Annotated in this window: 58 protein-coding genes; 38 read left to right on the top strand and 20 right to left on the bottom strand. The window is 65.1% G+C overall.

Annotation, left to right across the window (positions count from 1 at the left end; genetic code table 11):
- Positions 1 to 173: 173 nt before the first annotated feature.
- Positions 174 to 1,988, bottom strand: a complete 1,815-nt coding sequence (locus tag AB0L82_RS35440; RefSeq protein ID WP_364646720.1) for a hypothetical protein — start codon at positions 1,986 to 1,988, stop codon at positions 174 to 176.
- Between the two features lie 883 nt (positions 1,989 to 2,871).
- On the opposite strand from AB0L82_RS35440, the gene AB0L82_RS35435 reads away from it, so the two are divergent.
- The 4 genes from AB0L82_RS35435 (at position 2,872) to AB0L82_RS35420 (ending at position 5,984) form a co-directional block, all read left to right on the top strand.
- On the top strand, positions 2,872 to 3,591 hold the full coding sequence (locus tag AB0L82_RS35435) for a sigma factor-like helix-turn-helix DNA-binding protein (protein ID WP_364646717.1): 720 nt from the start codon (positions 2,872 to 2,874) through the stop codon (positions 3,589 to 3,591).
- A 52-nt stretch (positions 3,592 to 3,643) separates the two neighbouring features.
- A complete protein-coding gene (locus AB0L82_RS35430) occupies positions 3,644 to 4,210 on the top strand; it encodes a hypothetical protein (RefSeq protein ID WP_364646714.1) in 567 nt (188 codons plus the stop codon).
- A gap of 562 nt (positions 4,211 to 4,772) precedes the next feature.
- Complete coding sequence (locus tag AB0L82_RS35425; protein ID WP_364646710.1) at positions 4,773 to 5,015, top strand: hypothetical protein; 243 nt, start codon at positions 4,773 to 4,775, stop codon at positions 5,013 to 5,015.
- Positions 5,016 to 5,810: 795 nt separating this feature from the next.
- A complete protein-coding gene (locus AB0L82_RS35420; RefSeq protein ID WP_364646707.1) occupies positions 5,811 to 5,984 on the top strand; it encodes a hypothetical protein in 174 nt (57 codons plus the stop codon).
- A gap of 376 nt (positions 5,985 to 6,360) precedes the next feature.
- Here AB0L82_RS35420 and AB0L82_RS35415 read toward each other — a convergent pair whose 3' ends face one another.
- Positions 6,361 to 7,503 (bottom strand): hypothetical protein, encoded by a 1,143-nt coding sequence (locus AB0L82_RS35415; RefSeq protein ID WP_364646704.1) that lies wholly within the window; start codon positions 7,501 to 7,503, stop codon positions 6,361 to 6,363.
- Between the two features lie 253 nt (positions 7,504 to 7,756).
- On the opposite strand from AB0L82_RS35415, the gene AB0L82_RS35410 reads away from it, so the two are divergent.
- The 4 genes from AB0L82_RS35410 (at position 7,757) to AB0L82_RS35395 (ending at position 9,655) form a co-directional block, all read left to right on the top strand.
- Positions 7,757 to 8,107, top strand: coding sequence for a hypothetical protein (locus tag AB0L82_RS35410; RefSeq protein ID WP_364646701.1), 351 nt, complete (start codon positions 7,757 to 7,759; stop codon positions 8,105 to 8,107).
- 218 nt (positions 8,108 to 8,325) lie between these two features.
- Complete coding sequence (locus tag AB0L82_RS35405; RefSeq protein ID WP_364646698.1) at positions 8,326 to 9,021, top strand: pentapeptide repeat-containing protein; 696 nt, start codon at positions 8,326 to 8,328, stop codon at positions 9,019 to 9,021.
- Between the two features lie 111 nt (positions 9,022 to 9,132).
- Entirely contained in the window at positions 9,133 to 9,501 is a 369-nt protein-coding gene (locus AB0L82_RS35400) for a hypothetical protein (protein WP_364646695.1), read from the top strand.
- 19 nt (positions 9,502 to 9,520) lie between these two features.
- A complete protein-coding gene (locus AB0L82_RS35395) occupies positions 9,521 to 9,655 on the top strand; it encodes a hypothetical protein (RefSeq protein ID WP_364646692.1) in 135 nt (44 codons plus the stop codon).
- 124 nt (positions 9,656 to 9,779) lie between these two features.
- Here AB0L82_RS35395 and AB0L82_RS35390 read toward each other — a convergent pair whose 3' ends face one another.
- The 7 genes from AB0L82_RS35390 to AB0L82_RS35360 form a co-directional block, all read right to left on the bottom strand.
- Positions 9,780 to 10,313 (bottom strand): hypothetical protein, encoded by a 534-nt coding sequence (locus tag AB0L82_RS35390; protein ID WP_364646689.1) that lies wholly within the window; start codon positions 10,311 to 10,313, stop codon positions 9,780 to 9,782.
- 1,278 nt (positions 10,314 to 11,591) lie between these two features.
- The gene (locus tag AB0L82_RS35385) at positions 11,592 to 12,878 is read right to left on the bottom strand and encodes a hypothetical protein (protein ID WP_364646686.1); all 1,287 of its coding nucleotides are present in this window, start codon (positions 12,876 to 12,878) and stop codon (positions 11,592 to 11,594) included.
- A 64-nt stretch (positions 12,879 to 12,942) separates the two neighbouring features.
- The gene (locus AB0L82_RS35380; protein WP_364646683.1) at positions 12,943 to 14,079 is read right to left on the bottom strand and encodes a hypothetical protein; all 1,137 of its coding nucleotides are present in this window, start codon (positions 14,077 to 14,079) and stop codon (positions 12,943 to 12,945) included.
- Positions 14,076 to 14,318 carry a hypothetical protein gene (locus tag AB0L82_RS35375; RefSeq protein WP_364646680.1) on the bottom strand — a complete coding sequence of 81 codons (243 nt, stop codon included), beginning with the start codon at positions 14,316 to 14,318 and terminating at the stop codon, positions 14,076 to 14,078. Before AB0L82_RS35375 ends, AB0L82_RS35380 begins: the two co-directional genes overlap by 4 nt.
- A 792-nt stretch (positions 14,319 to 15,110) precedes the next feature.
- Entirely contained in the window at positions 15,111 to 15,920 is an 810-nt protein-coding gene (locus tag AB0L82_RS35370; RefSeq protein WP_364646677.1) for a hypothetical protein, read from the bottom strand.
- A gap of 194 nt (positions 15,921 to 16,114) precedes the next feature.
- Positions 16,115 to 17,062 (bottom strand): hypothetical protein, encoded by a 948-nt coding sequence (locus tag AB0L82_RS35365; RefSeq protein WP_364646674.1) that lies wholly within the window; start codon positions 17,060 to 17,062, stop codon positions 16,115 to 16,117.
- Positions 17,059 to 17,598 (bottom strand): sigma-70 family RNA polymerase sigma factor, encoded by a 540-nt coding sequence (locus AB0L82_RS35360; protein WP_364646670.1) that lies wholly within the window; start codon positions 17,596 to 17,598, stop codon positions 17,059 to 17,061. Before AB0L82_RS35360 ends, AB0L82_RS35365 begins: the two co-directional genes overlap by 4 nt.
- 794 nt (positions 17,599 to 18,392) lie before the next feature.
- Between AB0L82_RS35360 and AB0L82_RS35355 the strand changes: the two genes are divergently transcribed.
- Both AB0L82_RS35355 and AB0L82_RS35350 read left to right on the top strand, forming a co-directional pair.
- Positions 18,393 to 18,857 (top strand): hypothetical protein, encoded by a 465-nt coding sequence (locus tag AB0L82_RS35355; RefSeq protein WP_364646667.1) that lies wholly within the window; start codon positions 18,393 to 18,395, stop codon positions 18,855 to 18,857.
- 43 nt (positions 18,858 to 18,900) lie between these two features.
- Entirely contained in the window at positions 18,901 to 19,125 is a 225-nt protein-coding gene (locus AB0L82_RS35350; protein WP_364646664.1) for a hypothetical protein, read from the top strand.
- Between the two features lie 682 nt (positions 19,126 to 19,807).
- On the opposite strand, the gene AB0L82_RS35345 is transcribed toward AB0L82_RS35350, so the two are convergent.
- The 7 genes from AB0L82_RS35345 to AB0L82_RS35315 all read right to left on the bottom strand — a co-directional run bounded on the left by AB0L82_RS35345 (position 19,808) and on the right by AB0L82_RS35315 (position 24,559).
- Positions 19,808 to 20,098, bottom strand: a complete 291-nt coding sequence (locus tag AB0L82_RS35345; RefSeq protein ID WP_364646662.1) for a hypothetical protein — start codon at positions 20,096 to 20,098, stop codon at positions 19,808 to 19,810.
- Between the two features lie 97 nt (positions 20,099 to 20,195).
- A complete protein-coding gene (locus AB0L82_RS35340; protein ID WP_364646659.1) occupies positions 20,196 to 20,369 on the bottom strand; it encodes a hypothetical protein in 174 nt (57 codons plus the stop codon).
- A 34-nt stretch (positions 20,370 to 20,403) separates the two neighbouring features.
- Positions 20,404 to 20,736, bottom strand: a complete 333-nt coding sequence (locus AB0L82_RS35335; protein ID WP_364646656.1) for a hypothetical protein — start codon at positions 20,734 to 20,736, stop codon at positions 20,404 to 20,406.
- Positions 20,737 to 21,041: 305 nt separating this feature from the next.
- Complete coding sequence (locus tag AB0L82_RS35330) at positions 21,042 to 21,230, bottom strand: hypothetical protein (protein ID WP_364646653.1); 189 nt, start codon at positions 21,228 to 21,230, stop codon at positions 21,042 to 21,044.
- A gap of 367 nt (positions 21,231 to 21,597) precedes the next feature.
- Positions 21,598 to 21,744 carry a hypothetical protein gene (locus tag AB0L82_RS35325; RefSeq protein ID WP_364646650.1) on the bottom strand — a complete coding sequence of 49 codons (147 nt, stop codon included), beginning with the start codon at positions 21,742 to 21,744 and terminating at the stop codon, positions 21,598 to 21,600.
- Positions 21,745 to 21,979: 235 nt separating this feature from the next.
- Positions 21,980 to 23,716: a hypothetical protein gene (locus AB0L82_RS35320; protein ID WP_364646647.1), complete on the bottom strand. Its 1,737-nt coding sequence runs from the start codon at positions 23,714 to 23,716 to the stop codon at positions 21,980 to 21,982.
- A 489-nt stretch (positions 23,717 to 24,205) separates the two neighbouring features.
- A complete protein-coding gene (locus tag AB0L82_RS35315; RefSeq protein ID WP_364646644.1) occupies positions 24,206 to 24,559 on the bottom strand; it encodes a hypothetical protein in 354 nt (117 codons plus the stop codon).
- Between the two features lie 1,005 nt (positions 24,560 to 25,564).
- Here AB0L82_RS35315 and AB0L82_RS35310 point away from each other — a divergent pair.
- Entirely contained in the window at positions 25,565 to 26,521 is a 957-nt protein-coding gene (locus AB0L82_RS35310; RefSeq protein WP_364646641.1) for a replication protein RepA, read from the top strand.
- An 88-nt stretch (positions 26,522 to 26,609) separates the two neighbouring features.
- Here the strand turns inward: AB0L82_RS35310 and AB0L82_RS35305 are convergent, their stop codons facing one another.
- The gene (locus AB0L82_RS35305; RefSeq protein WP_364646638.1) at positions 26,610 to 27,047 is read right to left on the bottom strand and encodes a hypothetical protein; all 438 of its coding nucleotides are present in this window, start codon (positions 27,045 to 27,047) and stop codon (positions 26,610 to 26,612) included.
- 156 nt (positions 27,048 to 27,203) lie between these two features.
- On the opposite strand from AB0L82_RS35305, the gene AB0L82_RS35300 reads away from it, so the two are divergent.
- The 4 genes from AB0L82_RS35300 (at position 27,204) to AB0L82_RS35285 (ending at position 31,735) form a co-directional block, all read left to right on the top strand.
- Positions 27,204 to 27,533, top strand: a complete 330-nt coding sequence (locus AB0L82_RS35300) for a hypothetical protein (RefSeq protein ID WP_364646635.1) — start codon at positions 27,204 to 27,206, stop codon at positions 27,531 to 27,533.
- Positions 27,534 to 27,537: 4 nt separating this feature from the next.
- Positions 27,538 to 29,895, top strand: a complete 2,358-nt coding sequence (locus tag AB0L82_RS35295; protein ID WP_364646632.1) for a hypothetical protein — start codon at positions 27,538 to 27,540, stop codon at positions 29,893 to 29,895.
- The gene (locus AB0L82_RS35290) at positions 29,885 to 30,463 is read left to right on the top strand and encodes a hypothetical protein (protein ID WP_364646629.1); all 579 of its coding nucleotides are present in this window, start codon (positions 29,885 to 29,887) and stop codon (positions 30,461 to 30,463) included. The genes AB0L82_RS35295 and AB0L82_RS35290 overlap by 11 nt, the downstream gene beginning before the upstream one ends.
- 375 nt (positions 30,464 to 30,838) lie before the next feature.
- A complete protein-coding gene (locus tag AB0L82_RS35285; protein WP_364646626.1) occupies positions 30,839 to 31,735 on the top strand; it encodes an alpha/beta hydrolase in 897 nt (298 codons plus the stop codon).
- 83 nt (positions 31,736 to 31,818) lie between these two features.
- On the opposite strand, the gene AB0L82_RS35280 is transcribed toward AB0L82_RS35285, so the two are convergent.
- Together AB0L82_RS35280 and AB0L82_RS35275 are read right to left on the bottom strand one after the other, a co-directional pair.
- Complete coding sequence (locus AB0L82_RS35280; protein ID WP_364646623.1) at positions 31,819 to 32,952, bottom strand: GAF domain-containing protein; 1,134 nt, start codon at positions 32,950 to 32,952, stop codon at positions 31,819 to 31,821.
- 228 nt (positions 32,953 to 33,180) lie between these two features.
- Positions 33,181 to 33,579 carry a hypothetical protein gene (locus AB0L82_RS35275; RefSeq protein WP_364646620.1) on the bottom strand — a complete coding sequence of 133 codons (399 nt, stop codon included), beginning with the start codon at positions 33,577 to 33,579 and terminating at the stop codon, positions 33,181 to 33,183.
- 557 nt (positions 33,580 to 34,136) lie between these two features.
- On the opposite strand from AB0L82_RS35275, the gene AB0L82_RS35270 reads away from it, so the two are divergent.
- The 21 genes from AB0L82_RS35270 (at position 34,137) to AB0L82_RS35170 (ending at position 54,310) form a co-directional block, all read left to right on the top strand.
- Entirely contained in the window at positions 34,137 to 34,808 is a 672-nt protein-coding gene (locus AB0L82_RS35270) for a hypothetical protein (RefSeq protein WP_364646618.1), read from the top strand.
- Complete coding sequence (locus AB0L82_RS35265) at positions 34,805 to 34,978, top strand: hypothetical protein (RefSeq protein ID WP_364646616.1); 174 nt, start codon at positions 34,805 to 34,807, stop codon at positions 34,976 to 34,978. The genes AB0L82_RS35270 and AB0L82_RS35265 overlap by 4 nt, the downstream gene beginning before the upstream one ends.
- The gene (locus AB0L82_RS35260; protein WP_364646613.1) at positions 34,975 to 36,225 is read left to right on the top strand and encodes a hypothetical protein; all 1,251 of its coding nucleotides are present in this window, start codon (positions 34,975 to 34,977) and stop codon (positions 36,223 to 36,225) included. Before AB0L82_RS35265 ends, AB0L82_RS35260 begins: the two co-directional genes overlap by 4 nt.
- A gap of 28 nt (positions 36,226 to 36,253) precedes the next feature.
- Positions 36,254 to 36,949 (top strand): hypothetical protein, encoded by a 696-nt coding sequence (locus AB0L82_RS35255; RefSeq protein WP_364646610.1) that lies wholly within the window; start codon positions 36,254 to 36,256, stop codon positions 36,947 to 36,949.
- 176 nt (positions 36,950 to 37,125) lie between these two features.
- Positions 37,126 to 37,809: a hypothetical protein gene (locus AB0L82_RS35250; protein WP_364646608.1), complete on the top strand. Its 684-nt coding sequence runs from the start codon at positions 37,126 to 37,128 to the stop codon at positions 37,807 to 37,809.
- On the top strand, positions 37,806 to 39,293 hold the full coding sequence (locus AB0L82_RS35245) for a cutinase family protein (protein WP_364646605.1): 1,488 nt from the start codon (positions 37,806 to 37,808) through the stop codon (positions 39,291 to 39,293). The genes AB0L82_RS35250 and AB0L82_RS35245 overlap by 4 nt, the downstream gene beginning before the upstream one ends.
- A 76-nt stretch (positions 39,294 to 39,369) precedes the next feature.
- Entirely contained in the window at positions 39,370 to 40,071 is a 702-nt protein-coding gene (locus tag AB0L82_RS35240; protein ID WP_364646602.1) for a hypothetical protein, read from the top strand.
- A complete protein-coding gene (locus tag AB0L82_RS35235) occupies positions 40,068 to 40,355 on the top strand; it encodes a hypothetical protein (protein WP_364646599.1) in 288 nt (95 codons plus the stop codon). Before AB0L82_RS35240 ends, AB0L82_RS35235 begins: the two co-directional genes overlap by 4 nt.
- Positions 40,356 to 40,359: 4 nt before the next feature.
- Entirely contained in the window at positions 40,360 to 40,620 is a 261-nt protein-coding gene (locus tag AB0L82_RS35230; RefSeq protein ID WP_364646596.1) for a hypothetical protein, read from the top strand.
- Between the two features lie 56 nt (positions 40,621 to 40,676).
- Positions 40,677 to 41,306 carry a hypothetical protein gene (locus tag AB0L82_RS35225; RefSeq protein ID WP_364646593.1) on the top strand — a complete coding sequence of 210 codons (630 nt, stop codon included), beginning with the start codon at positions 40,677 to 40,679 and terminating at the stop codon, positions 41,304 to 41,306.
- Positions 41,303 to 42,142, top strand: a complete 840-nt coding sequence (locus AB0L82_RS35220; protein WP_364646591.1) for a hypothetical protein — start codon at positions 41,303 to 41,305, stop codon at positions 42,140 to 42,142. The genes AB0L82_RS35225 and AB0L82_RS35220 overlap by 4 nt, the downstream gene beginning before the upstream one ends.
- On the top strand, positions 42,136 to 43,722 hold the full coding sequence (locus tag AB0L82_RS35215; RefSeq protein ID WP_364646588.1) for a hypothetical protein: 1,587 nt from the start codon (positions 42,136 to 42,138) through the stop codon (positions 43,720 to 43,722). The genes AB0L82_RS35220 and AB0L82_RS35215 overlap by 7 nt, the downstream gene beginning before the upstream one ends.
- Positions 43,719 to 45,203: an SCO6880 family protein gene (locus AB0L82_RS35210; protein WP_364646585.1), complete on the top strand. Its 1,485-nt coding sequence runs from the start codon at positions 43,719 to 43,721 to the stop codon at positions 45,201 to 45,203. Before AB0L82_RS35215 ends, AB0L82_RS35210 begins: the two co-directional genes overlap by 4 nt.
- Positions 45,200 to 47,035, top strand: coding sequence for a hypothetical protein (locus AB0L82_RS35205; RefSeq protein ID WP_364646582.1), 1,836 nt, complete (start codon positions 45,200 to 45,202; stop codon positions 47,033 to 47,035). Before AB0L82_RS35210 ends, AB0L82_RS35205 begins: the two co-directional genes overlap by 4 nt.
- Positions 47,032 to 47,340, top strand: coding sequence for a hypothetical protein (locus AB0L82_RS35200; RefSeq protein ID WP_364646579.1), 309 nt, complete (start codon positions 47,032 to 47,034; stop codon positions 47,338 to 47,340). The genes AB0L82_RS35205 and AB0L82_RS35200 overlap by 4 nt, the downstream gene beginning before the upstream one ends.
- Position 47,341: 1 nt before the next feature.
- Positions 47,342 to 48,535 carry a M23 family metallopeptidase gene (locus AB0L82_RS35195; protein WP_364646576.1) on the top strand — a complete coding sequence of 398 codons (1,194 nt, stop codon included), beginning with the start codon at positions 47,342 to 47,344 and terminating at the stop codon, positions 48,533 to 48,535.
- A gap of 14 nt (positions 48,536 to 48,549) precedes the next feature.
- Positions 48,550 to 49,110, top strand: a complete 561-nt coding sequence (locus tag AB0L82_RS35190) for a hypothetical protein (RefSeq protein WP_364646573.1) — start codon at positions 48,550 to 48,552, stop codon at positions 49,108 to 49,110.
- A 72-nt stretch (positions 49,111 to 49,182) separates the two neighbouring features.
- Positions 49,183 to 50,805 carry an RRQRL motif-containing zinc-binding protein gene (locus AB0L82_RS35185; protein WP_364646570.1) on the top strand — a complete coding sequence of 541 codons (1,623 nt, stop codon included), beginning with the start codon at positions 49,183 to 49,185 and terminating at the stop codon, positions 50,803 to 50,805.
- The gene (locus AB0L82_RS35180; protein ID WP_364646567.1) at positions 50,802 to 52,574 is read left to right on the top strand and encodes a TraM recognition domain-containing protein; all 1,773 of its coding nucleotides are present in this window, start codon (positions 50,802 to 50,804) and stop codon (positions 52,572 to 52,574) included. Before AB0L82_RS35185 ends, AB0L82_RS35180 begins: the two co-directional genes overlap by 4 nt.
- Positions 52,571 to 53,053: a DUF4913 domain-containing protein gene (locus AB0L82_RS35175; RefSeq protein ID WP_364646564.1), complete on the top strand. Its 483-nt coding sequence runs from the start codon at positions 52,571 to 52,573 to the stop codon at positions 53,051 to 53,053. The genes AB0L82_RS35180 and AB0L82_RS35175 overlap by 4 nt, the downstream gene beginning before the upstream one ends.
- 12 nt (positions 53,054 to 53,065) lie before the next feature.
- Entirely contained in the window at positions 53,066 to 54,310 is a 1,245-nt protein-coding gene (locus AB0L82_RS35170) for a DUF1173 family protein (RefSeq protein ID WP_364646561.1), read from the top strand.
- Between the two features lie 879 nt (positions 54,311 to 55,189).
- Here the strand turns inward: AB0L82_RS35170 and AB0L82_RS35165 are convergent.
- A complete protein-coding gene (locus AB0L82_RS35165) occupies positions 55,190 to 55,663 on the bottom strand; it encodes a hypothetical protein (RefSeq protein WP_364646559.1) in 474 nt (157 codons plus the stop codon).
- Between the two features lie 165 nt (positions 55,664 to 55,828).
- Between AB0L82_RS35165 and AB0L82_RS35160 the strand changes: the two genes are divergently transcribed.
- Positions 55,829 to 55,987, top strand: a complete 159-nt coding sequence (locus AB0L82_RS35160) for a hypothetical protein (protein ID WP_364646556.1) — start codon at positions 55,829 to 55,831, stop codon at positions 55,985 to 55,987.
- A gap of 121 nt (positions 55,988 to 56,108) precedes the next feature.
- Positions 56,109 to 56,594: hypothetical protein (locus AB0L82_RS35155; RefSeq protein WP_364646553.1), on the top strand; the 486-nt coding region annotated here is incomplete at its 3' end.

Genomic DNA, 56,594 nt, shown 5'->3' with positions numbered 1-56,594 from the left:
CAGCTTGTGGGCAGGCACGTGATCTGCACGAATCTCACGAGTCCGGCTTATGTCGTTGGATCCGGGCCTGCCTTAGGTCAGGCCTGGACCGCTTGACCGCGTGTGGCAAGGCGAGACCACAGCTCTCTTGAGGCCAACACTGTGCGCTGGCTCACCGCGTACGAGACCAGTCCCTACATGAGATCGCTCGCGGCATCAGGGTCAGCACCGGAGGTATAGCGAGTGCCATCTCGCTGGGGAGAGGCGAGGGCGGGGGCAGCGCGGGCGGGGTCGATGGCTTCGCGTTGCGAAACCCAGGAGTTGAGTGGGTCGGGGTTTTCCAGAATCTTGAGAATGCTGTTGTTGAAAGTGGCGGACAGGCCCTCGGTTTGAGTGAGCCAGGCCAGTGTGCCGGTGTCGCTGACGAGAGTGAGTAGGAATCCGCGCACCCTCAGGTGGTTTGTGAGCAGGATCGTGTTCAGCAGCAGCACCGCTGCAGCGGGGCGGTCCACGATCAGACGTTTGATCATCGTGGTGGTGGGCGAATCTGGGCTTACCCGTGCGGAGTTGGGCTGCATTCGGTCGGCCGCGTCGGCGTCTACCAGTGCGCGAGCGATTTGCTGCAGTGGCTGGTACTGCTCGGGGGGTTTTCCTCCGTGGTCCCAGGCTGCCCATTCCTCCAGGGCACGGCCCAGCAGTGCGCTGGCGGGCTTCTTTTCCGGCCCTGAGACCAGGCGCCGCCAGAACGCGGAGACAGGCGGCAGATTCTCCACGAAGTGACCCGCGCTGAAATCGACCGAGGGCGGCAGCGTGGCCACCCGTTGGATGACGAAACTGATGTCGTCGTCACTGAGCGCCCACAGCAGGGTTTCGAGATCGGCGAGTGTGGTGAGCCGGTCGGCGGCGTCTCGCAGGCGGCTTTCGGTGCAGATGTCCAGCACGATGTGCAGAATTGCCTTTTGGCTGACGTTCTCGAAAACCTTTGTGGCGGCCCGGAAAACGTATCGGCCGTACTCGTTGCGCAGGTCGAACAGGGCAGTGACGGTGTGGCTCAGGGCTATGGTCTCGTTGGCGTCGTACAGGGTCTGCAGAAGTTTGGCCAACCACCGTGGTCCGTTGTCCAGGTCGGACAGGCCGATCCCGAAGATCAATCGCTGGAACGACTCGCTGCAGGCCGGACGGAGTTGAACTCCGTTCTCGGGGGAGGACTCCTGCGCGATACGCAGCGCGAGAGAGGTGTCGGCTGCCGCACGCAGTCGGATCTCGCGCACAATCCGGGTCTTTTCACGGTTTTCGTGCAGCAGCGTGGCGATTCGCTGGCCGGCGCCGAGTTCGGGATCACGATCGATCAGCAGTGGTGTCTCCGGCACGTCGAGAGCTTCGTCAGGCTCGATGACCAGGTCGCATGCCTCGGCGATAGCGGCCGCGGCGTCCTCGTCCAGCTCGGCGATTGCCTTGTGAACCTCGACTGACCGGGTCGCGGAAGTCTTTTCCGCCAGCGTGTCCAGGAACAGCCCGACCGCGTATCGGTCGAATTCGGCGATCTCGATCAGCACTCCGGCCAGTACTCGGTTGTTTCCGTGAAAGTGTTGGTCCAGATCCGCGACCGCCTCGTCATCGCGGGCGCTGCGCAGCATTTCGAGTAGCCACTCGCCTTCGGCACGGGCATCGATCGGCGAGGTCTCGCCACCTGTTCCCGCCGCTGAAGCGCGGGGCCCCGGGCTGCGATGGACCGCATCCCAGGCGGGAGCCCATCGTTCCCGCAACATCTGGACGTCTACGCCGGTCTCGGTGGCGACGGTCTCCAGGATTGCGTTGTACACCAGGGGGTTTGGCCCAGCGGGTTTGTGTAGCTGCTCGTGAAACTGGCGTCCGGTGTACGGCAGCCGGTGTCGATCGGCCACTTGCTTGTTGGTCAGACCGGTCAGGGTGAGCTGGTAGTTAAGCATGCTGACCAGGGCACGAACTTCCGGTGGCATACGAGAAGACAGTTTGTCCGGATCTGTCACTCGTGGCCGTCCCCCCTGCTTGTTCTCGGGCACGATCTATGTCTTCTTTCTGCCGATGGGCCCCTACCGGCAGGAGAGTGTTGCCGAAAACCCTTGCGGCCATGCCGAAAACCTCGTAGTTATCGGAAATCTTCCAGCTCAAATACTTATCGGTATGGACCGAAAACCTCACGCAACCTTGAATCCTCTTGGCGGGATCGACACACCTGGTCGCCGCCGCGGAACGGATCGGTGACCACGGTTTGCGGGTCGGGCTGGCGATCCATCCGAGATCCAGGCCAACGACCGAGCGAGGCTCCTTTTGAGCGTGTCCCCACCACCGGCGAGTCCGGAAGACTTCCCGCGGGCCACTTCCCGTGGCGGGCCGCTCCCTCTTGCCTTACGCACCTCGCTGGGCTGAGGCATCTCGGCTGAGACCGGAGCGGCGTCGTATTCACGCATGGTGTTCTCGCGCAAAGTGTTCGCCCACGGAAACCTGTCCGTCGTCGCCGGCGAGTTCGGCCATCCGGCGGCGACGGCCTGGGCGGTGGAGGCGCCGCCGTTGACGGTGCCGTACATACCCATGAGGCGACGCCGCGCCGGTCCCCGACGACACGCCCGCCCGGCGTGCAGGGGTGGGCCGAAGCCAGCTTGGTAGCGCGCTTCGTTCGGGAGGAAGAGGTCGCGGATTCAACTCCGCCAGAAGTGAAACGAGGGTGTCGCGACCGGGTGGTGCGCGGCAGATTCAAGATCTTTCAAAGATTTTCGAAATCAAGCGTGATGTGCCGCCGGGGCCGCACCATACAACGCCAGCGAAAAACCCGGAGCAGGGCTGATCGGTCCCGCTCTTGGCTAGCCCTTCGCGCAGGCGCTGCGGCGTTACCTGGAGAATGATATGCAAAAGATGGAGGAGCCGGTCACTTTCGGACGGGCTTTGGGGTACGCCAGCGACGCGAAGCTGGTGGCCGCGGTGGCGGAGAAGGGGTTCGAGGGCACGCTTCGGATCGCTCTCGAGCATCAGCTCTGGCTGTACGGCTGGCGAGTTATGCGTGGCATGGTGCGCGATCTGTCGATCCTTCGCGTGAAGACGAACCTGCCTCCGATGTTCATCGACCCCGATGACTATCACACGCTGCAGGACAGCGCCGAGCAGCGAGAGCAGCTTGTCCTGGACACGCTCGCGCTGGCTGTGCCGTTCATGATCAACCAGCTGCGTAAGGGGCGATGGGACCCACAGCGCTCTGGCGGGCCCGACGCCAAGCTCGGCACGTACTTCACCACCGCGTGCGCGATGAAGTTCCGTGACGTCTACCAGGCCTGGCATCGTCGGCGCGTCAAGGAGATTCGGGCATGGCTGGCGATGACCGAGACCGCCGTATACGCCGTGCACGACCCCTACGACGTTGTCTCGGATCGGTTTCGGCTCCAGCAGATCCTCAAGAACGCCTCGCTCGTGGACCGTCTGATCTGCATGGGCATCCTGGCGGACAAGTCGCACGCCGATATCGCCAAAGAGCTCGGTATCACGGTGGGCGCTGTCAGGGGACGCCTCTACCGGTTACGGCAACGCACCTGGAAGAACCTCGGTGCCGCCCCTATCGTCCGTAAGCGGGTGTCCGCATGAGCCACGTCCGGCACCCAGCGCCGGATTCGCCGGCGCATCATCGTGAACACCGGTGGTGGAGGACCGCGTTGTCACCATCTCCGCTGTGGCACATGACCCATTCGATGCGGCGGACCGCATCATGACCGAGCGGACCCAGCGCGCCGCACCTCGTAACCGCGGTGGCCGCGCCGCCACCCGACCACCGCGAACCGACTCGGTGGAGCTGCCCGACACGTTGGGTGTCGGTCCACGATGGGAGTCACCCCCGCAAGATTGGAAAGACTTCCTCGACCGCTGGCGCGCCAGCGCCCTCTCGAGCGACGAGGTCCTCGCACGCCATGTGCGGCTGATGGCCGATATCCGCCGCACACTGATGGCGGCCCTGCTGGTCGTGGTGACACTCGCTGGGATCTACGCAGCCGCGCGATATGCGGGAATCGCGCCGAAAATCGGGACCATGACCGTGCTGGGAGCCGTGTCAACGGTCGCAGCCGCGCGCGTCGGGCAGAAGGTGCTCACACGCCGGCGACGAGCCCGAACGGCTCAGATCACTCCCGCCGCAGCTGATTCCACGAACGCGGTAACCAGCGACCAGGCATCCGCGGACGAGGAGCCCGACGCAACGACGTCTGGATGAGGACGAGGAAAAGGGCAGCCAGTGCTGCGGTCACATACGCGCCGGTGCTGCCCTTCCCGAACAGCACCGCGCCGATCACCGCACCCAAGGCCAGACCCACTGCGGCTGTGGCGAACTGGCTCAGAACATCCCGAATTGCCCGATGTTCCACCGAATACCGCATGGTCAAACACTACGTGCCGCATGCCTTGGCCGGAAGCGTGAGCCACTTGCCACATAGTCCGCGGACGGATGCATCGATCCGCGCGACCGAACTGGCCGATCTGCATCAGATCGATGCGAATCAGGATTCCCAAATTTCCTCGGGATCTGGATTTGTAGAAATGATGTTTTACTCCAACTGTCACGAAATCGTCAGCGCGCGAGCCGATCCCGCACGACGCGATACGCCGTTCCGGCAGGTCAGGGCACTGGTTGACGGCAATCCCGTTGTCGCTGTAGCCTTCCGGATCGAAGGACCCTGTGTGTCCACTCGGCTCCAGCCCATGGCTGGGGCCTTTTTGTTTCGCCCTCAGGGCCCCGACGCGATGTCGGGGGTCCTTCGTCGTTTCTGGAGGTGTTTGTGTCGACCGATCTCGCCGCGCCCACACTGGTCAACGTGTGGGCGATGTTCTGGGTGCAGTTGCCGGTGCTGGGCCTGGTGATAGCCGTCATCATCGTGGCCACCACCGCGCTGCGCCGCGCTCGCCCCGAGGACATTCCGAAGGTGTTCGAAGCGTTCGCGGCCGCGTTCGGCCGGCGCGCAGAGATACCTCCGGCCGACCCTCACCCAGCACCGATGACCGATCCGCAGGAGCATTCCTGATGACCCGCCGCGCACCCCGCCGAGATCCGGTGGGCAAGCAAGTCACCGATAGCTCTCTCTCTGAAGAGTTGCGCCGCAGTACAGCCCTCCTGCCTGCCAGCGCCCGCGGGGACGCCATGTACTGGTTGCGGGAATTGGCAACCGACCACGACCAGGACGGGCTCATCCGCGTGCTGGGAAAGATATTGTCGAATGCCCGGCTGCACTCGGAGTCGCGCGCTGGGTTGCTGGCCTACCTCGGCGAGGCTGCGCCCTCACTCGACGGGCGCTGCCTGTGGTGCCTGCGCGAGCTGCCCGAGCGCGCCGGGGCGTGCGGGGCGGCGCGCACTGTATTGCGGACCGAACCATCGCCAGAGCGCCTGCCGTGCCCGGCACCGGACCCCAGGGTCAGCCCCCACTGATCCGGGTGGGCGGCCTCGCGTGATCGACGCAACCACGCGCCGGGCAATCCGGGCCCGCCACGCGAAGGGCCGATCCCTGCACGAGATCGCCAGCGAGGTCGGGGTCAGCACTGCGGTGGTGCACAACAAGGTGGAGATAGCGAGGCTCGACCGACATGCGAAAGGCTTACTGCGCTAACACATCTCGCTCTGACCAGCAAGTGGCAGGCGGACGGCCCGGATTCGCGGTGATTTGCCGCGAACTTACCGCGGTGCGGGTGATTTCTTTGTAGCCTACGAGCGCGGTTGCAACTGAGTTGACCAAACCTTGACGGGTCCCCAGTTAGCCGTGTCTGCCTAGATTCGGCTGTAACAAGAAAGCCGGCAGTTGCACCTTTCCCCGATTGTCATCGTTTTGATCGTCGTCTTGACCATGCTGTTCTCGCTGGTGTGCGGTCTCGCCACCGCGATGCTGATTCAACGGACCGGGCGCGGCAGTGTGGCCGCCGCGCTCGCCGGATTCGCCGCCACCGGAACCACCATCGTGCTCGGGGTGAATCTGATGCTGATGGTGGCAGCGCTGGTCTGACACACCTTGCCGAGCGCAGCGTACGACCGGTGAAACGGGCCAGCCGTACGCTGCGCTCGGCGCATGTCTGTACCTCGAACGGCTTCGGTGGCGTTGGTGACGTGCCTATCGGTCGCAGCCCTGTTCGGCACGAACAGTCCCCAGCTCGGTGATCGTCGTACGCCGGTCAAAGGCGAACTCCGCGAATATATTTCGCTGTAGGCTCGCACAGCTCCAGGTGAACACGAGGGGCAAGACGATGGCGGACAACGCATTCGACACCAGCGGCCTGCTGCGCTACCGGATAGGATCCTGGCCCAGACTCCGGAGTGGGCGGACGCGCTCTCGTTCAACGCCTACTCCCCGGCGTTGCCCCGTTTGCTTGTGGCGGACGCAGTTAGACCATCGAGCGAAGGCGCCGCAGCCAGCCACGGATACGGGCCGCACCTGCCCCAAGCCACCGAACTGGATGGACGTGAATGACCGTCCGTATCAGCATCGGCGGTACATACCGAATCAGCAGCGAGCCCACTACTACCCAACCCGCCAGCACGGCGAATAGCACTACTGGAGCCCACGGCTGGATCCAGGTGTCGCCGGTGGCACGCAGGTTGTCCATCGGCGGTGGTGTGTAAACACAGGCATAGGAGTTTTCTGCGGTGTCGACGCGCTCGTAGCCTGTGCTGCAGTAGGTGTCGTACCGGACAACCATCGCGACCGGGTTGGGATCGAGCTGCGCCACCAGTCGATAGCACACATAGGTGAGCCCTTCACTGATGACAAGAAACCCCGCAAAGACAGCCCAGGAGCGGACCAATCGAGGCGAGCGCGCTGCGAGCTGCGCGAAGCGGGTCAATGCCCACACCATGAACACCAATACAACCAGCCCGACGATGTCCAGCCACGGCATAGTGATGGCGTGTGTTGGACCGCCCTGCACGTCGGTCCAGGGCCACCACGGCCACCGCCACCGTAACCGCCACTCGTACCGATAGACGATTAGGTTCCCGATGGCCTGACGGGATAACCACCCCACGTACGGCGTGGTGGGGGCGATAGGCCACAGCCACACCGTGGCGATACTCAAGGGGGGCAGTACTAGTGCGGTGAACAGCGCCATCTGCGCCGTAGGGGAGAGCCTCCCGAGGAGTCGTTCACGCTGGTAGGCCCAAAACCCTTGCAACCTCGCAGCGTTGAGCATTCCGATGCGCGCGATCTCACGATGTACGGAGGCGGCGATGATGTCGCGGTCTGCAGCCTCGAGATGGTCGTCCTTGAGGATCTCTAGCAGAGATTTGAGGTTTTCGTGAGGGGTCTTACGAGCAGTGCGGACCGCGATCGATCCCGCGATTACTGCTGCGGTGACCACCCCTGTTCCGCCCAAGACTGATTCCAGAATTGTCGGCACGCCTCTACCGTGCCACGAGAACCGCAGCGGCAGAGAGGATTTTGATCCCAAGCGCAGCAGCCGTTCTGGAATCTGGATCTGGCGATCGGGAGCAAGCGCGCGCATGTCAAAGGGCAAGCTGCGCGAATACATTTCGCTGTAGCGGTCCGGGTAGTTTTCGCCGGAGATCAGCCAGGTATGACGTAGTCCGTTGTCTGGCAGTGGGTTATGTCGTGCAGGTTCGGTGAGGCTCAGGCCGCGACGCCAGGAAAGCTGGAGGGGGGAGTGGACCTAACTTCTGCTATGACTTGAAGTCATCGCGGCACCGATCCCGTTACGTAGAGATAGATTGAATGCGGTTTCGGGGGCGTGGGTTTCCCCGCTGAAGAGATCGAGGAGCACGCCGGTGGACTGGCGTATCACCATCCTGTCTGGCGGTACGGGCGGCTTGGTTGTCGAGATGGTGGCGTTCCTGTCGAATCTCAATGCTTACCGGGAGGCACGTCGGCAGGCGCGAATCGCGCGGAAGAGGACGTTGCCGCCCTGGAATGCGTACTTTGATCCGAAACCGGATGCAGCTGCGGCGATTACTCGCCTGCTGCTCGGAGCGGCTGCTGGTGGGCTGCTCCATGGGCAGGTCACCACAGTCCTGGCCGCGGTGGCGGTGGGCGCGGCAGCTCCTGCGTTGTTCGGACAATTCGGTTCTGCTCGGTCGATGAGAGAATTGACGGAGTTGACAGAACAGAAGCCACAATGACGACTGCGACCTTCTGGCACCGGTATTGGGTTTCGCTGGCCAACCCGCCGCACGACGGTGGCGTAGCTCCTCCCCGCGCACGGGCGGGTTACACGTTCCTACAGCGGTATTGGGCCTCGCTGACCTGCTACAGGCTGCCCGAACGGTGGGATATACAGAACGGCGGCGACTCCGCAGTGTCGAACCTTCCTCAGTCACCCAGCACGGAGGAGAGTCTCTTGCAGGAGCGAGCCGATCGCTCGCCCGAGGAACCTGGCGCCGCGGATCCGAACCTCCCGGATCCGTGGGCGTATGACCCGTCCAGACCCATCGCGATGTTGGAGGAGAGCTTCACCGAGCTGGACCTGGACAGCCTGTTCGGCGGCAACATGTCCGGAATCGACCTGGACGGGTTGAGCATGAGGGGAAAAGACCTGACCGGCACACGATTGATTGATACGTGGATGAGGGGTACCGACCTGGTCCGCACGGACCTGACCCGCGCAGACCTGACCCGCGCAGACCTGACTGACGCGGATATGACCGAGGCGAACTTAACCCACGCGAACTTGACGGAGTCGAAGCTAGCCGCGGCTAATCTGGTCGGCGCGAACCTGACAAGGGCGAACCTGACGAGGTCGACCATGACTGGCGCTACCTTGACTGGCGCAGATCTGACCGACGCTACCTTGACGGGCGCAGACCTGACCGACGCAGACCTGACCGGCACGAACATGAGTGGCACAAACCTGACCGGTGCCGCCATGCCTGCGATCACTCAGCTGCGGTCGGTTATTTGGACAGTCCAAACAGACTGGGGATCACTGACAAGTGAGGTTCGACTTAACTCCGTAAGTGCAGGACCTCCTGGCCAGTACGTCCTCAACCCTCCGCAATCCGATAGTCGTGCGCCGAAGGTCCCCGTGCGGCACTGAGCAGCATGTGGTCGGTAGCTGGGCGATAGATGCACGCCGGTCAAAGGCAAACTCCGCGAATATATTTCGCTGTAGGCCCGCACAGCTCCAGACGAACACGAGGGGAAGACGATGGCGGACAACGCATTCGACACCAGCGGCCTGCTGCGCTACCGGATATGGATCCTGGTCCAAACACCCGAGTGGGAAGACGCGGTCTCGTTCAACGCCTACTCCGCAGCGCTGCCCCGAACCGGGGAGCGCCTGACTTTCAGCGGCAGCTTCGGCCAGGAGCCCGAGGTCCAGGTAACCGAGGTCGAGCACCACTGGCGGCGCCACGACAGCACGGGAAGCGCGAGCCCGTCGTTCACCGTGGCGGCCGAGGTGATCGAGAACGGCGCGGAGTGGGCGGTACGCATGGTCGAAGACCGCGACGCGTTGACGGCCTGGCTGAGCGGATTCCCCTACCTCGAACCGGTGGACTACACCACCGAGGTGTAGCGCAGCAGAGAGACCAGGCATGAGGGAAGTCGACTGGTGGGACATCATTCCGGTCGCTGAGACCAGCACCCGCTTCGAAGACCTGTACAAGAACGAGCACCTGGGCCGGTGCGCTCGGCAGATCGACCGGGACCTGATGCTCGTAGTGTTCTAGACCCGCAAAAGGATCCTGAACAACAACGACACCGAGGACCAAGACGCGCGCCTGGACTACCTGCGTGAGGCGCGCGCCCGCATGAACTGAATCGCGAATCCCCGGGCTTGCTCCGGAGCACCCGCTAATCCCTGTAGTTCGCCCACCTCTCGTGTGCAGACTGGCGGGAGATACCAACGGCTGCACCGATCTTCGCCCACGATGCGCCTTTGTCTCGAGCATCCAGCACGGCGAGAGTCAGCCGGAACTGGGCATCAGTTGCCATAGCCGCTGCCGACTCCACCGAGGGTGTACCGATATGCGGCACAAGGTGGCGCAGCCAGGCAGTCATGATCGTGTCGGCGTGATCGCCGACCAACCAGTCATCAGCCGAGAAGATCTGCAAAACGGCAGGGTTCTGCTCGGTTTTTGTGGCGACCCGGGTCCAGGTGGGACCGAACCAACAGTCGGCATCGTCCCCAGTCTCGAAGCAGACAGCACGCCAGCCGACTACCTCCTCGCCGGTGCGGTCCTCTGGTTCTTCCATTGGTGTGTTGTCAGCTGCCCGGGTGACGAGAAGCCTGCCACCGCTGCCCGTCTGGCCCCATCGCCCGTCGCTGTACACACACTCGAGGTATCCCTCGTGCCACGAGTACGTGTAGTCGATCGCTCGCGCCATGCCATCCCTTGTCTTGTCAGGAAATCCTGACAAACCTACCGCTCTAGCGTCAGGATTTCCTGACATCCGTGCTCCCACGCGATGGCCTCGGCCACCCTTTTTCACGCGTGTAAGGTTTTGCTCCACACCAAGATTCGGATTGAGCTTGTCGCGTTCCTCAGTGCCCTGACCTGCAGATGTTCCGGTACGCAGAGGGTTCCCACTCAGCTCGCGCTGGGGGCAACATATGCCCAATCAATGGGCGTGACACAGATTTCGGCAATTCATGCGTTCTGTACCGAGGACGGTCCGGTAGTAGAATCAAACCCGTAAGAGAACCCCCAAATGGGGGCCCTGACCCCGTGTCAGCGAGGTCAGGGCTCATGCTGGAGTCCGACAGACGTCAGAACCAGCCCCATTCGTGTGCATCTCTTGCAAACCGCACGAGGTTGAGTGCGAAGGCCACAGCATGGAGATAGGCGGCTGTGGCCTTTGCTCTTTCCAGGATGCACCACCCGGTCCGAGCATTCGGGCGCGAATGCTTGCCCACGATGATCGATCTCCCTCCCGCCAACCGCGTGACCCCCGGTTGGGGTCGCTCTCCCGGTTGACTGAAGGGCTACCGATCAGGCTCGCTTCCTCTGCCCGGGACGATTTTACGGGTTCGTAAGCGCCTTCACGTCTTTCGTGCACGAGCAATCCGATGCCAGTTGGCATCGAGACCGGTGTGCGCCATCGCATCAACGCGAAATGCCTGGTGGCGGAGCGATCTTCTACATTGGGTACCCCAGGTACCGTGGGAGAAGGGCGATTTGACCGTTTCATTCCCGCGTGAGCTTTTTCGCCAGTGAGTCAGAACTCGGCCAGGTGGCGGTGAAGCTCCCAGGCGGCGTGCCGCGAACGCACCCGATCCGGCCTGCGGCACCTGTCATAGCGAGGATTGCGGTTCGGTGTGCCCGCCCGGCGGGTCGTGCTTCCGCCGAACAGCTGATACCCGAATCTAGGAAATCCTGGAGCACAAGCGAATCGGCACGGGTAGACGCGTTGCGCCGGGGTGATTCGCAGGCGATTTAGGTCAGCGCGTCCTGATGCACGCCGAGCTGTTGGGGTGCGCGCTGGTGGAGACCATCACCGGGCGGGACATTGAACGATTCGAGAGCACCCCGCACGCCGCCTGATACAACTCGGTGCCTGTCCGGCGGGTCATGCTCCCGCCGGACAGATGATACTCGAATCCATGGAGAGGAACCGTTGACGCACAAGCGAATCGGAGACGGCTAGCAGTCCACCAGGCCAGGTTCAGGTCGGCTCGTCGAGGACATCATGTGTCCGCAGTCGGCCTTTCACTGCTTTCAGTGCCGCTCGCGCTGATTCTGCGGTGCTATCGCCAGTTTCAACCTGCTTGAGGAGGTCGAACAGATCTCGAGTGTCGAGTACCGCGCCATCGTCTTGGGCGAAGTCCTCGACGTGCTCGTCGGCCCCATCCAAGATCTTCGGGCGCGCGTCGGGACTATCCAACCGAAATGAGTTGGCGATATACCACATGCCTTGTACGTTCCCGTGCTTCTTCTCGTACACCCGCCGGTGGCGTCCGACCGTGAGCAGATCGTTCGATTTTGCGCCCTTCGTGTAGCCCTTGACCTCGGCAATAGCGGTCCAGCCCGTATCGGACACGGAGAGGTCGCCCATTCGGGGCTCACCGGGGCTCAGTTGCTTGTCAAGATCGAACACCGTGAAACCCAGTGTGGTCAACGCGTACATCACGGCCTCGACCAGGGAATCGTCGTTGTCGGTCAGCAGTCGCCGCTGGGGCGACTGCTCCGCGTCTCGTGTCAGTTGATCAAGCCTCATCTCGCCGGAGTGGATATTCGCGGTCAGGAGCGCAACTTGTTGTTGTGCCTGCTCTATCTCGCCGCGCACGATCTCGATCTGTTTCTGCTGTTCTGTGGACATCCAACGAACGTCGGCCGTCCACGCTGGTGAGGACGGAAAGTGCTTGGGGTCCTGGCTGTTCCACTCCGCGAAAGCGAGGTGCAGTGCCGGATCCAATACATCGATTGCCGCTTCTGGCAGGTACCACACCTCCCTCGCGCCTTGGTGCGGCTGGTAGAGCACTGCTACAGCGAGGCCGTCCGCATTCTCGAGTAGCGGAACCCAGTTGTCCTCGCTGGCCCCTACGGGACGGTCGAACACAAGGCGGTGGGCCGGGGCGCTGGGGAGGGCTGGGATCAGGTACCGCTTCACGAACTCTTTCCTGGCTTCGCTCAGGCTCGGCGGGATCACCAGCTCGTGGCCAGGCTGTAGGTATCTTCTGGGCCGGTGGTAAATAGTGCGCAGATCGACCTTCTGTTCGTACACGCCAACCGCCGATCCACCCACCTGGACCACGCGCAGGGCACTCTCGTTCGGAAGTCTGGTATCGCCGATTAACACCGCCGCGTCCCAGCTCAACCAACGCGGTTCCGGGTCGAGACCGGGACGGATGGTCTTCGCGTATTTCGACACGATGGCGCTCACGTGATCGCGTTGGGCCTCGTCGCTATCGACGATGACGCGGGGTGGTGGGTTCTCGCCAAACACGTTCAAACTCGTAATCCTCCCGCTGCACTTGGGCAGCTCGTGAATGTGCTCATCTTGTATCTGCATCGGGTCAGGTCCCAGAAGAGGGCTCCGGGGTGTTCTGCGGGACGCCGGATTCCTCAGTAGGGCTGGGCAGGAGCCGACTGGACAGCAGCATGATCGATACCGCGGTTCCGGCGATGCCGGTCAGGACCGCGCCGGGGATAGGCATATCGACCAGGCTGGCGGTGCAGCCCAAGACGGCACCGAACCAGCCCGCAGACAGCAGGACAAACACCCCGCGCGCGGTGGTGCACAGGCCGGGCAGCTGGGTGAAGCTCAGCCAGATCGGTGCCAGCGCGCACACGCTGAACCCGCTGAGCAGTCCCATCATGGGCGTGGAGGTGGCCAGCCATGACAGCGTGCCGGCACCCATGCTCGCCACGGTCATCGCGATGAGCCGCGTGGGTGTGATCACCCAGGTCTTGAACTGCTGCAGCGAGACCGAGAGCAGCACCAGCAGTCCGATTCCGACGATGAGGATGGGGAACACCGCGACCCGCACGCTGTAGTCGAAGACTAGCTGGGTGATGACGGGGTAGACCAGCAGCGTCAAGAGGAGCAGCGCCAGTACTGGCGGCTGCCAGCTCATGCGGCGCAGCAGCCCTACCCGGGTGGGCATCATGGCTTCGAGCGCCGCGATATTTCCTGTCCCAGCGCAGGCCAGGCAGCCATGTTCGGTCGGAGTGCCGAGTTCGACGACCATCCCCCGCTCGGGCGTGCTGTCGGTGGTGTACCGGAGTCGCTGCCCTCGCACGACCAACTGCTTGAGCAGGTCTCCGACGTGGCTGTCGGGGTGGGGCAGGTCTTCGGGGATCTCCGGTGCCACCATGAACTCCATCTGCCCGCCCGTGCCGAAGGTGACCGCGCGGGCTGGCTCGTCGGGACGGATGCCTCCGGCAAGCAGGTCCCACAGGCGCAGCATCGTCCGGATCTGGGATGCGGGGGTGTGGCAGGCCTGCAGGAACTGCAGGACCTGGTCGCGGCTCTTGGGCAGGGTGATGTTCTCGGGATGGGTGAACCGGTACGCGGTCGAGCGCGGGAGCCCGGAGGACACCGCGATCTGCCCGGCGGTCAGGCCCGAGCGCTGATGGAAACGGCGCATGGCCAGCATGAACTTGGCAGGGGTGAAGGGCGCATCGGGGCCGCTGTGCTCGCTGCTGGTCACTGTGTGCCCCCGTTGCCGATCCGGCCCAGCACCACCGCGGCGGCGCGGCAAACCGAGCGGGTAACGGCGCCGACGGAGCTGGTGGGCAGGACCAGCGCCGTTAAGGGGACCGCAGTCGATAGCAGGTAATAGCTCGCGTGTGTGGGGTCCATACCGTGCAGGATCAGCAGGTAGTGATAGCAGAGTCCTGCCACCACGATGACCGCGCCGAGGAAAGCGCTCGGCCAGGACACTCCCACCGGTGGAGGCGGGGCAGGATCGGGGACAGCGAGGTTCGATCGGGGGACCACTGAGGTCTGCTCCTGTTCAGGATGGATCCCCCGAGGGCAGATCGATCCGCCCTTTGCGTGGCTCACTCGCGGGTGGAGATTGCGACCGGAACAACGACGAACGGATCGATCTGCCTTCGGGGTACCGCGAATGGCGCAGTCGAGACTTTCCTGGGTCGCGACACCTGACACCGAGGAAGTTCCCGCTCCCTGGGATACAGGCGGTCCCCGGGATCACCCGAGGCCCTGCAGCTGACCATTTTGCCCCGTCACGGACCGATAACGAAACGTTTAGCGGCGGTCGACCAGGGGTAGCTGAGAAATTCGCGTCCAACCAGTTCCGGGACCGATTTCGAATGCGAGTTCGACACGCCGACGAACAGATGCACGCCATGCCGCGCGCGTTGTCCAACGTTGTGTCCAATGCCGCGCCCATGGGACGCGATGTGACGAGCGCCATACTGAGCCGATACCAAGAATTCCGGCATTTTCCCTGTTCAACGGCTAATTGCATGTCCCAGACGGGGACTGAGACGACACGCGGTGACTTAGAGTAGTAACAACAGCGCGGGATTTACCGGACAGTAGGTTTCACTGGCGCTGTTGCTGGTCCCCCGGATGATCGCAGAGGCGCAGTCGAGCACCCGGGTTCCGGTGGAGTCCTGTTCCCGCAGGCCCACCACACAGTGAAAGGTCCTCAGGGCTCCATCAGGACCCTGAGGACCTTCCGCGCTTTCACCGGCCTCTGGGCCATTCCGTGGTTCATCCGAAGTCCAGTTCGTCCAAGTTCACGACCGGCGCTACCCCGGTGTCGAAGTCCCCGGTCAGTGACTCGTCTCCGATGACGCCGTCGCCGACCGAGCGCCCGCAGATGGTCCACACCGCCAGTGGGTGCTTACGGAACTTCTGGGCGGCCGCGTCTTTCGCGGTCACTGCCGCGTCCTGGGTGGGATGCAGTGAGCAGGACAGCACCCCACCGGATTCATCGGTGACGATCAGCAGCCACAGGGTGACCGCGAGACGGTCGCTCAACATCCGCGCCCGCGCCGCGAGCACGCCATCGTCGCGGGCACCGAGCCGCTCAGCCACCTCGACGATGTTCTGGGCCAGTTTCAGATAGCGCAGGCGCTTGGCGATCTCGAACTCGTGGATGCCGAGGTCTTCCTCGAGATCGGCCATGCGCGTGCGTGATTCGCGTCGGCCACGCCCCCGCAGCCACCGGCCAGGCCCGGCTGTCGGAGCGGATTGCTCCCACGTACGGCGCAGCAACGCGTCCCCGGCTTCGTCCCAGTACGGCAGCTGCTCGGCGGCGTGACGGCGCCGTACCGTGGCCTCCCAGTCGTATTCGGGGTTCAGGGTAAGTTCCTCGCGCAGGCGCGACCACGCGGCGCAGGTGTTGCCCGGTACCGGATCCACGAAGTAGCCGCCCCGATCACGCAGGGCCGCGACCGTGCGGCCCGCCCGGACCGCGATCTGCTCATCGCTGAGCCCTTCCAGGCATCCAGCCACCACCATGCGGTAGTCGTGGGCGTCCCACACGTGGTAGTGGCGCGGTAGTTCGCGCGAAGTCATCTCACACCTCTACGGCATCGACCACGCGGGATTTCCCCCGCGCAGTCGACAAGCATGGCACCATCGCCCGGCCGATGCCCGCGACACACCGACGGGCCTGAAAACCACGAAAGCCGTTGTTACCGTTGCAATCTCATTCGCACGGACATCGCATCGACGAGCCTCGCGCGCGATATCCGCACCCACGGAGCGACTCATGCGGGTACCTGCTGCTCCAGTTCGGCGAGGTCTCTGTGGTCCCGGACCTCCCACAGATCGTTGCCCAGGGCGATCGAACGCGCGCGAATGTTGTCCCTGACGGTGGGATCCCCCCATCGGGTGGCCGGTGACCAGCGCAGTCCGTGCAGCCACACCCGGTTCACATCGATATCGCGCAAATCGGCTTCCGCGAAGTCATTGGTCGCGCACCCGATTTCGTTGATCTCGACCGCGAAGGCCATGAGTAGGTCGCGGGCACCGGCGGCGTAACCGCGGACTCTGCTGACCGGGTTCGGGGCAGGTCCGGTCACTAGTTCGCCCCACATCGTGAACACCTCACGCAGGCCGGTGATCGTGCCGTAGAGAGTGTTCCGCAAGTCTGTGATCCAGTCGGTGGCATCCATGCTCAGTGTCAAGGACCGGTCGGCCAGCTCGCGCAGGAGCCTGTGCTGGGTGCCGAGAATCTGACACAGCGACGAGTCCACGATGCAGACATAGGACTGCCAATCGAGTAGGACCTCGGTGACCACCGCGTCCCGGGTTTCGCCCGTGCACCCCTCCAATACGCGCCGGTCGGGAGGCAGGCTCGCCCCCACCGCCTTGAGCGCGTGCTCGGCGGCGTCATTGGTGGCTTGGCGCACGTGCGGGCGTAGGGCGATCCGATCGATAGGGGGCAGTCGCCGAATCCGGCTGGACAGCTGCCGCTCCAGCGCGGGAGAGTCCACCCTCGCAGGCTCATTCGGCGCGGTCTCGATATCGCGTGGGTGGTTCTTGTCAGCTGGAGAAGCTTCGATCTCGGTGACCAGGCGCTTGTGCTGGGCGCGGAGCAGGCTGTCCTGGAATCCAGCTTCGAGATCCATGGTGGCCGCGATGGACTCGGTCAACTCGGCGCATCGTTGGGTTAGCCACTCACCGAGGAGGTCGTCGTCATGGAAGTCGGTCATGGCTGATCGTTTCCGCCCTTGAGTTGGTCCTCTAGGCTGCGCCGCGCCTTCGTGAGATTGGCGCGGGCATTGCTGGGGGTCAGGTGGAGTTCTTCAGCGATCTCACTCGGAGAGAAGCCTGCGATCCTCCACCCCAGAACCTCGAGCTGTCTGTCTGGAAGCTGGGCCATGGCACATAACAGGTCATGGGAGGAGGGCGAGATATCCAGCGCGCCGGAAATAATTGCTTCGGGATCGAAATCGGTGGGGCTTTCCCTGGCAATGTGCTTACGGCGCAGGATCAGCGCACGCCGAGCCACTTGATACGCCCATGCGCGGGGGTTCGTGAGCCGGTCCCAGTGCACCCATACCTCAGACATCGTGTGCGAGAGGACGTCCTCCGCGTCAGCGGCCGACGCGCCCTGTGTCGCCAGGTACATCATGAGACCGGGCGCGTGTTTGAGGTAGAAGAGGCGACACAACTCAAGTTTGACCGCCGCTGATGCAGGTGAGCCATTCGCAGAACCCGCGCTCGCGGGCTCTTCACGGTCTTCCATCAGGCCACCGACCCGACGCCACACCGGCCGTGAGCCACATGCCGCAGCCGCCGAAATCCGAAGTGGCAGAGGCGCCGTCAGCTGGCGTGTCCCAGTGCACGTGCGGCCATAGCCGTAGCCGGGTGATCGGCACAATCGGGCGCCCTTGTGCCGCAACGGCATCGACGGTGGCAGAGCTCATCTGGAATACCTTCCACGCCTGAGAACAAGACCGGTCATATATAAGTGGGATGAGGACCCCCGAACGCGAACTCGATCCCCAAAAAAGTCATCCACGAATGTTTCAACAGAACCCGAAGTCTGTGCGTTCTGCCCGAAATACGCTGTTGGCAAGGCTTTTGTAGCCGAACCATGGAGTGTTTGCCCGAATTGGGCTGCCAGGTAAGGGTTTCCGATGAACCGCTACGACGAGGAGCGATCAGGAGAAGGATCGAGCCCATGCGAGACGCGGCGATAAGCGACCCCGGATCCGGCTCCGTCCGCGCCGGATCGGCGGTGCGGGATCCGTTGGAATATCTGGTGGTGGTCTCGGTGCACGGGCAGGAACGCTCGCTCCAGTTCTGTGTGCACGGGATGGCGAGGCTGCCCCGGATCGGGGAGAAGATGGACTTCAACGGTCCCGAGGGTGACAACCCGAGCCTGCGTGTCACCGATGTGCGGCATACGTTCTCAGTTCCCCGCGAGCGAGACAGCGGCCCGGCGACGGTGGACGCGGTCCTGGACCACACGACCGGCGACCCGGGCGAGGAGCTCAAGCTCGCGTGCAGGCTCCTGGACGCCCCCGAGCTCACCCGATGGACCAGAGCGTTCCCGATGCTGACAGCGCGGGCACGGTCGCGGCCACCAGCTACGCCGACGGCGAGCGGATCCGCGACGCGGATCTGTGGGAGTTCCGTCCGCAATCGGAAGTGGTTGCGTGGCAACCGATATGCGAGTGCGAGAGCCGCTGGCGCGGCACGCGCTGGGAGCGCGTCGGCACTCCCTCCGAGCAAGACCTGGCCCACCACCTGGCCTACAGCGAGGCCGCGTGGGCGCTGAACGAGATCGAGGACCAGGGCCACGCCGAATGGCTGCGCCATATCGCACCGTTCCGAGGGCTCAGCGCGGTCGAGGACGCGGCCGAGGCGGTCTCCGCCGCCCAGGCCGAACTCACCCACGCGGTGAACCAGGCCCGCGAGCACGGGGCATCGTGGGACGCGATCGGGCGCGCCGCGGGCATGACCCGCCAGTCCGCACACGAGCGCTGGGCCCGCCGATGAGCCGTCCACGTACCCGCGCTGCCTGGTTGTGAGAGTGAAATCCATGCGTGAGCTCGACTGGTGGGACATCATCGGTGAGTCCCAGACCCGCACCAGGTTTGAGGACTTCTTCAAGAACGAGCACCATGGCCGCTACGCCCGCGCGCTCGACGCCGACCTGCGTGAGGTGGTGTTCGAGACCGGCAAGCGGATCCTGAACCACAACGACACCGAAGACCAGGACGCGCGGATCCGCTACCTGCGCGAGGCGCGTGCCCGGCTGAACTGACCCGCCCACGTGCCTCCGAATTCGTACATAAAAGACAATTACCGCTCACGTGATGCGAATCACACATTGTCGACGGCATTGTCTCGCGAGGGTCTCGGACGCCTACTGGCTAGCCACGACTAGCCATGGCTAGACACAGATCAAATGTTACCGGTGACGCCGACGCGGAATGGGATCGCGCGAATTGGCTGCGAACGCATTCGAACCCGTAAACTCCTTCGTGGGTGCGAGTTACCCGATCGGCGTCCGTTTCATCAGCCGGAACCAATCTGCCCGAGGGGCAGAGCGGCTGAGGAAATGGACGGTGATCAGTTTGGGCAAACACTCGCGTTCCACCCCTCCGACCAGGTGGCGTGTCCTGGACAGAGCGAAGGCCACAGGAAGATTTCTCTCCACTGTGGCCTTCACACTGAACCTGCTGAGGTTCGTAAAAGACGCGCAGGAGTGGGGCTGGTTCTGATCAGTCCTTGGGCTCTGGCTCCGGTGGCCCCCGGAGTCAGAGCTCTCTCTCTGAGCGCTCTTACTCGCGTCAGTCTACTACGCGATAGCAAAAGATACCGAATGCGTAATAATGAGATCAGCATTCACGGCTCCGCATGTGTACTGAGAATGATAACGCCAATAATGAAGCTGATTATGCGGCGCAGTTCCCAGTTCTGATTGCTGGCTGTCGCTCGATGGTCTACCCGAGCAGCGCAGCGCGCTCGGTATCGGTGAGGTTGACCAGCCACATCACGCGCCATGGGTGCGCACGGTTGTCGAGCCACACTGCTGCCCGCGTCTCGCGCAGCAGCACCGCCCGCACCTGACCACGCTCGGGCTCGGCGATCTGCCCGGCGTCGAACTCGTCGAGCTTGTTCTGCCGCACGGTAATCGCCCACGGCACTTGAGTGGGTTTCCCGGTCAGTTCTGGCCAGCCCGCCGCGCAGGCCAGGGCGGCGTTGCGCTCGTTGATGGCGTCGTAGTCACCCATCGAATGATGGTGCGCCCGAACCGATCTGCCCCGCATCTAGCAGAACGCTCGGTACCGACGACGTACACGCGAGGTTCGAGTGTCTAGGTGTTGATGCTCAGAAAAGTCTGTCCGAGCCGGATGGTGGATCCGGGCGCGGGCGCCAGCGGACTTGCTCCTGGATCTCGGCTCCTTTGAGCGCCAGGAAGGCGTCGAGTTCGTCCTGTATGGCGTTGGCGTGCTCTTCCAGAGCAGTGGTGTCCGCGGTCTCGTCCGCATTCGGCGGCAACATCATCGAGACGGGAACCGACTCCTACCGATTCGGATCATCCGCGGACATAGCACTGCAAGCCATGCTCTTTCGCCAGCTGGGCTATGCCGGGGGCGACGTCGTCCACCCGACGCCACACAACCGCGACACTCAACGCCGGACCACACGCATACTGGGTCACCCCTCGGGCCCACGGACTGCCCTCCTGCCCGATATCCGGCCAGCGGCGCAGCAGCGCCTCCACGAAGTCGGTGATGCGCTGGGTCGGCGGCTGCGGCGTTCCCACTCGGGCTTCGAAATAGCAGGTTCCGATGGCGTTCACAGTGTCTTGCCGATCCTCATCATTGATCGGTTCAGCACCTTCCCAGATCACCACATCGCAACTCATGTGTCGAACTATGCCCTTCGGCGCCGACAACCCACCTCAGTGACCGACCTCCAGGCCGCCGTCAACATTCACGAACGACACGCCCGACGCAGTCGCACCGGCTGCCGCCTGGATTCGTGAACAACCGCCGCCGGAGATCGCGAGCAAAGCCAAGTTCGGCCAGCTGGTCGTGGATGGTGCGCATGGCGTCAAGCTCGCGCAGCGCCGGATCGGTGTCGAGAGGGTATGTCATGCGGTGCAGCCTCTCGCACCGATGTCGCGCTTATGTCGCACGCACGCGCAGCGCGCCGGGCCCGGCGCGTGGGTCAGTCGGTCCCGCCTTTATCGGGCTCCGAATTCGCTGGGACGAGTGCACTCACGCGCGCGGGGAACGGGTAGCGGCCGGGCACATCGGCGACCGATTGCACCGTCGCAGTGTCTCCGGCGATGTCAAGGACCTCGAATATCGATACTCCGCCGACCACCAGCAGCACTCGATCGCCCACGCTCGTCATCGGTGCAGCCTAGCGCGGAAGACCGTCCGGTCTGTGTAATGATCGAATGCATGTTCGAGTACTGGGATGCCGAGTTCTCGGCCGCGTCGCGCAGGGTCATCGCCCCCCGATACCGGTCGTGGTGGACTTACAAGCGCGCGATACAGGCCCGCGCCGCCAACGGCTAGCCGATCGCCCAGAGTGGAACCGTTGCCGGACAACGGAATCGGCAGCGCGCGAGCACGCGCTGCCGATGGAGTTCAATGGTAGAACGCCATCGGTACAAGATGTCCCACGACGCCGAGGTAGCTGTAGACGGTTCGCGGCTGATGGCGAATTCCTTGGCCAGCAACGACTTCGACTCAACTGCTGTGGTCCGTTCGCTGAGTCAGCCGATTTGTTCTGCGGTCAGTGCGGGTTTGCGGCCGGTGTAGGTATCGCGGGCTTTGGGCGCAGCGACACTTGGCGCTGGTCCGAGGATCAGCTGACGCTCGAACGCGGCGAAGGTGTCCCGACTCAGCAGCAGTACCGCCAAGGGTGAGTCCGTGACAGTAGGAGTCAGGCTCCCTCTTGGATTCCGCAGCTATGACCTTGTCGATGAGCGGCCGGATCTGCCAGGTGCAGGTTGTCGAGGTTTCAGGCGAATCTGTGTGGGACTCGCCAGATTATATTCCATAGTGCGCATATTTCCACATATGGATGGGCAGCTGGAGAACGGAAATGGCGGCGCAGCGCTAGCTGGCTCATCCTGCCTCGATCATCTGCTCCTGTCAGTCATGAACGAAGGCCTCGCAAGTCGAGGGGGAGTCTGGCGAGGAAGTCAGGGTTTGGTCGCCTGGGTCTGGTGAGCTGGATGTGTGGATCCATTGCTCCCATGCCCAGTCGTCTTCGCGGTCCCATGGATGGGCCGGGGGGCTGCTGTCGAAGGTGAGTGCAATGATGCTGTCATCGGGGGATTGCCCGAATCGGATTGCCAGCCACAGCACCCATTGGGCGCGTTCGCGCTGGTGGCGGGCGATGGTGGCGGCTTGTATTCGAGGAAGGCCTCGCCGGGTGGCGAACTCGTCCAGTGACAGTGCTCCTGCGGTCCATGGCCCGCAGGGAGCGATCAGGCCTGCGCAGCGTAGTTGGGTGACGATGTCGAAGCAGCTCGAGCGGGAGATCCCGGCAGCGGCGGCGACGTCAGCGGCGTGAGTCAGGCCTGTGTGGGTGATGAGTTCGTAGACAAGTTTGGCGCGTAAGCCGACTTCTCTCCATGCGGGGGAGACCGGCTCGACACGTACGCGGGCCAGGGATATCTCGTCTGCGGTGAGGGGGGCTCCGGTGGGAGTGGTTGCTGCAACGAGAGCGTATCGATCAGCCAGGGTGCCGGCGCCCCGTCGTACTCGCAGCAGTGGTGAACCGGGCATGTCTCGGATTTCGCGGAGTACAGCAGCGACCGTGGTTTCTGGCATGAGCCCGCACATCACGCTCAGGGACCGCACCCCCACTTCTGTGACTGGGATGTCCTTGGCCCGTTCTTTTGAGACCGCTGCGGCCCATGCCAGTCCTTGCAGGACCGCAGCGACGACCCAGCGGTGGCCTGATCCGCTCCAGTGGTGGCTGGCCCAAACCTGGGCGTCGGCTAGCCAGCGACTGTAGACCGAGGGGGTGCTGGCTGGGCGCCCCCCGCCTGTGTGCCTTGATATCTTGTGTGTAGAGAGTTGGACTTCTGAGGTGGCTACGGCGGCAAAGGTTTTTGCTGACTCCCAGTCCCGGGTGATGCGCACGTCGTAGCCGGGTCGGTGGCGACCACGCGCGTCGTAGCGGTAGCTGTCGAACAGGCCGTGCCAGTGAGGTTCTCGCGCTCGGACGTCGGCAAGTGACATGCCCCGCATGATTGCGTGGCACAGCACCGAGGCCCGAGCTTCGGACCGGGACGCAAATCGGCGATCCGAGGGGAGGGCACCGGTGGTGGCGAACGCGAGAACCGGTGCGGGAATTTCGCCGTGCCAGCGGAAGGCGGGCCGGAGGCGTCCGGCCTCTCCATCACGGTCGAACAGCAGACTGGAGGGAGCTGCGCCTGCAGTGGCGTTCGCGCGAGGTGTGGTCGGGGAGGGCTCGGTGGTTGAGACGCCGAGCAGCGCGGTTAGCCGACCCAGGACGCCGGGTTCGCTGCGTACGGTGTAGGCCTCGATTGCTTTGCCCAGTGACCCGACGAGCGCACGTACCCCGCCTTCTTTTGTGACTGATCCGGGTGGGGCGATGGCGCCGGCTCGGTGTCCGAGCATGGGGGTCAGGTCGAGGCTGGGCAGGTGTGCACCGATCACTCGTAACAGTGGTTCGATTTCGTTGCGGGTGACAGCGAGTCCGAGTGGCAGTGGCATGTAGACGTGAACGCCGCCGGTAGTGGTGGAGTAGTCGATGACGTAGCGGGCGCCACATTCGTCGAGCCAGGCCAGTAGTTGGGTGAGGTCGGCGTGCATCGCTGCCAGGTTGGCGACTTTCTTGGCGTCGAGGTCGAACACAAGCTGGCGTGTGTGGTGTTCTCGGTAGATCGGGACTGCGCACGCGACTGCCGGAGGGGTGGCAGGCAGGTGTGAGCGGGCGTGGCCTTCGTAGCTGCCGCGTTTGGGGTCGTAGCGACGGTGTGAGTGCCGTGCGGCGAGCATCGGAGTGAGGAGTGCGAATACTCGTGTAGCGGGCGCGGGTGGCTGGGTATTGATGAGTGCACCGAGCGCGGGGGTCGGTCGTGGATCGAAGGTCGGCGGCGTGGAGGTGTCGCGGGCCAGCGTGGCTGGTGCAGGATTGGATGTGGTGTGGGCGTGTCGCGGTTGTCCGGCAGGAGGCAGAACGCTACCGTGAGAACTGCTCATCACAGCTCCTTACATAAAGGTCTCCCTGCCCGTTCAGGCAGCGGCCTTCGGACTGTGGGAGTTGCGGCCCCCCGAAACGTTTTCCAGGCGATAGGGGGGCCGAGCTATGTTCAGGTGTGGTTCACCGGATGGAGGCTCCGGCTAGGCGACTTTGTCGTCTGCGAACGGCAGCGCCTCCTGTTCGGCGGGATGGATATCGAGTAGTTCGGGGCGGTGCAGCCCGTGGGCGACAAGCAGGTTGAGCAGTTCAGTCAGTGGCATCTGCAGTCGTGCGGCTTCGGCTAGCGCCGCGTCATAGATCGGACGCGTGGTCGCTATGGCACCGAGGGAGTGGTTGTCGGTGACGAGGTCGGGCCGTTCGTGCAGGAGTGCGGCGACATCGGCTAGGTAGGGACCCATCCCGCGGTGGGGGAGATTGCCCTTCATCACTTCATAGACGGGTGTCGCAACGCGCGCCCCTATGAGATCTCGTGAGCCTTTGTCTGGCTGAGCCATGCGCAACAACCTAGCCGCTGTTAACAGATTCGAGCCAGTCGACACGCACAATGAAGCGGAATTCGCCGAATTTGCGCGAGTCTCTGCGCCGCGTTATTCGAGGGGACTAGAGGGTGTAGCCCACTCCGTGCAAGCGGGTCGATCTCAAACAATCACAGTCGTATTTCACATGCTTGTCCTGGAGTGTCGAATTGGTCAAACATGCAGCTCAGACCAGGTGGAGCGGCGATAGCTATATCCCTTCTAATGCGTTGATATGACCCGATTAATGCGTAATCCACAGAAGGGTGTCGACTGACGATATCCCTACTAATGCGCGGATTATGTATTCGACCGGTCGCGCATTAGTAGGGATATCAACGCGATGTGCGACGCATTAATAGGGTCATCAGGAAGATGGGTATGACCCTATTAATGCGTAGCCCGATGCTGGCGGTGACCTCTCTAATGCGTGCCGGGGAACCAGTCAGGGCTCTGCCGTCGTTCGTCGCACCGCTATGCGGGATGGATCGGACGCGCAGCCGCACGGTGGGCGGATGCCCCAGGTCGAGGATTTGCGCGCGGCTACAGCCACAGGTTCGCCCTGCCCACATCGAGGCGAAGATGACCCCTCTCATGCGTGCGACGTGGGAGTTGATGACCCTTGTCATGCGTGCGCCCGCCTGGCATGACCCTACTAATGCGCAGGATTCCACTGTGATGACCTCTCTAATGCGTGCCGCGCGAGCTGACGAGGCCCGAAACGGGCATCCCCGGGGCAAGATCACGCATTAGAGAGGTCATCACCACGACGTCCGGCACGAGTTGAGGTCAGCGATCAGGGAGTGTCTGTGCGCCCGCGACCCGCGTCACGCATGACAAGGGTCATCGACAGGCAACTCGAGAGACGATCCGATGGTTCCGGTCAGTCTCGATATCGGGCTTTTTACTCTCAGATGACCCTTCTAATGCGTGCTGGTGTGTCCGTTCGGATGATCGATTGGACTGTGCGGCATAGTGGTCGGCATGGCGCGACCCAAACGTGACGAACTTGCGCTACTGGCGGCCGCGGACCTGTTGCGAGAACAGGAAGAGCAGGAACTCGTCTACACCACAAGCTATCTGGCACAGGTGTGCCTGCCCTACCGCGATCCCGGTGACGTGCCTGTGTGGCAGCGCCGCAACGGCGACATCGTCATGACGGTGAGGCCGGGGTACACCACGGACCCGCTGTCCGGTAAGGCCGTGTCTCTGGGCTACCCGACCGGTGTGGTGCCGCGGTGGGCGCTGTTCTATGTGATCAACGAGGCTCTGCAGAACGAGTCTCCGACGATCGTTCTCGGTGATGGTGTGGTCGAGTTCTTCCGCAAGATCAACCCCGAGGGAAAGATCACTGGCGGTAAGACCGGCAGCTTGACCCGGATGATTACCCAAACCAACAAGCTGTTCAATGCGGCGATCAGTGTGGAGCGCAAGCGGGTTGGCCCCGATGGCGAACGTGCGACGCTGACCACGAACATGTCGGTGGCCCATCGTGTGTTGATGTGGGGCGAAGGCGGGGACGACCGCGCGGTCATCCAACTGTCGGCCGACTTCTTCGATGAGATCATGAATCACGCTGTGCCCCTGGACCTTGGGGCGCTGCGGATCTTCGGTGACGACGCATGGTGCATCGATCTGTACAACTTCCTGAACTGGCAGTTCCACAATATGCAGGGCCGCAAGACTGCCCTGACCATCCCGTTGGACGAAGTGAACGCTCAGTTTGGTAATGCGCGCCAGTTGACCACTCCGCCGGCGCGGTACAAGTTCCGCAAAGCCCTGGAGTCCAAGCTCGATCGCGTCATGAAGGTTTGGGACGATGCGAACGTTGAGCTGACCACGAGCGGTTTGATCCTGCGGCCCAGTCGACCCCATGTCCGCGACAGAGGTCAACTCGTGGTGGAGAAGTCGGCGAGTACCCAGCTGATGCTGGAGGCGTAGCTACCCTGCCAGCTCTCCAGCCGCCACACCCACACGCCACCACCCGCGGCCGAACAGTGCATTCATCTCCCGGAGGCCGGAACCACGGTTAGTCGGCCGCGATACGCGATTTGCCTTGGTGGTAGTAGTCCTCGTCGTCGTCCCAGGCGTCATCGGATGTGGCCGTCGGCGCTGGCCCGAGAGTAGAGGCTGGCTCCGATTTGTGCTCGGGAGTCTTGTGGGGAGTGAAGGTTTCGTTCGCGGAGTCGAGGCCGAAGCCAGCACGGACAGCAGCGCGTGCCTGTACACGTGCTTGGCTGATCAGATCGATCACCGTCGACACGAGTTCCTCTGGGACGGCGCGTCGGGCGCTGTCATTGAGGTGCCAGCGGTGGATTGTGCCGTCGGAGCTGACGTCCACTGACACCGAGCCATCGGGTGTCGTTGAGGTCGCGATGTAGGTTCCTAGCGCGATGTGGAACAGTTCGGCATCATCCTCGGACAAGCCCAGTGCGGCAGCATTGGTCAGGTCACCGTTGTTCTGCATAGGGCCTCGTGATCTGAGAATTCGAATTGGTGGCGAGGTTTCAGCCTGACGGTTGTTATATAGTTTGCGCAAGCACTGACCGTGCGGACTCTGGGGTGGTGGGACTGGGTTCGAGTTGGTCGGGTTGCGTTCATAGGCAACAGTTTTGGGGGTTGTATGAGTCTGGCAGTCGATCTGGAAATTCTTGGCAAGTTGGCGACTACGTTGCACGGATACGCGCAGGAAGCGGCCGGAATCAAACCGCAGGATGCCCCGGATCCGAACGCCAAGAACGGACTTCGATCGGCGTTCGCTGCGGGATCGATCACCCAGGAAGTTGTGTATGGCGCTCTGGTCGCCACCGCGAAGCAGCGACTGGATGAGACGGGAACCGTAATGACCGAGTGCGCCACCGCGTTCAAGAACATGGACGACAGCAACTACGACGCCGTCGTCACCGCCTACAACCAAGGCACCGGCGACTGGAACGTAGGCTCGGGGAAATAGACCGATGCTGCTGACGTGGCTACGTACGGTCAATCCGCAGGTTCTCGAGCAGTACGCGACCGAATGGGAGCAGATCGGTACAGGTCTGGAAGGGGTCTATCAGAAGTACGTCGACTCGGTCTCCAAGGTCGACGGCCAGTACTGGCAGGGCAAGGCCGCCGACGCGGCACACAACCGTGCGTCCGCTGACCTGAAGACCGTGCAAGCCCTGGTCGATAAACTCAATGGGCTTGCCGCCCAGGCCCGCACCGGTGCCACGCTGATCAACGAAGCGCTGCGCAAGGCGCGAGGACTGCTCGATGAATGCGGCAACAAGGGCTGGACAGTGACCGAGTTGCTCGCGGTGATCGGCTCGGGGAATGTGCGCGATCTTGCACAAATGAACAAGGACCTGACTGCCGCGTACAACGCAGTCGTGGCCGCAGACGATGCTGTGATGGACGCGTTGAACCTCACCCGCAGCGGGTTGACCGTCGCATTCACCTCCGGCGCCTCACTCGGTGGCGAGCAGGGCAAAAACGATGGCAAGCATGTGGGCTTGGATCCCACGCACCTGACCGACGCCGAGCGCCAACGCCTCATCGATGCCGGAACTCTGACCGATGATCAACTGACCGATCTGCACAACGGCAAGACCGTGTCGATTCCCGTGGCACAGATGGACTACATCAACCAACTTGCCCGATCCTTGGACAACAAGAGCCCACAGGAAATTCAGGCGATCGTGGACTCGCTGCCCCCCGATGCCTCGACTGCGCTGAGGAATTCACTGCAGATGGTCTCGACCAGCGCCATCACCCCCGCGGTCAAGGGCGATCCCAACATCCCTGACCACGGCGACACCAACTTGTTGCCAGCCAAGCTCGAGCAATCGCTTACCCGCCCCGATCTGGTGAATACCGAGGTCAAGACGATCGGTGGTGGAACGTACGCCCGTATGACCACGTACACCAATCTCAATGGCGTCGCGGACAACCAGTCCATCGCCAAGATCGCGGGGGGCGCGGACCCGCGCTACCGTGCCGGTACCGGCCTGGACAAGCAACTCCTGGACGTCGGAGCGAAATACCTGAACGCACAGGTTACTTACGAACAAGCCCCTGATCACGCGGAGCGAGGGTTCACCGTGGACGGCCACGGGGTGAACTCCCGCGCAGCCTTGACAGAGGGCATCTTCAGCGCGGTCGGCGACGACAAAGCCGCCGTACAAAACCTCGTTGTTGATGCCAGCGGCAAACCCAATGATCAGTTCTTCCACGACGTCCTCACCCACACCTGGACCGATGACGACAAGGCCGCTTCCAAGCTCTTCGCGTTTGCCGATAACGAGCCCGGATCGGTCGACGCCCACCGCCAAGCCACCATCATGAGCGCTTTTGCGCAGTTCGCCTCTACTGACGACGCACCGAGTCATATCGCCGGCGGTAACGACAAGTGGCATCTCTACGACATCCCCGGAACCGACCATCAGACGGTCGGGGATCTGAATCCGAAACTGGTCCAAACTCTTTCGACCAGCATGACCCCATACATCGATGACCTGACCAACCCGACTCACCCCACCAACGATGGGTTCAAGGTCACCGATGTCAACGGTGACAGTTGGACCGACCCATCGAAGAACCACACCTTCACCGGCTCGAAGAACATCTTCTCCTTCATGGACACGAATGATCTGGCCGGCCAGAAATTCAATGCAGCTGCGCTGGCAGCCTCGATGCAGCACGAAATCAACTATGGTCAGGATCCCAACGACCCCCATGCTCGAGATCAACTCGTTGACTCCGGAAGGCTGCAAGGGCTGGTAGATGCTGGTCTACGCGATGAGATCAGCGCCCACACCACCGACAACGCCAAAGTCGCCGCGGACGCGTACAACCAGAAGAAGATCGCCTACGAGACTGTCATGCGTGGACTCGGGTACAGCGCGCCGATCGGCGATCTTACTGTCAAAACCGTTACGGGCGAACAGCTTTCGAAGTTGATCACCCTTGGCGGCGATCCCCTCAAGAACGCGGTGATCGGGGCACCGCCCACGGCGGCGAACAACAACATCGGCCTGAATCCGCCGAACTTCGATCAGCAGGCGTACAACGTGCTCGCGAGCGCCGATGTGCCGAACAATCTGCGCACCGAATATTCCGAACTCTTCGATGCCAACGGTCAACTCAAGCCGTGGCATGATCTCCAAACAATGCCCACTGACGGGAAGGGCACCGACCCTCTGAGTGATCTCACGACTGTGTTCAATCGACTCGGTCTCAACGACGGGCACGACTCTACGATGAGGGACGGATACAGCGATGTCACCGGCAATTACAGGAAGAACGACAATCAACAGCCGCATAACGGTGGCCGCTAATCTCATCTGTGCAGCGGTCGCGCTCGGGGCGACCGCGGGCTGCGGCGGTGCCGAAACCGCCTCCACTGCTTCGGTGTCCCCCCCGGTCGGGGTAAGTCAGGATTACGCGACGCTCTCGTGCATCACCGCGCCCGAAGACCTCCGCTGGGAGTATGCGTATCTTTACGATTCCAGCGGTCACCTGAAGTCGTTCAAAGAGATCCAGTCCATGCCCGTCGATCAAGAACTCGGCCAGAACCCGCCCAAGGATGTCACCAGCCTGTACAAAGCGTTGGAGTCCCGCTATGGGCACCCGCCAGCCTGCGGAGAGCAGTATCCCCGAGGAACAGCGGGACAGTTGAATGTAGACGCGCTCAACCACAAAGCCCTCAGCTGTGCAGATATTCCAGCCGATCTGAAGCAAAAGTACCCCGCTCTCTTCGATAGCGCTGGCCGCCTCAAAAGCTGGCTGGCAATCGAATCGTCGGCGATCCCGTCCGCGAATGACTCCCTGCAGGGCGACATCACGTCTCTCTACAACCAAGTTGTGTCCCGCCTCGGGCACCCGGTCTCCTGCCCGGAGAAGTGACCGCCGAGCACAACTCGGGCGCAGTACGCCACCATGAGATGACGCAGCGGGCCGAAAGCAAGCTCTGCCGAGGCCGCCACGACCGAGCTCGGCCAGGCGAGGCCGATGACGGATGCCGACAGGGCGCTTCCCGGGCACTTGCCGCCACCTTCATTCCTATGGTCACAAGAAACATACTGATTGCTGTTGCCAACGTTCCTTCGTTGTCGTCAGCGGGATGCCTCATCAAAAGGCACATTGATGGACAATAGCCCTGGCGTCGGATCAGGCTGAACCCGTTGGCATTCCGGGCATCTCAGACCGTTTGTGCCAGGTTCGGTTGCGTAGCGAGCATTTTCGTGCGCTGGCTGTTAGCTGGCTCGTAGGGTCCGTAGCATGACTTCGCCGATGCCATGGTCGATGCAGGTGCAGGGTGTGACAGTGGGCGGGATGGAGTGCGGGGATCGGGAGGGGTATCCGGTTCTGGCGTTTCATGGTTCGCCGGGCTGTCATGTGGAAGCTGTTGCGTTCGCGGATGTTCCGGCGGCCGAGGCCGGGTTGCGGTTGATCGCGGTGGATCGGCCCGGGATGGGCATGTCGGGGTGGGCACCACAGCGCCGTGTGCTCGATTGGGCCGACACGGCGGCCGCGGTGGCCGATCATTTCGGGTTCGATCGATTCGCGGTGCTGGGTGCCTCGGGTGGTGGGCCGTACGCGATGGCGTGCGCGTACGCGCTGCCTGAGCGTGTAAGTCGTTGTGTGCTGGTCAGTTCGATGGCACCGGTGACCGATGAGCCGCCAGCGCCGGGGGAGCCCAAGCGGGCGGCGGGGATGATGATTTTGCGCAAGCTGCCGTTCCTGGCGCGTCCGGCGACTGCGCGCCTGGCGGGGGTGGTGAAGAAGCCCAAGGGTCTGGCGGCGCTGGTCGGTCAGATGTCCGAGGCCGATCAGGCGCGGATCGCGCGTGATGAGCAGTTGCTGGCCGATTTAGGGGCCAATATCCGTGGGGCATTCGTGCCGGGCACCAAGGGGACCGCGGCGGACTTTGTGCGTGTGTTCGCGCGGGAGTGGGGGTTCGATCCCGCCGATATCGTTGTGCCGACCGCGGTGTGGCATGGCGATAGCGATGCCAATGTGCCGACCGGTGATGGGCGGCGGCTGGCCGCGACGATTCCGGGCGCGCAGTTCCACCTCGTGGAAGGCGTCGGGCACCTGTTGTTCGTCGATCACGCGGCCGCGGTGCTGGACACCCTGCATGACCGGTCTGCGGAGTCCTCACCGCGCGAGGGGTGAGGACTCCGCGCCGAAACTGATCAGGTGCGGGTCGGGGTGGTGCCGGTATTTCTTGGTGGCGCACACCATGTGGTGGTGTGCGGTCACTGATGTGGGGCGTTGTTGCGGTTGGCCATGTCCTGGCACATGCGGCAGCCGGTGACCATCGGTGCGCTGATCGGTGCGAGCGGGGTGACATCGATCAGGGCTTGGGGCCGGTCGCCGCCGCCGATCAGTGTCCATTTGGCCAGCAAGGGAATCCAGTCGTCGGCGGGGTCGAAGCGCACGCGCACTTCGTGGGTCGCGGTGTCGCGCACTCCGGTGGCGAGCGCGAAACATGTTTGCACGACATCGAGTTTGGAGTTGTCGTCGAATTCGGGGTTGTGATGGCGCCACGCCGCGAGCGGACTCGAGGGTGAGGACGTGAGCCATTCGTGGATGAAGCCTGTTTTCAGGTCCGCGAGTGCGACGGCGTGGCCGGGGGTGATGGGCATGGCACGGACCGCGACCAGGGTCAGGTCGGCGTGGCCGGGGTTCTGGGTGCCGGTGATATCGGTGACGACCGCGCGCACGACGCGATTGGGGCCGGTGCCGACGGCGCGGGCGGCGATGAAGAGTTCGTGGGTGTCGGTGGGGTTGTCGTAGTGCAGGGTCGCGGTGCCGGACCATTGGTCCGCGGCAACGTCGAGATTCTCCAGGTTGAACAGAGACAGGAATCCGGGGCGGTCGGGCCAGATATCGAACGCGGCGAGCATTTCGGGGATGGTGTGGCCGGTGAGCAGATCGCCCTGGGGTGCGCGAAAGAGGTACTGGGCGGCGGGATTTGCGACCGCGAGTCCTTTGACGCTCCATTCGATCGCGCCGATGATCGGGGTGCGGGGTAGGGGTTCCTCGACGCCGCCGACCCAGACCGCGACCGCGTGCACGTGCCCCGACGGGCCGAGCACGGGGATGGTCATCATGCGCCTGAGCTGGTCGTCGCGCAGGGGGAAGTACTTGTCGCGCGGCTTGCTCATGCTCGCGCATTCGGCGACCAGGGGGCCGAGCATGCGTGCGGCGGTGGCCGAGGCGCGGGCGACGCTGGTGCGGTTCAGGCGCGAGAATGCGCGCGGGCTGGCTCCGTCCAGGACCACGGTGGTCTCGTCGGGGCTGGTGAGCGTCTCGATGACAACCCAGGGCCAGATGGGGGACGCGGCGGCGGGTTCGTCGTGGTTCGAGTGGGTGGTGACGGGCTCCATGGTGTGACCTCCCTTCAGAATCAGGATCGGTCGGTTTCCGCCTGAAATTACCCTTGACCAGGCTTTATAGGTTCAATTGTGACCGCGACAGACATCGCGGGCCAGACTTTCCGAACATATGGGACATTCCTTGCCATGACCCATAGCCACGTGCTATAAGACCGTCCGGTATGTGATGGATGGGGTGCGGAACTACTCCGCCGCATCGGGCGGCGACCCGTCCCGGGGTTACGGGCGTGCGGGTCCCACGGTGCTGAGCTCGGAGGCATGGTTGACGATGGTGCTGCCGATGACGCAGGGGACCGGCAGGAGCAGCACGGTCGCCAGAGCCCAGATGAACATCCAGGTGCGGGTGATCGCGGCGACGATGACGGCGGCCGGTCCGATCACCATGACCGCGAGCATCCCCAGCAGATAGACCTGGATGCCACGGCCGACTTCGTCCATGCAGGGGCTGCCGGGCGCGCACGGATCGCCTCCCATCGCCAAGAACCCGCTGAGTAGCGCGAACCAGATCGCGGCGGCGAGTGCCAGAGCCAAGCACGCGCCCGTGATCACGGTGTCCCATAGCGGGATTCGTCGGCGGCGGGGGTGCGAGGGCTGCCCCGGGGCACCTGTGGTGGTCATAGGGGGCAGCGTGGCCGATGGACAGGCTCCGGCGGATCCGTAGGACTACCCAGCCAGCAGTAGGTACCCGGGCCACTCGCTCGCCCGAGCCCCCCACCGGGAATGGTGGCATATGCGGGCGATGGTTGGGCAATACGTACCACAGGCGGGGATTTCACTCGGCCGCGCTTTGCTGATGTGAACTCGACTTTCGATTCTCGCCATTGTCGAGTGTTCTGATCTGCGGTGATGAATGAATCACGGCGATGACCGGCCGAATGGAATTAGTTATTGCGCGGATCACATTCGCGGGTTTACTCTGAGCTCACTCGCACGAGAGCAACATCGAAGCTAACGCAACGATTTGTTCGGATGCCGTTCCAGGGACTGTGTTGGCAGCTCTGAGGGCGTGACGATCTTCTTCGATCGGCACGCAATCCTTCATCCCTTTTCATTGCGCTCACGCGCCGTCGCGGCCTCATTCCGTGTCTCCGGATCTTCTCTCCGGTGCCGGGTATCGGTCGAAAGTTCTTCTCAGCGACGAGTTTTCGTGGCGCACCGAATCGAAGGAAGCCGCCATGGTCCTCTCCACGCTGCCGTCTCCGTCTCTGCTCGTTCGCTCTCGTGGGTGCGCCACGGGAGTCGCGGGTGCCGGGCCACGTCATGGCTCCCTGGTCACCGAGGTGGCCCGGCTACGCGAAACGCTCGCCGAGCGTGAGCACCAAATCCTCACTCTGACACGCGAACTCGATGATCTGCTCGATCGCGAGAGCATGCGTGCGCTGGATCCGGGCCTCGAAGCCCTGACCACCGGCGCGGTGCTCGAGCGGTACGGGCTGCCTCGCGCTGTTCATGTGTCGTGCAACGTCCAGGACGCGACGAACCCTCATGGGCGCCGTGCGGAGAACAACACCGAACACGTGGGACAGCCTGCTTTGTCCTGGTCGGTGTGCCCGCTGACGTGGCATGTCCTGGTCACCCGGCTCGCGCGGTTGTCGCGGGCACGGGGGCGTCGGCGGGTCCGCACCTCGGGGGAAACCTCGGCTCCCGGGGTGCGGACCGCCACGCGACTCTCTCCTCACCAGACCCGCGCGCTCGTAACCCGCGCATTCGGGTTGGTGGTCGCGGATCTGCGTGCGGGACTGCGGATCTGGCTGATCACCAGCACGGCCCCGATCGTGGCGTGGGTTACCGCCCAATGTGCTGTTCCACCAAAACATCCGCGCCCGCGTGTAGGTGGTGCGCGATGAGCGGGGTGCCGCGCTGGGCGTGGCTGCTGGCCGCGGAAGACCACTGGGTGGTGGACATGCTGCGCCACTACCGCGCGCTACGCCCCGAACCCACAGTCACCGACTCGATCGAACCTGTCCGGTCTCGGCGATCCGCGCCGTCGACCTCCACCGAAAGGGAAATGCGATGAGCCGCACGATCACTGCTCGACACGCGCTACTGGCGGTGGGGGCCTGGCCCGCACTGATCGCTATCGCCGCAGGCGTGGCCACCGCGAGCCCGGGACAGCCCGGCGTGGCCGCACCCGGTGCGGGCCAGCCCGGCGCGAGTGTCGCGCCCGCGCCCGCGGCTCCGGTGCAGGTCGCTCCGGCCCCGCAGTCCACCCAGCTCGCGGACTGGGTACCCGAACCGGCGCAGGTGATGCCGGTGCCGCAGCGTCCGCGCCCGCAACAGCAAACCCAGCCGCAGGTGCAGGTCCAGCCGCAATCCCAACCCCAGCAGAGCGTTCCGGTGCGCCCCCGCGTCCAGCCCCAACCTCAGCCTCAGCCTCAATCGCAGACCGAGGAGATCACCTCTGATCCGGTCGATACCGAAGCGCAGGTGGCTCCGGCGGTGATGCCCGCGAACCCACACACCCTGCGCCTGGGCAACGGAACAGTGGAGTTGCCCGAGCAGATCGACCTGCGGGACCGCAACAAGGCGCAAGCCTATGTCGATTTGGCCGAGTGGAATCTGGCCGCTGCCGGTGACGGAATCGGGTTGCCGCGCAACGAATCCGACCGCCTTGCCGCTGGTGCGATCGGTGGTGCGGTGATCGGTGCGCCGGTGGCGGCGTTGGTGGCCGCGCCGGTCGGTGCGGTCGGTGGCTGCGGTGTGGGCGCGATCGTGGGCGCGGTCGCGGGCGGGCTGATCGGCGGAATCCCCACCGCCGGAGCGATGGCCGTGCCCGGCGCGCTGATCGGCGCGGCCGTGGGCTGCGGTGTGGGCGGCGCGACCGGCGGTGTCACCGCGGCGGCCGCCGGAGGACTGGCCGGTGGACTCGCGGGAGCGGGCACCGGCGCGGTGATCGGCGGCGCGGACCGCGATGTCGCCCTGCCCGCTGATGTGCCCGCGCTCATCGACGCCCCCGCGCCTGCGCCTGCCGTCGATCCTGCTCCGGCTGCGGTGGAAGTCGCTGCGCCGGTGGCCGATCCGATGCCGGCCCCGGTCATCGAGCCGGTGGCCGCGCCGTTCATTCCGGTCGTGCAGGAGGTGAGCGAGCAGGTCGTCACCGCGGTGCAGGATGTGGCCGCCGCTGATCCGGTGATCGCGCCGGTCGTGGAATCGCTGACCGACGCGGTGGCCGCGATCCCGCCGGTTTCGGTCGAGCAGTTCGGGGCGTGGGCCGCACCGGTGAACGACGTGCTGGCCGCTGTGCAAGACCAACTCGGCAACTGAGCACTACCGACGCAATCGAGGTGCTGTGATGACTGATTCCTGGCGTACCTGGCTCCCGGACACCGAACCCGAAATTGCCTCGGGCGAGGGCGATATCGCGGTCGCCGAGCGCGAAGTGTTCATCGATGATGATCCGCTGCTGGACATCAAGCTCGGTGTCCGCCAACGCGCGCACGTCGCGGCCGGGCGGCGACGCCTGGCCCGCGCCGCCGGTGCCGGTGCGGCAGTACTCGGGGTCGTCGCTATTGGTGCGGGCGCGTTGATGATGGCCCAGCGCCCGGACTCCCACGCTGCCGCGCCCGCCCCGGCTCCGGTGGTCGCAACCTCGACGGTCGCGCCGTGGTGCGCGGAAAATCGTTCCGGCACAGTCGTTGTCGGCAACGGCAAGGGCCGCCCGGCGGGCCCGGGAGTCTCGGGCCCGGATCTGATTCTGTATCAGCAGTGGCAGTGGTACGTCGCCCGCAACGCCGACACCTCCCGCGCGGTGCTGGCCGCTGACGCGCAAGCCGCCGATCCTGATCAGGCGCGCGCGGCCGTGGCGGCGATCCCGGCTGGGACGAGGCATTGCGTCACCATCACCACTCTCGCGCCTGGGCGTTACGACGTGCAGATCGACGAGAAACACGCTGACGGGACCAGCGCGCATTGGCAGCAGAGCGTCGATACCGCTGTGCAGCAAGGCCGTACGGTCATCACCTCCATTACCGCGGGGGGTGAGCGGTGATGGCACGCGTGAACTTCCTCGAACCCGCCGACACCGATGTTGTCGAGTCGGCGCTCCATACGGCCGCACCCGCCGGAACTCCTACCGATACACCTGCGGCGGGTGCGGGACCGAAAAACCTTCTCCGACTCAGCGTTCCCTCGGTTCTGGTTGTCGGCTCCGGCGGAGGGGTCGGGGTGAGTACCACCGTGCTGGGGCTGGCGGCCGCGATCGCCACAGACCCTGAGACCGATCGGGAAGCGGTCGCGGTCGACGCCACTGCCTGGGGCGGGGACTTGGCCCGGCGTGGCTGCGACGCCACGGTCACCGTCTCGACCGTGCAAGCCTGGCTCGATACTCCGCACCCGGGCCTGCCTTCGGCGGTCGCGGCGTGTACCGGCCGCGCGAGCACGGGGGTGCGGGTGCTGGCGCGTAGTAATGATCCTCTTCCACATGGGCATTCGTTCGCTTCGGTGGCTCGTCACCTGAGTGAGTCGGGTGCGGTGGGGGTCTATGACGGCGGCGGGCAGGTCGCCTCACGACTGATCACACCGTTGATCACCGATCCCCGGCAGGGCTTGGCCCTGGTCGTGTCGGCGACGCCCGCCAGCCTCAACACCCTCAACACGAGCTTGGGCTGGTTGCTGACCCAGTACGGGGAATGGCTGATCAACCGCATCGCGGTGATCGTCAATCACCAGGCTCCCGGGACTTCCGGGGCCGCTGTCGCCCATGTGCGCACTCATCTGGCGCGCTGGGTTCGCGCCGTCATCGACATCCCGTACGACCGCGAGCTCGCGGCCGGGGGACCACTGACCTGGGACCGCCTGGACCAGGGGACTAAAACCGCTTACCGGCTGGCCATGGGAGAACTGCGATGAACCACAACCGAATTCGAGCGGTCGCCCTGGGCGCGGCCGTCGCGGTGACCACCTCCCTGGGCACGGTCACCCTCGCGCACGCCGCACCCGACACCGGCAACTGCCCGGCGGTGTACGCGCTGGGTGTGCAGGGCACCGGTGAATCCTCCCCGGACGCGGCCCCGACCACCGACACCGGCATGCTCAGCCAGCTGTTCACCCCGTTCATGGCGAACGCGCAGGCCGCGCAGGTGCCGGTCGCCCGCGAATACATCCCGTACGAAGCAAGTTTCGGCGGGATGGGGTCGAGCACCGACACCACCGCCTACACCAAATCCATCACCGACGGGCTCGCGTCGCTGACCGCGAAGGCCGAACAGGTCCTGTCCTCGTGTTCGGGCACGCGTCTGGCGCTGGCCGGGTATTCCCAAGGCGCGCACGTGGTCTCGATGCTGGCGCAGAAGATCGGCTCGGGCGGCACCTCGATCCCCGCGGACAAGGTCGCCGGGGTGGCGCTGTTCGGCGACCCGACGCGCGGACAGTCCGCGAACCTGTTCCCCGGCTCGAACCGCTCCACCCCGGATCCGGTGCCCGGCACCTCCGGCCAAGCGGTCTCGGGCGTGGAAGCGGCCACCGTGACCACCGCAGCCGGGAGCGGGATCGCGCCCGAACGCGATATCGCCGCCTCTTATGGGTCGCTGACCGGCCGCGTCGCCTCGTTCTGCTCCTCGGGCGACTTGTCGTGCGATGCACCCGATAACGCCGCGTTGCTGCGCACGGTCGCGAACGTGGCCGGTCAGGTCGAGATCGGGGGTGATCCGATCAAAGCGATCGGCTCGATCACCCAAGCGCTGGCGCTGACCGGGATCAAAGCCGCGACCGGCCTGGTCAATGACAACCTGCAAGGCAATTCGCTGGCGTCCTTGAGCCTGAATCCGGGCAAGTCGATCTCCAAAACCCTGGCTGAGGCATCGGATCCGCGGACCGAGGTCGATATCGACGGTGCGCTCAAGGCGCTGCTCAAGGTCGGCACCATCGCGATCAACGCGATCTCCACGGTCGTCAAAACGGTGTTCACCCCGGCCAATATCGCCGAAATAGCGACCGCCGGACTCGCGAATCCTGTTGCCGGACTGGCGGTTTTCGGTGCCAAGCTCGTCGGCGCGATCCCGCAACTCATTCCGCCCGCGACCGCCTCGACTTTGATCCAGTCCGCGTTCACCGAGGTCGTGAACAACATCAGCGATAACCGCGACCTGCTCAACGCGTCCACCTGGACCAAATACAGCGACGTGTTGGCCCGGCACGGCTCCTACCAGGTTGATCCGATCAGCGCCGACGGCAAATCAGCCGTCCGGTGGGTCGCCGATTGGTTCGCCGCCGCAGCGTCCGATATCGCCGGAGTTCCCGCGGCCGCCGCACCGGCACCGAGCTCGGGCACCGCACAGCCTCCCGCAAGCACTGACCCTTCGGTGGCGTCGAGCGCGACGCCCGGCACCAACTGACCCGTACTCAGTCGAACTCCCGGAAAGGGGAGGTGGATCCAATGGTGGACAACAACTTCCGCACTCGGGGCCGGTCATGACCGCGACCCTGGACGCCACACCTCGGCCCCGCCCTGGCGGCACACCGATGGGCAAGGCCGCGCGGCTGGCCAAGGCCCGCACCAGCAGCCTCAAGTTCGCGGCGCTGCCCCCGGATCCCGGTCGTCGTGCGGGTGTGTGGTGTAAACCGGTGACGCACAACGCTTCTCGCCCGCCGCTGGTGTGGCTGTTGGGCGCGCACGGTGGGGCCGGGGTGTCCTCGCTGGCCCGTCAGATCGCCCCGGCGGCGGACTGCCAGCGCGAATGGCCCGCCGTGCTCGAGGGCGAGAGCCCGTTCGTGGTCCTGGTCGCCCGGGAATCGATCGAAGGGTTGACCCGTGCGCATGATCTGCTGCGCCAGTTCCATTGCGGGCAGGCCGGACCCGGCCGGGTGATCCTGCTCGGGCTGGTCACGGTGGCTTTCCAGCCGGGGCATATGCCCGCCGCGATTCGCCGCTACCGCAACGTGGTCGCGGATCTGGTCCCCGAGAACGGCCGGTTGTGGCGGATCGACTGGCAGCGCGGATGGCCTCTGAGTCCCCTCGCTGATCTGCCGGTATGGACGCCGGGCGATGACCGCCCGGCCAAAGGCCGCGACCCCCTCGCGGGGGTGCGCGAGCTCGGCGAGGAACTGCTCGCCACGATCACCGCTCTGTTGAGCGGCCCCGATATCGCGAATCCGTCAGGAGCGCACTCATGATCACCGAACACCTATCCACCGTCGTCCTTGCGATCGAGCACATCGACCCCGTACCCCCGCCCGGATCCAATGGGCTACTGCAGATCGCCCGCTACTTCAAATACCTCGCATTCCTGGGCGGGCTGCTCGGAATCATCTATGGCGGCGGCCGATTCGCTTTCGAGAAATGGAACGGCGGCGCGGTCGAGAGCCCGAAAATCATCGCGGCGTGCCTGATCGGTGGCGTGGTGATCGCGGCCGCCTCACCGCTGCTCGAAGCGGTCGTCACCGCGGCATCGAGCTGACCTCATGTACTGGGCGCTGGACTACGAACCGCTACCGGGCACGGTCACCCGACCGGTGATGTACCTGCTCGGCTACCTGCTGTGGACTGCGGATCTGGTCTGTCTGGTGTGGCTGATGGTCAGCGCGTGCAAGTACTTCGCGCTCAAGCACTCGACGGTCGAAACCCACGCCGACGCCCACAATTCGATCACTCGCACGCTGGTCGCGGCGGTGCTGGCCACCTCGTCGATGGCGATCGCCACGGCCGTGCTGATCCCAGGGTGACCCATCGCCTGCGCGGGACCGAATAGAGCACACCCCCTTAAACGGAAGGAATCGCGATGCGCAGCACCACAGCAGTTCTCGCGCTCACCGCGGCCGTGCTCACGGCGACCGCAGCGTGCAGCAGCTCTCACACCAGCGATACCGGTACAGCCACCGGCCCGGTGCCGGCCGATCCGGGGCGTGCGCCCGCGCAGCTGCGGTGGGAGAGCTGGCAGGGAATCGCGCTGCCCTACAGCAGCATCGACGGCCCGAAATCAGTGACCGGTGCCGCGACCGGGTTCTCCCACACCCCGCAAGGTGCGGCGCTGGCGGGAATCCAGAACTCGATCCGCGTCAGCCTGGCATCGGACGGATCCTGGGCTGCCACCGCGGCGCAGGCGTTGGCGGCCGGGCCCGGCAAGGACGCCTATGTGCTCGCTCGCGCGCAGGTCAGCACCGGACCGGTGAACACCACAGCGCTGCCGACGATTCTGGGGTACCGGATCGATCACTGGAGTCCCGAGCACACCACGCTGACCGTGTACACCCGCTATTCCGATGCCTCCCACGCGGCCTCGCACCAGCAGGTGGATTGGCTCGCCGGTGACTGGAAACTCCGGCTCCCGGATCCGGACTCGACAACTCCCGTGGTGGAGGCGATTTCGGGGACTCCGGCGGACATGGTCGCGATGGCGGCGAACCGATGAGCACTCCCGCACCCCAGAAGAACAGCGGCCGGAGTTCGCTGACTTTGATCGTGTCCGCGAGCGTGCTCGCGCTGATCCTGGTCGGCACCCTCACCATCTGGCTCACACACCGCGACTCCGACACCGCCAGCACACCGAACCCATCGCCCGGCACGAGCGCACCGGCGGCCGGGGAACCGGCACCGACCGGATTCGCCGCCCCCGATGCCGATCCGTTCGGCCGCCGCGTCGATATCCCGAACAACCGGTACGGCCAGCCCCTCACCCAGACTCGCGGCCCGCTCGCGGTCGGGGATTCGAACTGGTTGACCGCCGCGCCGCTGCTGCCCGCGCAGGGCGGCTGGCAGCGCGTCTTCGGTGTCTCGGTGCCGTTCTCGGCCTCGGACGGGCCGACCGCGCTGGTGGACAACATCCCGGTCGGCTATTCGCACACCCCTCAAGGTGCGGCGCTGGCGGCGATGTACGCGACCTGGCAGTCCTACGCCCGGCCCGGGGATTGGCCCCTGCGCGAACGCATGCAGGTCATGACCGAGGCCGACCGCACCCGATTCGACCAACTCAAGGCCGAAGGCAAAATCCCCGACCTGGCCCCGGCAACAGCCACCAAATGGCTGCTCGCACCCGATGCGTTCCGGATCGAATCCTGGTCCCCGACAGGGGATCTGTGCGTCCTGCAAATCGCCACGAAGAAAGAAACCGACACCAAGGGAGCGCCCCAGTGGCTGGCCGGTCGCCTGGTCATGGTCTGGGACGGCACGTGGCGGCTGCACCTGCCGGAGGACGGATCTATCCCGAAAACCGCGATCAATTCCCTAAGTGGGTGGACGACATGGTGACTCATTCGCGACGAGCCGCACGGCGCGTCCTGCTCGCTGTCGCTGTCATCGTGCTGGCCGTATTCGGGCCGACGGCAACAGCTTTGGCCGATCCGGGCGACAGCGGCGGCGGCGGCGGAACCTACGGGTTCAACGACGCCTGCGAAGAGATCAAGAATGGGCTTCCCGGGATCCAGATCCCGGGACTGCCGACCGCCGGTGATTTCGGTGGTGGGTTGTGCAAGCTCGGCAATGCCCTGACCCATCCCGGAGATGCGGTGGAGGCGGTGCGGGACAAGGCGTGGGACACCACGTTCGGCAAGGCGGTGGATTCGCTGCTCAAGGGTATGGGCGATGCGATGATCCTGGGCCTGACGTGGTGGACCAAGATCCCCACCTCCACCTCGGTCTCGAACACGGACTTGTTCACCGCGATCCGCCGCTACACCTTCCAGCTGCAAATCTTCTTCCTGTCCGCGAGTTTGATCGTGTGCGCGATCCGGCTGGCGATGGCGCACCGCAGCGCGGCCGCCGAACAAGCCACCGAAAGCTTTCGGGTGCTGGCGCGGGCGGTGTTCGCCTCGGCGATGTTCTCCACCGTGCTCACCTTGGGCACCCAAGCCTCGGATGCGTTCTCGGACTGGCTGATCGATGCCGCGAGCAATCACGATGCCAAGGGCTTGGCCGAGGCGATGATGCAAACCCAAGCCCTGACCGCGCTCTCACCGGGCCTGGTGTTCGCGATCGCGATCATCGGCATGGTCGGGGCATTGATGCAGGCGGTCATCGCGGTGGTGCGTGAGGCGCTGCTGGTGGTGGTGGTCGGGGTGCTGCCGCTGGCGGCCGCGAGCTCGGGCACCCACACCGGCCGCCAATTCCATGACCGGCTGTTGGCGTGGTCGTTCGCGTTCGTTCTCTATAAGCCGTGCGCGGCAATGATTTACATGATCGCGTTCAAAACCACCGGCACCACCGCGCAGTCGATCACCAAATCCCTCGAAGGCGGGCAAACCCCGACCACCGATCAAGCCCAGCAGATGCTGGTGGGGATTGTGCTGCTGTGCAGCGCGGCGCTGGTACTGCCCGCGTTGATGCGCCTGATCAGCCCGATCGCCGCCATGGGCGGCGGCATTTCCGGTGCGGCCGCCACCGCTGGGCTGATCGGCATGGCCGCTTCCAAAGCCGTCAACAGCGCGGGCGCGACCGGCGCGAAATCGACTCCGGCGGGCAGTGTCTCGACCTCCGGCGGCGCACGCGGCGGCGGTGGCGGCGGGGGAGGCGGTGCCGGGACCGGTGCCCGGCCCGCGCCATCTCCGGCACCACCTCCCGCGCCCAGCCGTGCCGCCAGTGGTGGTGGTGGTGGCGGTGGCGGGCGAGGTCCGGCAGGTGCGGCTCCGGCGGCCGGTGGTGCCCGCACGACGGCGGCCGCGGGGTCGACCAAGGCCGCGGCCGCGGCGGGACCGGTGGGCGCGGTCGCGGTCGGGGTGGCGAAAGCGGCCGGGACAGTGGCCAAGGGCGTCGATACGGCGATCACCCAGACCGCGACGCTGCCGCCGGTGGCGCGCCCGAACGGTGCCGGTCGAGCGGCGGTGCCGCGATGAGCGCGCAGCTGGCCGAGGAACGCACCTACGGCGGCTGGACCCGACCGCGCCGCGAGGGGCTGTGGGGGATGGGCTGGACGGTGTCGGTCGCGGCGTTCGTCGCGGTCGTGCTGGCGCTGCTGGTGCTGATGTTGATCGGGCCGCTTCCGGCGGTGGTGCTGGTCGTGGTCGAGGTGCTGACGCTGGCTCCTTTGGCGATTTCGAGCGGGGGCCGGACCGGATACGAAAGGGCGATACTCATGATCGGCTGGATGCGAACATGCCTGCGGCGGGAGAACATTCACCTCGCTGGCGTGTTTTCGAAGTTCGGTTCGTGCAGGCTTCCCGGGCTGATGGCCGCCTCCAAGCTCTACGAGAGCACCGACGCGGCCGGATACCGGTTCGCGATGGTCCACATGCCCTCGCACCACCTGTACACCGTGCTCATCAAATGCTGGCCACAAGGGGCACGCGCGGTCGATCAGGACCGCGTGGACCAATGGGTCGGCGCATGGGGAAACCTGCTTGCCACCTTGGGTGAGAAACCCGATGTCGAGGCGATCACCGTGGTCGTGGACTCGCTGCCCGAGACCGGGAACCGGCTCGCGGGCGAGGTCAACAACCTCACCCGTGACGACGCCCCCGAACCCGCGCGCCTGATGATGGCCCAACTCGCCGAACAGCTTCCGTCCGAATCGGTGCGCATGGAATCCTGGTGCTCGATCAGCTTCCGGGCCACCACCCCCGCGCGCCGTAAGGTCCCCGCCGAGCAGGCCGAGGAGATCGGCCGCCGTCTGCCGCTGATCGTGGCCGCGCTCGCCGATGCCGGGGTGCGGGCGCGCCCGATGAGCGGCGAGGAAACCATCGCGATGGTGCGCCGCTCCTGGGATCCGGCCGCCGAAGCCGATCTCGAGGAATGCGCCGAACGCGGCGAATCGCATGAGGTGAGCTGGGATGACGCCGGGCCGGTGTCCCACGACGAGAAGTACGGGCATCTGCTGCACGACGGCACCGTCTCGGTGACCTGGGAATGCGACGGCGCACCCGAAGGTGTTGTCCGCGAACGCGTTCTGCAACGCCTGCTCGCCCCGAACGATCAGATCCCGCGCAAACGGGTCGCGGTCATCTACCGGCCGCATTCGGCAGGAGACGCCGCCGAGATCGTGGATTCCGATTACAAGGACGCCCTGGTCGCCGAGCAGACCGAACGCGGTGTCGGGTCCGCGACCGCGGCGATCCGGCGCGGGGCGACCGAACAAGCCCGCGAGGAACAAGCGCGCGGGCATGGGGTGACCCGGTTCGGGTACCTGGTCACGGTCACCGCGCGCACCGATACCGAGGTGCCCTCGATCGAGGCGATCACCAAAGACCTGACCTCCCAGGCGCGGTTGAAGATTCGGCGCTGCTACCGGTATCAGGCCGCCGCGTTCGCCGCGAGCATGGGCGCGGGCGTGCTGCTGCCCGAGATGACCTCACTACCGAAGGTGGTGAAGGCAGCATGAGCCGCCTGACCCGCCGGTCCGCTCGCACACGCACCACCCGTACGGCGCCCGCGACCACGCCCTCGACAGAGCGCTCGCGCGGCAAGTCCACCAAAGCCGCCGCCGCGCACGCCAAGTCCCCGACACCGAAGTCCGGTGGGTTCGGCACCACACTGCTGAGCGACGCCGAACGCGCGCGGTTGGAGAATCTGGCGGGCAACGGCAACCCGCTCCAAGCCGTGTGGGCGGGGTTTCGGGTCAAGACCGACGACAACCGCCGCCGCGTCGTCGGCGACCCCAGCCGACCGGCATCGTCGACGAAGAATCGCGGCAAAGGCGCGGTCAAGGTCACCGATCGTGGCCTGGAAGGTCCCGGCGGTGGTGTATCGCGGTCGGTGGGCACGATGCCCGAATTCCGTGCCACCACAGCGCAAGTGGCCGGTTTGTGGCCGTGGTGCGTGGGCGCGGGAGCCCCGGTGATCGGTACCCCGCTCGGGCGGCATCTCGATACCGGCGAACCCGTCTGCTTCGACCCGATGAACTGGTTCACCCGCGCCAACTTCATCACCGCCCCGAGCCTGTTCGTGCTGGGCCTGAACGGATTCGGCAAATCCTCCCTCGTGCGCCGGATCGTGCTCGGCGGCATCGCCCAAGGCATCACCCCACTGGTGTTGGCTGATGTGAAGCCCGATTACCGCGACACCATCGCCATGTGCGGGGGACAGGTCATCGACCTGGGATACGGGCACGGCCAAATCAACCCCCTCGACCCCGGGGTGATGGGCTCGGCGCTGCGGCGCCTGTATGAGGCCGGGTTGGACCTCGAGGCAACGACTCTCGCGGCGGAGATCCGTGCCCGGCACACCACCCTGGTCGCCGGCCTGGTGGAGCTCGTGCGCGGGGAACGGATCCGGGACTTCGAGGACACCCTCATCTCCACCGCGCTGCGCGTGCTCACCGACCCCGAAAAAGACGGTGGGCGCGGATTCGACACCCTGCATCCGCCGATCCTGGCGGACCTGGCGGACGTGATCACCTGCGGCGGACCCGAACTCATGCTCGACGCCGCCGCGACCACCCCCGAACAATACGACGCCGCGATCGTGCCGCTGCGGCGCTCGATGCGCGCGCTCACCCAGGGCCCGTTCGGGCAGATCTTCAACGGGCACACCACGGTCCCGATCGACATGGACGCGGTCGGGGTGGTCATCGATGTCTCGCACATCCCCAAGGGCGACAAGAAACTCAAGGCCGCGACCATGCTCACCTGCTGGAGTAGCGGCTTCGGCGGCATCGAAGCACTGAACCTGCTCGCCGAACTCGGACTCGAACCGCAACGCTATTTCCAGGTCGTCATGGACGAGTTGTGGCAGGTCCTGGGCTTGGGCGAATTCATGATCGCTCGTGTCGATGAGCTCACGCGCCTGCAGCGCTCGCTGGCGACGTCGCTGATCATGATCAGTCACTCCATCCGCGACCTGCAAGCCCTCGGCGCGGCCGCCGATCGCGCGGTCGGATTCCTCGAACGCGCCCGCGCGAAAATCCTGTGCGCCCTACCGGCAGACGAACTCGACGCCCTGGACGGGGTGGTGAAACTGACCTCTACCGAGCACGCCATGGTCACCTCCTGGTCCGCCCCGCAAGCGCTCACCGGGGAACCGATCCGGCCCGGCACGATCGCCCCGATCGCCTCGGGAGTCGGGAAATGCCTGCTCAAGGTCGCCGAAGACCGAAGCCCTGGCATCCCGTTCCAGATGGAACTCACCGATATCGAACGCGAGTCCGGGATTCACGAAACCAGCGCCAAATTCAGCACATTCGGCCGCACCAACACCGGGAGGTTGGCATCATGAGCGCACCCGAACGCCGCTACGGCCCCATCGACGAACGCACGCGCCGTGTCAGCGTGGCCCGCGTGCGCGAACTCTCACCGTCGCAGATGTCCCGCACCGCGGCCGCCAAACGCGTCGCGAACGACATCGGCTGCCACTTCAACACGATTCTGTTGTGGGTCGCCGCCGAAGACGGGCGCGCACCCAGTCGCAGCGTCCCGCGCCTGGAAGCCCTCGCCGAACACCTCAAACGCGAACTAGCCTGCTCGCAAGCACTGAATCAGGAACTGGCCCAAGCACTCTCGGAACAGACCGGCCGGGCGTGAGATGAAAGCCTCCGCGCTCGTGCTCGCCGCCGCGGCCTTCTGGGCCGTGACGGCCACGATCGTGGTCATCTTCCTGCTCGGGGACGACACCCCCGACTGCACACCCGCACCCACCACCGGCTCGGGTTCGAGTGTGCTGGTCGCGGACGCCCAGCCCGCTCCCGGGCCCGCGGTGCCGTTCGGGACCAAGGTGTGGCCGGTCGAACCCGGAAAATACGTGATCAGCGATGTTTTCGGGGCACGCGGCGGCACCCATATGGGCGTGGACCTGGCCGCCCCGGAAGGCACACCGATCTACGCCGCCATGGACGGCGTCGTGCGTGAGTCCGGGCCCGCGTCGGGGTTCGGGGACTGGATCGTGATCGACTCCAACGACAACGGCGCACCGGTGGGCACCGTGTACGGGCACATGTACGAATCCGGCCTGCTCGTGCACGCCGGGGATCCGGTCAAGGCCGGACAGCAGATCGCCACGGTCGGAACCAACGGCCAATCCACCGGCCCGCACCTGCATTTCGAAGTCTATGTCGACGGTGGCCGCCTCACCGGCGGGCGCGCGATCGACCCGGTGCCCTGGCTCAACGGCGCGAGCACCCCGTCGTCGGGTGGCGGCGCTCCGGCCGCGCCCGCGCCGGTGTGTGCTTCGACTCCCGGCGGGGGAGGGGACAACCTCCAACCCGGCAAGGTGCCACCGGATTTCGAACCCTGGTACCGAAAGGCCGGGGCGTTGTGCCCGCAGATCTCCTCGAGTCTTCTTGCCGCGCAAGGCCGCCAGGAAGGCGGCTGGAGCCCCGACGGTGGCGCGAACGTCACCGCGCTGTCCAGCACCGGCGCGCAGGGTCCGGCCCAGTTCATGCCCGGCACCTGGTCGAGTTGGGGCACACCGGTCGATGACCAAGGCAACCCCAGCGGACCGCCCGGCACCGGTGACGTGCACAAACCCTCGGACGCGATCATGGCCCAGGGCCGGTTCATGTGCCACATCGCCTCCGCTATCGACGGCTGGATCGCCGAAGGCAAAGTCACCTGGAGCGGAGACCGGCGCGTGCTCTACCTCGCCGGTTACAACGCCGGGGAAGGCGCGGTGCTGGCCTCGGGCGGATTCCCCACCGGCCACTCCGATTACGAAGTCCAAACCCGCCCGTACGCGGACAACATCCTGGCCATGGAACCCGAATATCGGGCTCTGGCGTGAGACAAGGAGATTCGGTGAGACGCACACTCGTCCTGGTCCTGGCCGTGACGGTCGCCGCGCTGTCGGCCGCGGTGGTGGTGCTGATGCTGCGCCCCACCCACACCCACACCCACACCCCCGACTCCGGACACAGCCATGACGGGGACTCCGAATTCGAGATCACCGGCCCCGTCCCGTCGGGAGCCGGTCCGGGAGTGGCTGCCCAGCAAGGGCTCTCGGCGATGTTCTCCTGGTCTCCGAGCACCGATGCCTCACCCGGCGCGGGCCTGTCCCGCGCGAAACCCTGGCTGACCGGGCAACTCGCGACCGACGCGGACACCCCGCCCGCGGTCGGGATCAAGCCCCTGACCGAATGGGCGCAGTGGCGCGCGGGCGGGGACATCGTGGTCGCGACCGCGACCACCAGCCAGGTGACCACACCGGCCGCCGGGCGCGCGCTGGTCAAACTCACCCTCACTCAAACCGTGCTGCACCGCGACGGCTCCAGTACGCGCTGGCGCGTGATGGACATCGAGGCCACCACCCTGGCCAGCCCGGACGGGTGGCGACTGTCCGGATACCGCGTCACCGGCTGAAACCCCCTGACCCTGAACTCTTTTCGACACCAAAGGAGACCGCGATGGCCTATCACACAAGGCGACTATCTCGTGACCGGTGGTGCGGTGGTGTCCGCCGAGCGTGAGGGCGGCGGGCTCCCGGTCTACCAGTGGAGAACCGCCCCACCGCATCTCAAGACCCGCCGCCAGCTGCGCGCGCTGGACCTGAGTCCGGGCCGCCAGGACATCGCCGCGAAGATGATCCGGCCCCGTCGACGGCGCGGCCCACTGCTGGCCTACCTCTGGCACATCGACAAAGCGGTACCCACACGCACCACCACCTCACCCGCGCAGCTCGCCGCGCTGGCCGCAGGCAACCGTGAACGCCAGATCGCCGCCGCCGAACGCCGGGGCATCTCCCGCGAAGAACTCCTCGCCGCCACCGACCCCGGCCCCGGATGGGACCAGGACACCGGCGACCGCACCCCACTCTCACCGGAGCCCGCTACTCCCGAACCGGTCGTGCAGGACACACCCCGTGTGGTCGAAATCTCCTGCCCCGCAACCGATATCGCGTCCACGCAGCCGCGCGAGCGGCCCCGGGTGGCCCGCTCCGCGGCGCCCCGGTCCCGGGCGAGCCCTGTGCGGCCGGTGACAGTGTCCGACCCTTCCATCCCTGCTCAGAAAGGCACACTCATGACACAGCTACATGAAGACGAACAGATCGTCGCCGAATCGGCGATGCTGGCCAAAGCCGCCGCCGAAGCCTTGATCGCGGCCCGCCAGGCGGTACGCCACTGGGCCAACCAACGCGAAGCCGCCGCTGCGGCGAACAATCCCCGCAACAACCGCGCCGCGCAACACACCCCGCGGCAACAGCGCGAACGCAAACCCGGTCTGCTGCAACGACTCTTCGGGCGCAGGAAGCCTCGCGTCGAGTCGCAGGTCGCCGCCGATGCCGCCCACGCGACGCCGCTGGAAAACGTGATCAGCCGATGGGCCTCGGCCGAAGCTCAGCGCGAGTACGCCGCACACAATCTGCGCGCCTGGGAGGAACAGGTCGCGCGCCTGGATCAGGAACTGATCGCCGCAGGCGGCAGCCCGGACAAGGCACGCGAGTTGGCCGCGCAACCCCAGATCGACCTCGACCGGGTCAAACGCTTGGCCGCCGAATACACCCGCGCGGACCTCGCGGCCGCGCTCGCGCTCCAGGACCAGGGACAATCGGTGCCCGCGCCGGCACAGACCGCGACCGCGACCGCGACCGCCGCCGCGCAGCCTGAACCCGCGCAGACCGCTCAACCTGAACCCCACGCCGCCAAGGCCGCGGCGAACAAGGCCCCAGCGAACAAGGCCGCAGCCGCTCGAGGGTCAGCGGCGCAGGCTCCGGCGAAGAAAGCGGCGGCGAAGAAAGCTCCCGCCAAGGCCGCCGCCGCAGGTAAGAAGGATGTCAAAGACATGACCGAAGCCGACTACCCGAAGTTCGACCAGAACAAGGGCACCGGCAAGGGCAGCGGCAAGGGTGCTGGTGGCGGGCAGTCCGCTCCGGGCACGGGCGCCTCGCAGCAGTCGGCGAACCTGGTGAACTCCGCCCACAACCCGAGCGCGTCGGGCATGAACGCCTCCCACGCTGCGCCGGATCCGCAGCAGCAACACCAGCAGCAGCAGGCCACCGCCGCGCAAGCTCACGCCGCACAGGCGGGTGCGGATGTCGGTGCGGGCGTGGGACAGTGACGACCCGCCGCGCGACCCCGGACCGGCGCGTTTCCGGGGATGTACTGGTGATCGCCGTGTTCGGGGTCGTCGCGGCGGTGATCTCGGTGGCCTATGGATCCTGGTGGGCCGCAGTACAACTCGGTGAAGAAGGACTCCCCGAGAATCCGTGGGCGGCCTTCACGAACCTCGATTCCTGGCCCGCGCTGGCGATCGTGTTCACCGTGGTCAGCGAAACCGCTCTGGTCGCCGCCGCGGCGATGCTCGGGCTGCACCTTATCCGCGGGCATGAAGTGGATCGGCGGGGCGCGGTGATGGTGTCCCCGCGTCGCCTGCGCGAGGTGGCCGGTGAGCAGGCGCGCGCCAAAGCGACCCGCCTGCGGCCCGATATCGCGATCCGCGCACCCGGCGATATCGGAATCGAGTTGGGGCGCACCGTGATCGGTGACGAACCGCTCTACATGTCGTGGGAAGACGTCGGGATCTGCTTCGGCGGCCCACGCACCGGCAAAACGGCGTCCGTGGCGATCGCGGCGATCTGCTCGGCGCCGGGACCGGTGATCGCCACCAGCAACAAACGCGACCTGCATGACCATTGCCGGGGCGTGCGCGAACAGTCAGGAAGGGTGTGGGTCTCGGACCTGCAAGGCCGCTGCGGGAACCCCACGCAGGACTGGTGGTGGAACATCCTGGAAGGCATCGACCGGTTACCGGCCGCGCGCCGGTTGACCGGCTACTTCCAGTCCGCGGAAGCCATCGCCGATGCCAAGAGCGACAACTACTTCGAAGGCGGCGCAGCGGAATTAGTGTCGCTGTACCTGCTGGCGGCCGCCGTGGGCGGCGGGGACATCATGCACTCCTACGCGTGGCTGTCCGAAGACGGCGACCAGACCGCGGCGGCCATTCTTGAGGACCACGGGCATCTGATCGCCGCGACCAAACTCCGCACCGCCCAAGCCCTCAACGCCCGCCAGCGCGACGGCCTGTACGACATGGGCCGCCGCATGCTCTCGGTCCTGACCGATGACACCTACGCCCGCACCGTCATCCCGCCCGACCGTGTGCAATTCGACGCTGACACCACCGCCCTGTCCGCCTGGACACCCCACGGGCACGATGTCCCGCGCCGCCAGTTCCGGCCCGAAGAGTTCATCACCAGCCACGACGGGCTGTTCCTGATGTCCAAGGAAGGCGCGGACTCGGCGACCGCGCTGGTCACCGCGCTGGTCGGACGCATCCTTGACCACGCCCTCACCGCGGCGACCCGCTCGCCCGGCGGCCGCCTGCGGACCCCGCTGGTCGGAGTCCTCGATGAGGCAGCGAACGTATGCAAATTGCGTGAGTTGCCGTACCTGTACTCGCACTTGGGATCTCAAGGGATCGTGCTGCTGACCTTCTTGCAGAGCCCGGCCCAGGCTTCGGAGGTGTGGACCTCGAACCAACTCGATCAACTGGTCGCGGCCTCGAACTGCCACATCTACGCCGGTGGCGTCCCGGACACGAAATATCTGCAAAGCATCGCCGATCAGATCGGCGATCACGATGTCGAGCGCTGGTCCGTCAGCACCGGACGCGGCGGGGCATCCAAATCCCAGTCCTGGACCCGCGAACCGACCCTGCCCGTGCAACTGCTCGCGAGCCTGCCCAAGGATCGCGCGATCGTACTGAGCACCGGCAACGCTCCGGTGCTGGTCCGCAAAGTGCCCTGGACCCACACCCGCCACGCGGACGCGATCCGCGCGTCGCTGGCCAGATACGAACCCACCGGCAAGGAGGTGATCGCGCTATGACCATGGACGGATTCGACGATATCGACGACGCTTTCACCGCCGAACCCCCACCACCGGAGGACACCGACGGCGGCACCGACTACCAGTACGCGAGCGTGTACGACTGGGTCTACGAATGGCTCGCTCCCGCAACCTCGTTCAAAGTCTCCGACGGCGGCCGCGGGCGCGTGTTCTGCAAGAAATGGTTCCTGCACCCACCGGTCGTAGTCCGCCTCGATTCGCTATGGCGCGCGTGGGAGAAAGCCGCCCGCAGCGGCGACGACGCGGCCATGGACTCCTGGTACACCTACAGCTACGACGCCGCGATACGCGCCCTCACCGACCCCGAGGGCCCAATGCGCAACTGCGGACCCAAAAACCACCGCGACACCCCCCACCTCATCGTTGATCGCGCCCCCGCCGACCACATCGCCCTGGCCGCCGCACCGGGCAGCCTGCTGCAAGCGGTCACCCCACCGACCGACCCGCACACCAACTAACGAGGTGCGGGCGTGGGGCGCGCAGACCTGGTACGCGTGGCCGGACACCGCATCCGGCTCGACGCGATGCGCGCACACCCCGAAAGATACGGACGCTTAGCCGCGACCGCGAAAACCATTGACGGACACGCCTATTGCCTGTGCCGACCCGAACCCCTGCGCCTGGTGATCCGGCACCGCCTCGATCGCTACTTCCTGGCCCGCTGGCCCGGCGAAGGCCCGCTCCACGACCCGAGTTGCCCGTTCCACCAACCCGATCCCGCACTCACCGGCCGCGCCGCCTATGCCGACACCGCGATCGTGGACACACCCACCGGCACCACCATTCGCTTCGACGCACCCCTGACCAGCAGCACCGCCGCCTCGGTGTCCGGCGCGCAGGATGAACTCGGGGCCACCACATCCGGGAGCGGGCGCCGCACGGTCGGGCTGCTCGGGCTCCTGCACTACCTCTGGGAAGACGCCCGCCTGAACACCTGGAACCCCGGCAAACGGCGGGACTGGGGCACCATCGCCGCCGATATCGGCGACCGGATCCACGACTGCGCACTCAGCGGCCGCCCCCTGCACCAAGTGCTGCACGTGATCCCACCAGACCGGCCCGGCACCCGCGTGGCCAACCTCGCCGCCTTCGACGAGTTCGTCGACCGGCTCCGCGGCCCGCGCGATCAGATCCGCCGCGCCCTGGTCCTGGGCGAGCTGACCGCAGTCACCGCAACCCGCTACGGCGTCGCCTACACCCTCGCCCATTGCCCGAAAAGGCTTTTCGCCTCCGCGCCGCTGCACGAGCGGGTACTGCGCTCGTACGGATCGGCGTTCTCGCGCGCCGCGAGCACCCATGCCGGCCGCAGAGTCGGACTGTTCCTGATCGAACGATCACCCAAAGGCTATGCGACCGTGGCCGATACGGCGATCATGCTCACCACCGGCACCGGATACATCCCGTGCGACTCGAGCCACGAACTCGTCATGGCCGACGCACTCCGCCACGCGGACCGCGCATTCCTCAAACCCGTCCGATACGACCATGTGAGTCTGGTGCTGCCGGACTTCGTGCTCACCGACACCGACATTGCCACCGTGATCGAAGTATGGGGCCTGGATTCTGAAGAGTACTTGCGGCGCAAGGCAATCAAAATCGCCGAGTACGAACGATCCGGCACTCAGCTGATCGGATGGTGCCCAGAGGACCCACTCCCGAATCTGGCCGTATCGACGACACCCTTCTCGGATTCACGGAAGTCGCACGGTCCGTGAGCGGCATCGGCGTGTCGACATGGCGAGTCGGAGAGACGTGCGCCACATTTCGACGCCCGCCGAGATGGGTCCTAAATACAGCTTTAAATTGATATTTTCACTGCTCAGTAGTGAAATTCACGCCTGGAGGCGGTGCAAAATATGCAGGTAGGCCACCGCGTCATGTCAGCAGAGGCGCGCTGTCAGACGCTTCCTCTTCGCGGAAATGGGCCGTATGCTCGCGATGAAGGCGCTTCGATGCGTCTATTTCGTCGATCCTCTGCGGACGCGGTGCTCAGTAGCCTGTGGGCGTGAACCTCGACCATGAGTCTCTCAGCCTGATCATCTCCGCGGCTGCCTTCGCTTGCAGCTGGCTAAGGGCCGACCAGCGCCGAGACACACGTGCACTTGCGCGGAAAGCTCGTGCCTTGACCCGCAAGTCCCTATTGGCCGTCACACGTAAGATTCGCCGCCCGCGCAAGTAGGCGAAAACCCGCTTCCTGCAACAGGAGCTGGCATCAATACCGCAATGGATTCGCCGACGCGCCCTGCCTGGACTAGAGCCTGCACTCCGAGGATCGGCTCGTAACCTCCAGGAGTGACCGGATCAACCGGCCAAACCGATTTCGTTCATCAGTTGGTGGCCAGCTTGCAGCGGTCCAGGTAGCGATGCACTTGGTTCAGGGCTCAGCGCAGTAGAGAATCAGCCTTCCGTGCAGGCGGATTCGTCTGCACACATCCGGCGAGGTTTGATCGCGCGATGCCGCACGGCGGTGGCGGTGCTATCGATTGGTGCCACCGCCACGCCGCGTGGAGCGCGAACCAGCGATTCCACGCACGCAAGCAGCGGGGATAACCGCTACCGGCCCCGCTGCCATCGAATCCCCTTTGGCGTTGCCGTCAGCTCAGATCGACCGCGTCCAGATCGATTGGATGGTCCGCGGTGAACTCCGCCAGCGCGGTGTCGATCTTGCGCGCGCCCCGCACTCCGACGCCCCGCACATCGCGTAACTGCTCGGGGGTGAGCTGGCGTAGTTCGGCGACGGTGTTGACTCCGCACAGGTGCAGCGCCCGCCGATATTGCATCGGGATGAAGTCCAGGTCCTTGGTCGCGGTTTCCGGGGTCCGCACGGCCGGGTCGCCGTGCGCGGCGGCCCGTATCAGCCGCTCGATCGGGGGCAAATCCGTCTGCCGTATCGGAGTGCCCTCCGAGCGGATGGTCAGCTCGGCCAGCGCCCACGCCTCGGCTTCAGCCCCGAGCGGGCGGACCAGGACCACCGAATACAGGACCCCGGGATGGTGGTGCAGGTGGAAAGTCCGCTCCCGCGTCTCGATCTCTATTCCAGTGTCTGACAGGTTGCCGGTGGAGCTCACGATCGTGATATTGCCACCGTCCGGGCATGAAAACCCGGCTTTTTGGTCATTCGCCCGGGCGTTGGCGATTCGGTGGCTACAGTGATCGCCGGTCCCGGGTATCGGTGGCCGATGCCCGGGACCGGTCAAGGGGTGCAGCGCCGGTCACGACGCCGAGGGGGAATGATGGCCGATATCCGAGACCTGTTGCGCGAGATCCAGATTCGCTACGGATCGGTCGAGGCGTTCTGCGCCCGCCTGCGCGCGCTGACCGACGACCCCACCGTCGAACTCCCCGCTCTCGCTCTGCCGGTCTCGTCCGGCAGGCATCGACGGATCGACTAGCATCGCCCGCTGCATCGGGGATATCGGACTGAACTTCTTCGCACGCTTGCATCGGCCTCTCTTATTGGTTGATTCTTCGAAAGTGCAAGCCGGGGAGGCGCTTTCAGTGAGAATCGGTGATATGAGCGCGGGGGGATACGGCGGTGGTCGTCGCGGATTGAGTCTCGAGGTCATCCACTGGCACCTTGTACGAGAAGACGCTCAACGGACCGCAGTCTCCACACGCGCTGGCGCAGTGCTCGCTGCCAACACCCTCGTGATCGGCGGAACAGCGCTGGCGTTCTCTCTCAAAGGGGCCAGACCCCTGAATGTCTGGGTGTTCGGACCAGCGTTCGGATCGCTGGTACTGGTCGGCGGCTCGGTCATATACGGGACACAAGCGCTGGTGATGCTGTGGAATACCGAGCGACGATTCAGCGAAACACGCGCGCCTGCCTCGACCCTCTACAGCCTTTCCCGGATCAGCCGGGAGTGGACCACCTTCGACGCGTTCCGGGCCGCGGTGCTCGATCAATCCCCTGAACAGCAGATACGAGGAGCGCTTGACGAGCTGTGGCGTGCTTCGCACCTGCATGTGTACCGATATCGAAAACTACGCAAGGCCACA

It is taken from the genome of Nocardia sp. NPDC052001, from assembly GCF_040680615.1.
Lineage (GTDB): Bacteria > Actinomycetota > Actinomycetes > Mycobacteriales > Mycobacteriaceae > Nocardia.
The sequence above is the reverse complement of the archived record's forward strand: the minus strand, read 5'-3'. Positions and strand labels throughout refer to the sequence as shown.

Excerpts from the sequence above, each read along its gene's own strand:
- AB0L82_RS35275 (WP_364646620.1), bottom strand. The coding sequence starts at position 33,579 with ATGACCACCACAGGTGCCCCGGGGCAGCCCTCGCACCCCCGCCGCCGA.
- AB0L82_RS35230 (WP_364646596.1), top strand. The coding sequence starts at position 40,360 with ATGTACTGGGCGCTGGACTACGAACCGCTACCGGGCACGGTCACCCGA.
- AB0L82_RS35435 (WP_364646717.1), top strand. The coding sequence starts at position 2,872 with ATGGAGGAGCCGGTCACTTTCGGACGGGCTTTGGGGTACGCCAGCGAC.
- AB0L82_RS35295 (WP_364646632.1), top strand. The coding sequence starts at position 27,538 with ATGCTGCTGACGTGGCTACGTACGGTCAATCCGCAGGTTCTCGAGCAG.
- AB0L82_RS35255 (WP_364646610.1), top strand. The coding sequence starts at position 36,254 with ATGACTGATTCCTGGCGTACCTGGCTCCCGGACACCGAACCCGAAATT.
- AB0L82_RS35395 (WP_364646692.1), top strand. The coding sequence starts at position 9,521 with ATGAGGGAAGTCGACTGGTGGGACATCATTCCGGTCGCTGAGACCAGC.
- AB0L82_RS35350 (WP_364646664.1), top strand. The coding sequence starts at position 18,901 with ATGCGTGAGCTCGACTGGTGGGACATCATCGGTGAGTCCCAGACCCGC.
- AB0L82_RS35225 (WP_364646593.1), top strand. The coding sequence starts at position 40,677 with ATGCGCAGCACCACAGCAGTTCTCGCGCTCACCGCGGCCGTGCTCACG.
- AB0L82_RS35220 (WP_364646591.1), top strand. The coding sequence starts at position 41,303 with ATGAGCACTCCCGCACCCCAGAAGAACAGCGGCCGGAGTTCGCTGACT.
- AB0L82_RS35195 (WP_364646576.1), top strand. The coding sequence starts at position 47,342 with ATGAAAGCCTCCGCGCTCGTGCTCGCCGCCGCGGCCTTCTGGGCCGTG.
- AB0L82_RS35390 (WP_364646689.1), bottom strand. The coding sequence starts at position 10,313 with ATGGCGCGAGCGATCGACTACACGTACTCGTGGCACGAGGGATACCTC.
- AB0L82_RS35265 (WP_364646616.1), top strand. The coding sequence starts at position 34,805 with ATGAGCGGGGTGCCGCGCTGGGCGTGGCTGCTGGCCGCGGAAGACCAC.
- AB0L82_RS35305 (WP_364646638.1), bottom strand. The coding sequence starts at position 27,047 with ATGCAGAACAACGGTGACCTGACCAATGCTGCCGCACTGGGCTTGTCC.
- AB0L82_RS35415 (WP_364646704.1), bottom strand. The coding sequence starts at position 7,503 with ATGTATTCGCGCAGCTTGCCCTTTGACATGCGCGCGCTTGCTCCCGAT.
- AB0L82_RS35235 (WP_364646599.1), top strand. The coding sequence starts at position 40,068 with ATGATCACCGAACACCTATCCACCGTCGTCCTTGCGATCGAGCACATC.
- AB0L82_RS35360 (WP_364646670.1), bottom strand. The coding sequence starts at position 17,598 with ATGGAAGACCGTGAAGAGCCCGCGAGCGCGGGTTCTGCGAATGGCTCA.
- AB0L82_RS35240 (WP_364646602.1), top strand. The coding sequence starts at position 39,370 with ATGACCGCGACCCTGGACGCCACACCTCGGCCCCGCCCTGGCGGCACA.
- AB0L82_RS35260 (WP_364646613.1), top strand. The coding sequence starts at position 34,975 with ATGAGCCGCACGATCACTGCTCGACACGCGCTACTGGCGGTGGGGGCC.
- AB0L82_RS35370 (WP_364646677.1), bottom strand. The coding sequence starts at position 15,920 with ATGACTTCGCGCGAACTACCGCGCCACTACCACGTGTGGGACGCCCAC.
- AB0L82_RS35310 (WP_364646641.1), top strand. The coding sequence starts at position 25,565 with ATGGCGCGACCCAAACGTGACGAACTTGCGCTACTGGCGGCCGCGGAC.
- AB0L82_RS35205 (WP_364646582.1), top strand. The coding sequence starts at position 45,200 with ATGAGCCGCCTGACCCGCCGGTCCGCTCGCACACGCACCACCCGTACG.
- AB0L82_RS35270 (WP_364646618.1), top strand. The coding sequence starts at position 34,137 with ATGGTCCTCTCCACGCTGCCGTCTCCGTCTCTGCTCGTTCGCTCTCGT.
- AB0L82_RS35210 (WP_364646585.1), top strand. The coding sequence starts at position 43,719 with ATGAGCGCGCAGCTGGCCGAGGAACGCACCTACGGCGGCTGGACCCGA.
- AB0L82_RS35345 (WP_364646662.1), bottom strand. The coding sequence starts at position 20,098 with ATGGGTGACTACGACGCCATCAACGAGCGCAACGCCGCCCTGGCCTGC.
- AB0L82_RS35300 (WP_364646635.1), top strand. The coding sequence starts at position 27,204 with ATGAGTCTGGCAGTCGATCTGGAAATTCTTGGCAAGTTGGCGACTACG.
- AB0L82_RS35245 (WP_364646605.1), top strand. The coding sequence starts at position 37,806 with ATGAACCACAACCGAATTCGAGCGGTCGCCCTGGGCGCGGCCGTCGCG.
- AB0L82_RS35330 (WP_364646653.1), bottom strand. The coding sequence starts at position 21,230 with ATGACGAGCGTGGGCGATCGAGTGCTGCTGGTGGTCGGCGGAGTATCG.
- AB0L82_RS35355 (WP_364646667.1), top strand. The coding sequence starts at position 18,393 with ATGGACCAGAGCGTTCCCGATGCTGACAGCGCGGGCACGGTCGCGGCC.
- AB0L82_RS35215 (WP_364646588.1), top strand. The coding sequence starts at position 42,136 with ATGGTGACTCATTCGCGACGAGCCGCACGGCGCGTCCTGCTCGCTGTC.
- AB0L82_RS35335 (WP_364646656.1), bottom strand. The coding sequence starts at position 20,736 with ATGAGTTGCGATGTGGTGATCTGGGAAGGTGCTGAACCGATCAATGAT.
- AB0L82_RS35175 (WP_364646564.1), top strand. The coding sequence starts at position 52,571 with ATGACCATGGACGGATTCGACGATATCGACGACGCTTTCACCGCCGAA.
- AB0L82_RS35200 (WP_364646579.1), top strand. The coding sequence starts at position 47,032 with ATGAGCGCACCCGAACGCCGCTACGGCCCCATCGACGAACGCACGCGC.
- AB0L82_RS35400 (WP_364646695.1), top strand. The coding sequence starts at position 9,133 with ATGGCGGACAACGCATTCGACACCAGCGGCCTGCTGCGCTACCGGATA.
- AB0L82_RS35365 (WP_364646674.1), bottom strand. The coding sequence starts at position 17,062 with ATGACCGACTTCCATGACGACGACCTCCTCGGTGAGTGGCTAACCCAA.
- AB0L82_RS35280 (WP_364646623.1), bottom strand. The coding sequence starts at position 32,952 with ATGGAGCCCGTCACCACCCACTCGAACCACGACGAACCCGCCGCCGCG.
- AB0L82_RS35285 (WP_364646626.1), top strand. The coding sequence starts at position 30,839 with ATGACTTCGCCGATGCCATGGTCGATGCAGGTGCAGGGTGTGACAGTG.
- AB0L82_RS35340 (WP_364646659.1), bottom strand. The coding sequence starts at position 20,369 with ATGTTGCCGCCGAATGCGGACGAGACCGCGGACACCACTGCTCTGGAA.
- AB0L82_RS35160 (WP_364646556.1), top strand. The coding sequence starts at position 55,829 with ATGGCCGATATCCGAGACCTGTTGCGCGAGATCCAGATTCGCTACGGA.
- AB0L82_RS35315 (WP_364646644.1), bottom strand. The coding sequence starts at position 24,559 with ATGGCTCAGCCAGACAAAGGCTCACGAGATCTCATAGGGGCGCGCGTT.